Origin of the sequence: Pseudomonas resinovorans NBRC 106553 (assembly GCF_000412695.1) — a bacterium.
GTDB lineage: Bacteria > Pseudomonadota > Gammaproteobacteria > Pseudomonadales > Pseudomonadaceae > Metapseudomonas > Metapseudomonas resinovorans_A.
In genome coordinates this window covers 5,038,906-5,096,576 of sequence record NC_021499.1, presented here as the reverse complement: position 1 = coordinate 5,096,576, position 57,671 = coordinate 5,038,906, and the positions used below count along the sequence as shown (strand labels likewise).

The 57,671-nt window shown below is 67.6% G+C and carries 47 protein-coding genes (2 of these 47 only partly in view); 34 read left to right on the top strand and 13 right to left on the bottom strand.

Annotation, left to right across the window (positions count from 1 at the left end; translation table 11 throughout):
* Positions 1-9,276 carry the 5' portion of a VCBS domain-containing protein gene (locus PCA10_RS22900; protein ID WP_016494469.1) on the bottom strand. 2,181 nt of this gene lie to the left of the window's left edge, so 9,276 of the gene's 11,457 nt are visible here — the first part of the coding sequence; its start codon is at positions 9,274-9,276; its stop codon lies beyond the left edge, outside the window.
* A gap of 620 nt (positions 9,277-9,896) precedes the next feature.
* Here PCA10_RS22900 and PCA10_RS22895 point away from each other — a divergent pair.
* The 7 genes from PCA10_RS22895 (at position 9,897) to PCA10_RS22865 (ending at position 16,748) form a co-directional block, all read left to right on the top strand.
* The gene (locus tag PCA10_RS22895) at positions 9,897-10,334 is read left to right on the top strand and encodes a nucleoside deaminase (protein WP_016494468.1); all 438 of its coding nucleotides are present in this window, start codon (positions 9,897-9,899) and stop codon (positions 10,332-10,334) included.
* A gap of 125 nt (positions 10,335-10,459) precedes the next feature.
* The gene (locus PCA10_RS22890) at positions 10,460-11,566 is read left to right on the top strand and encodes an AI-2E family transporter (RefSeq protein ID WP_041770936.1); all 1,107 of its coding nucleotides are present in this window, start codon (positions 10,460-10,462) and stop codon (positions 11,564-11,566) included.
* Between the two features lie 4 nt (positions 11,567-11,570).
* Positions 11,571-13,106 carry an efflux transporter outer membrane subunit gene (locus tag PCA10_RS22885; protein ID WP_016494466.1) on the top strand — a complete coding sequence of 512 codons (1,536 nt, stop codon included), beginning with the start codon at positions 11,571-11,573 and terminating at the stop codon, positions 13,104-13,106.
* A complete protein-coding gene (locus tag PCA10_RS22880) occupies positions 13,103-14,233 on the top strand; it encodes an HlyD family secretion protein (protein ID WP_016494465.1) in 1,131 nt (376 codons plus the stop codon). The genes PCA10_RS22885 and PCA10_RS22880 overlap by 4 nt, the downstream gene beginning before the upstream one ends.
* Complete coding sequence (locus PCA10_RS22875; protein ID WP_016494464.1) at positions 14,223-15,272, top strand: DUF2955 domain-containing protein; 1,050 nt, start codon at positions 14,223-14,225, stop codon at positions 15,270-15,272. Before PCA10_RS22880 ends, PCA10_RS22875 begins: the two co-directional genes overlap by 11 nt.
* Entirely contained in the window at positions 15,266-15,706 is a 441-nt protein-coding gene (locus PCA10_RS22870; protein WP_016494463.1) for an ion channel, read from the top strand. The genes PCA10_RS22875 and PCA10_RS22870 overlap by 7 nt, the downstream gene beginning before the upstream one ends.
* A 52-nt stretch (positions 15,707-15,758) precedes the next feature.
* On the top strand, positions 15,759-16,748 hold the full coding sequence (locus PCA10_RS22865; protein ID WP_016494462.1) for a cysteine synthase A: 990 nt from the start codon (positions 15,759-15,761) through the stop codon (positions 16,746-16,748).
* Between the two features lie 101 nt (positions 16,749-16,849).
* On the opposite strand, the gene PCA10_RS22860 is transcribed toward PCA10_RS22865, so the two are convergent.
* From PCA10_RS22860 to PCA10_RS22820, 9 genes are all read right to left on the bottom strand, one after another.
* On the bottom strand, positions 16,850-17,437 hold the full coding sequence (locus tag PCA10_RS22860; protein ID WP_041770413.1) for a thioesterase family protein: 588 nt from the start codon (positions 17,435-17,437) through the stop codon (positions 16,850-16,852).
* Positions 17,438-17,610: 173 nt separating this feature from the next.
* Positions 17,611-18,087, bottom strand: a complete 477-nt coding sequence (locus tag PCA10_RS22855; RefSeq protein WP_016494460.1) for an ester cyclase — start codon at positions 18,085-18,087, stop codon at positions 17,611-17,613.
* A gap of 273 nt (positions 18,088-18,360) precedes the next feature.
* On the bottom strand, positions 18,361-19,785 hold the full coding sequence (locus PCA10_RS22850; RefSeq protein WP_016494459.1) for a gamma-aminobutyraldehyde dehydrogenase: 1,425 nt from the start codon (positions 19,783-19,785) through the stop codon (positions 18,361-18,363).
* A 173-nt stretch (positions 19,786-19,958) separates the two neighbouring features.
* A complete protein-coding gene (locus tag PCA10_RS22845) occupies positions 19,959-20,765 on the bottom strand; it encodes an ABC transporter permease (protein WP_016494458.1) in 807 nt (268 codons plus the stop codon).
* A complete protein-coding gene (locus PCA10_RS22840; RefSeq protein ID WP_016494457.1) occupies positions 20,755-21,705 on the bottom strand; it encodes an ABC transporter permease in 951 nt (316 codons plus the stop codon). The genes PCA10_RS22845 and PCA10_RS22840 overlap by 11 nt, the downstream gene beginning before the upstream one ends.
* Position 21,706: 1 nt before the next feature.
* A complete protein-coding gene (locus PCA10_RS22835; protein WP_016494456.1) occupies positions 21,707-22,732 on the bottom strand; it encodes an ABC transporter ATP-binding protein in 1,026 nt (341 codons plus the stop codon).
* Positions 22,733-22,991: 259 nt separating this feature from the next.
* A complete protein-coding gene (gene ydcS / locus PCA10_RS22830; RefSeq protein ID WP_016494455.1) occupies positions 22,992-24,143 on the bottom strand; it encodes a putative ABC transporter substrate-binding protein YdcS in 1,152 nt (383 codons plus the stop codon).
* 223 nt (positions 24,144-24,366) lie between these two features.
* The gene (locus PCA10_RS22825) at positions 24,367-25,872 is read right to left on the bottom strand and encodes a gamma-aminobutyraldehyde dehydrogenase (RefSeq protein WP_016494454.1); all 1,506 of its coding nucleotides are present in this window, start codon (positions 25,870-25,872) and stop codon (positions 24,367-24,369) included.
* Between the two features lie 104 nt (positions 25,873-25,976).
* Positions 25,977-26,888, bottom strand: a complete 912-nt coding sequence (locus PCA10_RS22820) for a LysR family transcriptional regulator (RefSeq protein ID WP_016494453.1) — start codon at positions 26,886-26,888, stop codon at positions 25,977-25,979.
* Positions 26,889-27,084: 196 nt separating this feature from the next.
* Between PCA10_RS22820 and PCA10_RS22815 the strand changes: the two genes are divergently transcribed.
* The 16 genes from PCA10_RS22815 (at position 27,085) to PCA10_RS22740 (ending at position 44,011) form a co-directional block, all read left to right on the top strand.
* On the top strand, positions 27,085-27,774 hold the full coding sequence (locus tag PCA10_RS22815; protein ID WP_016494452.1) for a tellurite resistance TerB family protein: 690 nt from the start codon (positions 27,085-27,087) through the stop codon (positions 27,772-27,774).
* 279 nt (positions 27,775-28,053) lie between these two features.
* Positions 28,054-29,682 (top strand): methyl-accepting chemotaxis protein, encoded by a 1,629-nt coding sequence (locus PCA10_RS22810; protein WP_041770412.1) that lies wholly within the window; start codon positions 28,054-28,056, stop codon positions 29,680-29,682.
* A gap of 9 nt (positions 29,683-29,691) precedes the next feature.
* A complete protein-coding gene (locus PCA10_RS22805) occupies positions 29,692-30,198 on the top strand; it encodes a chemotaxis protein CheW (protein WP_016494450.1) in 507 nt (168 codons plus the stop codon).
* The gene (locus PCA10_RS22800) at positions 30,195-31,442 is read left to right on the top strand and encodes a CheR family methyltransferase (protein WP_016494449.1); all 1,248 of its coding nucleotides are present in this window, start codon (positions 30,195-30,197) and stop codon (positions 31,440-31,442) included. Before PCA10_RS22805 ends, PCA10_RS22800 begins: the two co-directional genes overlap by 4 nt.
* Positions 31,432-32,121: a chemotaxis protein CheW gene (locus tag PCA10_RS22795; RefSeq protein WP_016494448.1), complete on the top strand. Its 690-nt coding sequence runs from the start codon at positions 31,432-31,434 to the stop codon at positions 32,119-32,121. Before PCA10_RS22800 ends, PCA10_RS22795 begins: the two co-directional genes overlap by 11 nt.
* The gene (locus PCA10_RS22790; RefSeq protein WP_016494447.1) at positions 32,118-34,418 is read left to right on the top strand and encodes a hybrid sensor histidine kinase/response regulator; all 2,301 of its coding nucleotides are present in this window, start codon (positions 32,118-32,120) and stop codon (positions 34,416-34,418) included. Before PCA10_RS22795 ends, PCA10_RS22790 begins: the two co-directional genes overlap by 4 nt.
* Positions 34,415-35,419, top strand: coding sequence for a chemotaxis response regulator protein-glutamate methylesterase (gene cheB / locus PCA10_RS22785; protein WP_016494446.1), 1,005 nt, complete (start codon positions 34,415-34,417; stop codon positions 35,417-35,419). Before PCA10_RS22790 ends, cheB begins: the two co-directional genes overlap by 4 nt.
* 34 nt (positions 35,420-35,453) lie before the next feature.
* Positions 35,454-36,479: a diguanylate cyclase gene (locus PCA10_RS22780; RefSeq protein WP_016494445.1), complete on the top strand. Its 1,026-nt coding sequence runs from the start codon at positions 35,454-35,456 to the stop codon at positions 36,477-36,479.
* Between the two features lie 133 nt (positions 36,480-36,612).
* Positions 36,613-37,708, top strand: a protein-coding gene (prfB, locus tag PCA10_RS29850; RefSeq protein ID WP_144276998.1) for a peptide chain release factor 2 whose coding sequence is annotated in 2 segments (ribosomal slippage) — positions 36,613-36,684 and positions 36,686-37,708 — 1,095 coding nt in all. Because the reading frame shifts where the segments join, the coding sequence is not laid out codon by codon here.
* A gap of 114 nt (positions 37,709-37,822) precedes the next feature.
* Complete coding sequence (lysS, locus tag PCA10_RS22770) at positions 37,823-39,325, top strand: lysine--tRNA ligase (RefSeq protein ID WP_016494443.1); 1,503 nt, start codon at positions 37,823-37,825, stop codon at positions 39,323-39,325.
* A gap of 196 nt (positions 39,326-39,521) precedes the next feature.
* A complete protein-coding gene (locus PCA10_RS22765) occupies positions 39,522-40,235 on the top strand; it encodes a TetR/AcrR family transcriptional regulator (protein ID WP_016494442.1) in 714 nt (237 codons plus the stop codon).
* 56 nt (positions 40,236-40,291) lie between these two features.
* Positions 40,292-40,846 carry a hypothetical protein gene (locus PCA10_RS22760; RefSeq protein WP_016494441.1) on the top strand — a complete coding sequence of 185 codons (555 nt, stop codon included), beginning with the start codon at positions 40,292-40,294 and terminating at the stop codon, positions 40,844-40,846.
* A gap of 7 nt (positions 40,847-40,853) precedes the next feature.
* Positions 40,854-42,143, top strand: a complete 1,290-nt coding sequence (locus PCA10_RS22755; RefSeq protein ID WP_016494440.1) for a flavohemoglobin expression-modulating QEGLA motif protein — start codon at positions 40,854-40,856, stop codon at positions 42,141-42,143.
* A gap of 116 nt (positions 42,144-42,259) precedes the next feature.
* Positions 42,260-43,156, top strand: coding sequence for an alpha/beta hydrolase (locus tag PCA10_RS22750; RefSeq protein WP_016494439.1), 897 nt, complete (start codon positions 42,260-42,262; stop codon positions 43,154-43,156).
* The gene (locus PCA10_RS22745) at positions 43,153-43,476 is read left to right on the top strand and encodes a hypothetical protein (protein ID WP_016494438.1); all 324 of its coding nucleotides are present in this window, start codon (positions 43,153-43,155) and stop codon (positions 43,474-43,476) included. The genes PCA10_RS22750 and PCA10_RS22745 overlap by 4 nt, the downstream gene beginning before the upstream one ends.
* A 31-nt stretch (positions 43,477-43,507) precedes the next feature.
* Positions 43,508-44,011: an O-acetyl-ADP-ribose deacetylase gene (locus PCA10_RS22740; protein WP_016494437.1), complete on the top strand. Its 504-nt coding sequence runs from the start codon at positions 43,508-43,510 to the stop codon at positions 44,009-44,011.
* 101 nt (positions 44,012-44,112) lie between these two features.
* Here the strand turns inward: PCA10_RS22740 and PCA10_RS22735 are convergent, their stop codons facing one another.
* Complete coding sequence (locus tag PCA10_RS22735) at positions 44,113-46,314, bottom strand: heavy metal translocating P-type ATPase (protein ID WP_016494436.1); 2,202 nt, start codon at positions 46,312-46,314, stop codon at positions 44,113-44,115.
* A gap of 75 nt (positions 46,315-46,389) precedes the next feature.
* Between PCA10_RS22735 and cadR the strand changes: the two genes are divergently transcribed.
* On the top strand, positions 46,390-46,860 hold the full coding sequence (gene cadR / locus PCA10_RS22730) for a Cd(II)/Pb(II)-responsive transcriptional regulator (RefSeq protein ID WP_016494435.1): 471 nt from the start codon (positions 46,390-46,392) through the stop codon (positions 46,858-46,860).
* Here the strand turns inward: cadR and PCA10_RS22725 are convergent.
* Positions 46,854-47,198 carry a hypothetical protein gene (locus PCA10_RS22725; protein ID WP_016494434.1) on the bottom strand — a complete coding sequence of 115 codons (345 nt, stop codon included), beginning with the start codon at positions 47,196-47,198 and terminating at the stop codon, positions 46,854-46,856. The two genes, cadR and PCA10_RS22725, sit on opposite strands and share 7 nt — an antisense overlap.
* 202 nt (positions 47,199-47,400) lie before the next feature.
* Here PCA10_RS22725 and ppc point away from each other — a divergent pair, with 202 nt between their 5' ends.
* From ppc to PCA10_RS22685, 8 genes are all read left to right on the top strand, one after another.
* A complete protein-coding gene (ppc, locus tag PCA10_RS22720; protein WP_016494433.1) occupies positions 47,401-50,037 on the top strand; it encodes a phosphoenolpyruvate carboxylase in 2,637 nt (878 codons plus the stop codon).
* Between the two features lie 161 nt (positions 50,038-50,198).
* Positions 50,199-50,846, top strand: coding sequence for an adenylate kinase (gene adk / locus PCA10_RS22715; protein WP_016494432.1), 648 nt, complete (start codon positions 50,199-50,201; stop codon positions 50,844-50,846).
* A gap of 296 nt (positions 50,847-51,142) precedes the next feature.
* A complete protein-coding gene (gene tsaB / locus PCA10_RS22710) occupies positions 51,143-51,823 on the top strand; it encodes a tRNA (adenosine(37)-N6)-threonylcarbamoyltransferase complex dimerization subunit type 1 TsaB (protein WP_016494431.1) in 681 nt (226 codons plus the stop codon).
* A 101-nt stretch (positions 51,824-51,924) separates the two neighbouring features.
* On the top strand, positions 51,925-52,269 hold the full coding sequence (locus PCA10_RS22705; protein WP_016494430.1) for a hypothetical protein: 345 nt from the start codon (positions 51,925-51,927) through the stop codon (positions 52,267-52,269).
* Positions 52,269-53,123 carry a DUF72 domain-containing protein gene (locus PCA10_RS22700; RefSeq protein WP_016494429.1) on the top strand — a complete coding sequence of 285 codons (855 nt, stop codon included), beginning with the start codon at positions 52,269-52,271 and terminating at the stop codon, positions 53,121-53,123. Before PCA10_RS22705 ends, PCA10_RS22700 begins: the two co-directional genes overlap by 1 nt.
* A gap of 119 nt (positions 53,124-53,242) precedes the next feature.
* Positions 53,243-54,067, top strand: a complete 825-nt coding sequence (locus PCA10_RS22695) for an isocitrate lyase/PEP mutase family protein (protein ID WP_041770930.1) — start codon at positions 53,243-53,245, stop codon at positions 54,065-54,067.
* Positions 54,068-54,074: 7 nt separating this feature from the next.
* Complete coding sequence (locus tag PCA10_RS22690) at positions 54,075-54,767, top strand: extensin-like domain-containing protein (protein ID WP_016494427.1); 693 nt, start codon at positions 54,075-54,077, stop codon at positions 54,765-54,767.
* Between the two features lie 69 nt (positions 54,768-54,836).
* The gene (locus PCA10_RS22685; protein WP_041770411.1) at positions 54,837-55,610 is read left to right on the top strand and encodes a class I SAM-dependent methyltransferase; all 774 of its coding nucleotides are present in this window, start codon (positions 54,837-54,839) and stop codon (positions 55,608-55,610) included.
* 41 nt (positions 55,611-55,651) lie between these two features.
* Here PCA10_RS22685 and PCA10_RS22680 read toward each other — a convergent pair whose 3' ends face one another.
* Positions 55,652-56,287, bottom strand: coding sequence for a TetR/AcrR family transcriptional regulator (locus PCA10_RS22680; protein WP_016494425.1), 636 nt, complete (start codon positions 56,285-56,287; stop codon positions 55,652-55,654).
* A gap of 92 nt (positions 56,288-56,379) precedes the next feature.
* Between PCA10_RS22680 and PCA10_RS22675 the strand changes: the two genes are divergently transcribed.
* The gene (locus tag PCA10_RS22675; RefSeq protein ID WP_016494424.1) at positions 56,380-57,483 is read left to right on the top strand and encodes an efflux RND transporter periplasmic adaptor subunit; all 1,104 of its coding nucleotides are present in this window, start codon (positions 56,380-56,382) and stop codon (positions 57,481-57,483) included.
* 6 nt (positions 57,484-57,489) lie between these two features.
* Positions 57,490-57,671, top strand: the 5' portion of a protein-coding gene (locus PCA10_RS22670; RefSeq protein ID WP_016494423.1) for an efflux RND transporter permease subunit. It continues 2,935 nt past the right edge of the window; 182 of the gene's 3,117 nt are visible here — the first part of the coding sequence; the start codon lies at positions 57,490-57,492; its stop codon lies beyond the right edge, outside the window.

Sequence of the window (57,671 nt, the reverse complement as noted above, 5' to 3'; positions counted from 1 at the left end):
CACCACGTAGTGCGACTCACCGTTGGGACTCACGATCAAGGTGCCGTAGAGACCATTGATGCTCTGGTTGCCGGTGACCAGGGTGAAGTTGTTGCCCCCAAGCTCGTCGCCGAGACGGATGCCGATGAGCGTCTTGGTATCGCCGGCGTCGACATCGCGGTCGTTGGCCAGGACGTTGAAGCGCGGGTCGATGCCGGGGGTGCTGTTGCGGGTGCCGCCGGCTTCCACGGCGACGATGTCCACGCGGATGGCGTGGGGATTGTCGTTGCGACCCTGGATGGTGATGGTCAGGGTGGCGCTGCTGGTGGCGCCGGCCAGGTCGCGGATGGTGTAGGTGAAGGATTCGCGCAGCGTATCGCCCGCGATGCGCAGGGCCTCCACCCGTGGGTCGTCGTTGTCGACGATGTAGGTGTAGCTGCCGTCGGCGTTGAGGGTCAGGGTGCCGTACTCGCCGGCCAAGGCGCTGCCGATGGTGCCGACAGCGGCACCGTGGCGGACACCGACCACGGTGAGCGTTTCGCCGAACTGGTCGACGTCGGTGTCGTTGGCCAGGACATTGCCGCTCGGGTCGACGCCCGCGAGGTTGTTGTCGAGGCCACCCGCCTCGACGGCGATGGCGTTGTCGTCGTTGGCCACCGGGGCGTCGTTGGCTCCCTGGATGGTGATGTTCAGCACCGCGATGTCCTGGGCGCCTGCGGTGTCGATGACGCTGTAGTTGAAGCTGTCGGTGAGGGTGTTGCCGGGGCGCAGGGCCTGGACCGCCGCCATGGTGTTGTCCAGGCGATAGCTGTAGCTGCCGTCGGCATGCAGGGTCAGCCAGCCGTAGGTGCCGCGCAGTTCGGTACCCAGGATGCCGGCGGTACCCGCGCCCTCGACGGCGCCGGTGCGCACCGAGCCCACCGCCTGGGTCTCGCCGTAGTCGATGGGGTCGGTGGGACGCTCGCCACCGTCGACGTCGGTGTCGTTGCCCAGCACGTTGCCCGTGGGGTCGACGCCGGCGCTGCCGTTGTTGACGCCGCCGGCTTCCACCGCCGTGGCGCTGTCGTTGGCCGCCACCGGGTTGTCGTTGCGGCCGAGGATGATGATCACCAGTTGCGCGGACTGTGGGGCTTCCAGGCCATCGGAGATGGCGTAGGTGAAGCGTTCGATGAGGACGTCGGAAAGCTGGCGCAGGGCTTCCACTTCGGGGTTGTCGTTGTCCAGCACATAGGTATAGGTGCCGTCGGCATTCAGGGTGAGGGTGCCATACTGGCCGTCGAAGGCCTGGCCGATCACACCGGTGGTGCCCAGGGTGTCGTTGCTGATGGAAATCACCGACAGCGGGTCGCCGTCGGGGTCGAAGTCGTTGAGCAGGACGTCGCCCGAGGGGTCGATGCCGGCCTGGCCATTGGCAACGCCGCCGCGTTCGACGGCGATGTTGAAGCTGTTCTGCGCCACCGGCGGGTCGTTCACGCCGCGCACGGTGATCACCAGTTGCGCCTGGTCGGTGAAGCCGTTGGTGTCGACGATCTGGTAGGTGAAGGTCTCGGTCAGGGTCTGGCCGGCCTGCAGGGCCTGCACCGTGGGATTGGCGCTGTCCACGTCATAGGTGAAGGAGCCGTCGGCACCAATGCGCAGCAGGCCGAAGTTGCCCAGCAGCAGGGTGGCGCCTGTGGTGCTGGTGGAGCCGGCGGCGACGCCAATCAGTACGCCGCCGGCGGTTTCCAGCCCCGAGCGCACGCCGTTGACCTGCAGCAGGGTGTTGGGCCGGTCGGCGGCATCGACGTCGTTGTCCACGCCATTGCCGCCAGGTTGGGTGACCGTGCCGGGGCGGCTGGGGAAGAGAATGACGTTGCCGCTGGGGTTGCTCTCGCCGATGGCGTTGGGGCCGGAGCCGGCCTGGGCGGACGCCTGGTCGTCGCTGGCCACGGGGTTGTCGTAGTTGCCGCGCACGGTGATGCGCAGCTCGGCCAGGTCGTTGAGGCCCAGCGCGTCCGTGACCTGGTAGCTGAAGATGTCGACCAGGCTGTCGTTGGGCCCCAGGCGTTGCACCGCCGTGTTGTTCTCGTTGATCACGTAGGTGTAGTCGCCATCGGATTCGATGGTCAGGGTGCCGTAGGTGCCGACGATGACCGCGCTGCCACCGGCGGGTACCGGGGTCAGGGCGCCGGGGACCAGCTCGCGCAGCGGGCGCGCGCCGGTGACGGTCTTGGTCTCGCCATAGTCGATCGGGTCTGCCGGGTTCTCGCCGCCGTCCACATCGATATCGTTGGCCAGCACATTGCCGGTGGCGTTGGCGCCGGGCACCGGGAAGCCCGTCGGCGGCGTGTCGCCGGGATTGCCGACGTTGGTGTTGTTGACGCCGCCGCTCTCGACGGCGGTGCCCTGGTCGTTGACGCCCACGGGGGTGTCGTTGGCGCCCTGGATGACCACCGTGAGGGTCGCCGTATCCTGCAGGGGCGCGCCACCGATGCCGATGTCGGAAACCACGTAGGTGAAGACCTCGGTCAACTGGTCGGTGGCCAGGCGCAGGGCCTGCACTTCGGCGTTGTCGTTGTCGACGAAATACTGGTAGGCGCCGTCGGCCTGGAGTACCAGGCGGCCGTAGCGGCCGATGATTTCCGCCGGGCCCACCGCCGGGATGGTGACCAGGACGTTCAGTGGTGAGGTCACGGAGACGACGCGGAGCTGGTCGCCGTTGGTGCCGATGTCGACGTCGGTGTCGTTGGCCAGTACGTTGCCCCGTGGGTCGATGCCGGGGGTGCGGTTGTCGGTGCCGCCGGCTTCCAGCGCGGCGGCGTTGTCATCCACCGCCACCGGGGGGTCGTTGACCGGGGTGAGGTTGATGACCAGGAAGTCCCTGTCGGTGCGGGCATCGGCCAGCTCGCCGGGAATGCCGTTACCGTTGAAATCGCCGTAGTTGCCCAGGTCGTTGGTCAGCACTTCGAGGAAGTCGTTGCCGTTGAAGTTCAGGTTGCCCAGGTAGCTGAGGCCGGCCAGCGCGGTGTTGAGGTTGGCGATTCGCCCCACCAGCACCAGGCTGGCGGTGCCCGCACCGGTGACCGTGACGCCGGTGGTGGCACCGGTAAGGCTCAAGGTGCCATGGGTGACGGTCAGGGTGACCTGGATGGCGCGGCTGTTCACGTCCGGGTCGCGCTCGGCGTCTATGTCGCTGACGCGGATGCCGGGAATCGCCCGCGGGGTATCTTCGGCGCCCTGCTGGAAGCCCGGCAGCGTGTTCACCGGCGCATCATTGATCTCGACATAGCCGGAGTTGGCCTGTTGCGTGGCGCCTTCGCCGAGGGTCACCTGGACCTGGCCGAGGGTACCGCGATCGGTATCGATGCGAATCCGCAGCTCGCCGAACTGGGCGATGCTGTTGACGGTGCCCGGCGCGTTGATGCGGAACAGGCCGGAGGGCAGCACGCCGAAGCTGAAGCGGCCGTTGGCGTCGGTGGTGGTGCCGAAGGTGCGGTCGTCGGCATTGCCGAACACGCCGTCGTTGCCGGCCCAGACCAGGTTGATGGCCTGGTTGGGGATCGCCAGTTCGTAGGCTGGCGTTCCCGGTACCGGGTCGGCGTCGGGGACGATGTCGTTGGGGGCGCTGGCGGCGGTGCCGGTGTCGTTCCACAGGGTGCCGCTGATGATCCCGAGCCCCGCGCCCTCGCGCAGCACATAGTTGTTCAGCACGCTGGCGTCGGGGCCTGGCCCGTTGGCGCCGGTGCGTTCGCCGGTGGCGCTGCTGTCGGGGCCCACCGTGCTGCCGCCCCAGTTGGTGAAGGTTTCCGGCAGGCTGGACCAGCTCAGGTTGGCGTTGGCGTTGGCGCTGGCGATGGTGGCGCCATTGGGCACGTCGACGCGGTAGACCACGCTGACGGCGGTGCCCACCGCGACCCGGCTGATATCCACGGTGACGCCGCCGATGGTGCTGACGCTGACGCCGGCCGGCAGGTTGCCCGGACCGTAGGTGGTGCCGCCGATGGTGACGCTGACCAGGCTGTAGTTGCTGCCGGTGGGGAATCCGTCGGTCAGGCGCACGTCGTAGGCCGGCAGGCCGCCGTTGGAGGTGAAGCCCACCGTGACGGTGGCGGTGCCCGTGGTGCCGCCGGGGTTGGGAATGAAGTCGGTGACGCGCTTGTCCACGCCGCTGAAGCTTGGTTCGACGATACGCTCGAAGAGGGTGTCGCTGGTGGCCCGCAGGTTGCCGTTGACCCGGTCCTGCACGGTCACGCCGAGGGCGTCGCCGGCCTGGTTGTCGAGGATGTTGTCGACCCGGGCGTTGAACTCCACGACCACGCCTTCGAGGTCGTCATCGTTGGCGTCGTTGCCGTTGCCGAACGGGCCGTTGGTGAGGCTGCCCAGGTTCAGGGTCACCACCAGGTTGCCGTTGGCGTCGGTGTCCTGCACCACGTAGATGGGGTTGATCACCCCCGTGGGCGCGGCGCCGGACAGGTCCGGGTTGAGGAACTGCGCCTGCGGGCTGTCCTCGTTGCCGATGATCTGCAGGGTGCCGCCGATGATCAGGTCGCCCAGGCTGGTGACCAGCCCGCCATCGGAAATGAAGCCGATGCGCATGCTGGCGACGTCGGCGAGGGACAGTCCGCGATTGAGCGTGATGAGCAACTGGTAATTGGGGTTGCTGCCTTCCGGCACCAGCACCACGGCGCGGTAGTGGACGATCTCGCCGATGGTGACGTTCTCATTGATCGCGTTGGTCGGGTTCGGCGCGGCGGTGTCCGGCAGCCCGCCCACCCGCGAGATCTTGATGCCCTGGGCGACCGGAATGATCAGGTCGCTGGAGCGGCGGTAGTCGTTCAACACCCCGCTGTTGAGCAGGCCGTCGGCGCCGGTGCGTTCCCCGGCGACGGTGCCGTTGAGGCTGGTCCAGCGCACCTCGGCGAGGTTGTCGAAGCGCGCCACCGAGGCGCCGGTGGCGTTCACCACGCCGCGTACGCTGATGACGATGGTGCCGCCCTTGGCGATGTCGACGTTGCCGCTGTTGACCAGGGTGCGGCCAGTCGGGTCGAGGGTGAAGCTGCCGCTGATATTGGTGCTGACGCCGCCGACGGTGTAGATCGCGCTGACCAGGGTCAGCTGGTCCATCTCGGTGGGCAGCACGCTGGAGAAGTCGATGTCGAAGGCGTCGTAGTCGCTGGCGCCGTTGCCATTGGCGATGGTGATGCGGAAGTCCACCTGGTCGCCTTCATCGAAGCCCACGCCCGGGTCGGTGAGCAACTGCTGGTTGAGCTGCAGGGTGGGCTCCTGGACCGTGATGGCCGGCTTGGTCCCGGTCAGGGCCACCGTCCGGTCGAGGGGCGTGGCGCCGTTGGGGGTATTGCCGTCGGGATCGCTGTAGGCGAGCTGGGCGTCGTTCTGCCGCACGTCGCCGGTCTGGTTGGCGATCACGTTGCTGGCCACCAGGCGCACGCGAATGACGAAGCTGTTGTTGCCGGTGTTGTTGTCGCCGGCGGTGGTGGAGACGCTGAAGGTGAAGCGTGCGTCGGCGCCGTCGGCACCCAGTGTGCCGGTGGGCGCGGTGAGGCTGCCGACGGCCAGGGTGCCGGCGAAGTTGGCGCTGAGGGCGCCACCGGCAGTGGTGATCAGCTGGTAGCCCAGGTTGCCGTTGAAGGTGGTGTCCAGGCGCAGGCCGGGTGGGATCAGGTCGTTGATGCGCAGGTTCTGGGTACTGCCTTCGGGCAGGGTGACGACGATGTCGTAGAGCATGCTCTCGCCCACCACCAGGTTGGCTCCGGTGGTGTGGGCGGCGCTGGAGTCGCTGTTGTCCAGGCTGCCGCCGGCGAAGCTCTTGCTGATGGTCGGCGCGGCGACCTGCTGGCTGGCGAGGTCGCTGAGCGGGGCTGAGAGGAAGTTCTCGCCGCCCTCGACGCTGGCGTAGCGGGTCAGTTGCGCCGTGCTCTGCAGGGTGGCGCTGGCGCCGATGCTGGCCGCCACCTGCACGTCGTAGGTGATCACCACCAGGTTGGCGCCGCTGGTGTCGGCAGCGGTGCCCGGACGTCCGGCCAGTAGGGCGCCGACGCCCGGGCCGTCGATGAAGGTGATGGTGTTGGTGGCGTTGTTCACGGTGAAGTGGGTGCCGGCCACCAGGCGGGTGCCGTCGCCACGGTAGATCAGCAGGTTGGCGGTGGACAGGTTGCCGCCGACGAAGCTGAGCCCCGGTGGCAGGGCGATGCTGGTGCTGACGTCGTAGGCGTTGCCGCCGCCGCTGTTCTCGATGGCGGTGGCCAGGCGCAGGCGGTCGCTGGCGTCTATGCCGGTGATGTTGCCGTTGACCGCGAGTATGTCGGTGATGCGCCCGCCGAAGGGCACGCCGGTGGTGCCGGGGGCGTTCCAGCTGCCGGTGGTGCCGGTCACCGTGCCGTGGCTGGTGGAGACCACGCCATGGCTGAGGTTGAGCACGGGCTCGGCCACCGAGGCGATCAGGGTGACGTCGTCGGTGGTGAGCAGCACGCTCTTGTCCAGGGTCCGGGTCTGGCTGGATTCGCCCAGTACGTTGAAGGCGCGCTGGTCGGCGAAGGGCTGGTCGCTGACGGTCAGGGTGAAGTCGATGGCGACCCGGCTGCCGTTGATACCGGGGTTGACGTAGTCGGCGAAAGTGAACACCAGCGAGTTGCCGGGGCCGAGAGTCACCGAGGTGGGGCTGTTGGGGTTGGTGTTGCCCGTGGCCAGGCGCCAGATGCTGTTCAGGTCGACGCCGGTCAGGTCGAACAGCGGCAGCGGCAGGTAAGCGGTGAGCTTGAAGTTCTCGTAGTCGCCGGTGACCAGGTCGTAGCTGAGGCGGAAGGTGACCGAGTCGCCTGGCCGCAGTTCGGTGCCCGGTGCCGGCGCGCCGCCGCCGTTGAGGCCCGCCAGGTCGATCTGCACCTGGCTGGTGGGAATGGTGCTGATGGTGCTGGAGCCGTCGCTCTCGTCGAAGCCGGTGAGGTTGAGGGCGTCCACCAGGATGGTGGCGGTGACGGTGGCGTTGTTGCCGAAGGAGTCGCCCTCGTTGATCTCGCTATGGGGCGCGCCGGCCGGCGGCGTATAGCTCTGCGCAACCCGTGCCTGGTAGCCGATCACCGCCAGGGTGGCGCCCTGCAGCAGGTCGTCGAAGGCCAGGTCGCCGGAAAGCGAGGTGCGCAGGGGGACGACGGCGGCCAGCGACTGGCCGATGTCGAACACCAGGGAGGTCGTGCCGTTGGCATTGACCACCACGCTGCTGACCAGGGCGATGGTCTGGCTGACGCCGCCCTGGGTGATGGTCAGGGTGGCGCTGCCGGGCACGAAGCTCTGGCCGTCGCCGAGCTGGTCGGCCACCAGGAAGCTGCCCTGGCCGAGGAAGGTGCGGCCGAAGGCGAAGTAGTCGGACAGCGCGATGTTCAGGCGGTAGTCCAGCGTGTCGCCCGGGCTGAGGCCGTGGGTGCCGACATCGGTGCGTACGCTGACCTGCTTCTCCAGGGTGATGGACTTGGCCACGAAGCTGACGTCCTGCCCCGTCCCGTCGAAGCGGATCAGACCATTGGTGGCGTCGCGCGGGTCCAGAGGCTGCCAGTTGCCCTGGGCGGTAGGCGCATCGAAGGTGATGGTGACATCGTCGCCGGTGGCGGGGTTGAGCACCGGTGCGCCACTGAAGTCGTCGTCCGGGACGAAGAACTCCACGCTGGTGGTGGTCGGCCCGGTCAGTGTCGGGTAGCGGACGGTGAACCGGCTGATATACAGGTCGTTGTTGAGGTTGCCGTCGTTGTTCAGCGCCAGCACCGCCTGGATCGCCGCCGCGTTGGTCAGGACGCGGCCGTCGTACAGGGTGATCGAGGCGAGGGTGCCGCCGGTCCCGGGGCTGATGCTCCGGACGATCACGTCATCCGGGACGGGCTGGACCAGCACCACGTCCTGCAGGGTCTGTGAGTCGGCCGGCGTGACGATGACGTCCAGTTCGCGACCGTAGTTCGGCCCCGTGGCGGTTTCGCCCTCGGGGGTGGTGATCACCTGATCGAAGGTGACCACCGTCGGGTGCACCACGTAGCTGTCGGCGTTGGCGGACGGCTCGAGGATGCTGGGGTCGGTGGCCGGGTTGTTCAGCGAGTCGTTGCCGTACTGGAAGCCGCTGCGGGCGCGAATCGTCAGGTCCGGGGTCGTGCCGGAGAAGGAGAAGTCGGTGTCGGCCAGGTCGCTCAGGGTGGCCGTGACTTGCACGACGATCGGCGGCTGGCCCTGGCTGACGCTGGCGAACGGCAGTTCCACCACCACCAGCTGGTCGCCGGCCTGCATGCCGAAGTCGGCGGCGTTGATCACCAGGGGCTGGCCGTTGGTGCCCACCGCCAGGGGGTGGCTGGCCTGGCCATTGGTGTCGAAGGTGAGGACGTGGGTCGCCAGGTTCTGGCCCAGGTAGCTGGCGGACACGAAGGTAATGCCGTCGTCGATCTCGGCGCCTGCGCCATCCTTGCCGGTGGCCGGGAAGAACAGGTCGATGAAGGGCGCATAGCCCGTATCGGTGGTGATGTTGGTGAAGGTGACGTTGAAGTTGAAGGTATCGCCCAGCAGCACGTCCGCGCCGCCCGTGAGGGTGGTGGTCGGGCCGGCGGCCAGCAGGCGGTCGTAGCCGTTGGCGGCGGCCGCGGCGAGGGCGAGGGGCTTGTCGATGTCACCGCTGGCGACCTCCAGCACCCAGTCGCCACCCGCGCGGGCGCCGCCGGTATCGTCGCTGGACGCGGCCACGTCGGCGCCGGTGATGCGCGCCAGTTCGTTCACCAGGGTCCGTCCGTCGCTGCCTGCGCCCACCTTGCAGCCGTAGAGCTGGATATCGGCGCCCTCGCTGAGGGACTGGCTCCATTGGCTGAGGGGCTGGGTGAACTGCTTGATGTTGTCGGCGCTGACGGTGGTCTTGCCGAGGGTGAACTCGCCGGCGGCACCGTGGGAGAGGATCTGGATGGAGTCCACCTGGCCCAGTTGGGCGAGGGCGGCGGAGATGGCCGCGAGGCCGTCCTGGTCGCTGTCCACCACCAGCACGTCGACGTTGCCGGGCAGTTGCGCCGTCAGTTGCTCGCGCCCGTCGATGCGGCTATCCAGCACCAGCAGGTGGCGGCTGGCCGACTGCTGTTGGCCGGGTTCGCTGCGGGCGTCGCTGGGGGTGGCATGCTCGCTGGCCGGCGCTTTGCCGGCGTCGCCGCTGTCCTGGTGCTGCTGGTCCGCCGCGACGGCGGCCGCACCATCGAAGAGGATGCGTGGCTCGAGCGCCATCGCGCGGCGCTGTGGCTTGAATGAAGGCGGCTGGGAGTCGCCTGGCTTGGTCGTCATGTCCATATCGTCACCAAGTGGGGCGTGCCGCACAGGGCCGGCCCTTACAGTTGAAATTCCACTGCAGCTACCCCCCATTCATCCAGGCGACCCGGGTGGGGTGGATAGGGTTCAGGCGTGAAACCGATCGGGAGCGAGCCCGATAAGTCCGGTCATTCGTTGGCTATTGCCGGGCAACTCTGGCAAGTCCAGTCGCGCGTGTTCGGCGGAGTGAGTTCCACCGACGAATCAATCAAGCGTAGCTTGTTCTGCGATATGGGCCTGGAAGCCGCGGGAATACCCAGCGCGTGCGCGTCGTCTGTTCCTGAACAATGGTTCTGCTGACCAAACATCCGGTTTCGGTCAGAAATTTCTGACAAAGAGACTATCTGCGAGATCGCAGAAAATCTAGGTCACCTGTCAGTGGAACGTGCGTTTGAGCCGATTGCGTCCTACACGCGTACGGCTATTCGTGATGGACTTGTCATATCCACTAATGGCTCATCTCGTGCCAACTAAGGGGAACTATCGACAACTTATAGTTGGATGATGCTAAACATCTCTGGACATATGCCCGATGCGGATATCCGGAATCCATCCGCGGGATAACTTTGAACTTTCTGGTTAATACCATTCAAGGAGCAGTCATGGACGCCTTCATGCAAGCCGCCATCGAGGAAGCCCGCCAGGGCCTGGTCGAGGGCGGTATCCCCATCGGCTCGGTGATCGTCCACAAGGGCCGCATCATCGGTCGCGGCCACAACCGCCGGGTCCAGGAGGGCAGCGCCATCAAGCATGGCGAGATGGACGCCTTCGAGAACGCCGGCCGGCAGAGCGCCAGCGTCTATCGCGAGGCGGTGCTCTACACCACGCTGTCGCCGTGCTCCATGTGCAGCGGCGCCATCCTGCTCTACGGCATCCCCAAGGTGGTGATCGGCGAGAACCGTACTTTCCTGGGCGAGGAGGAGCTGCTGCGTTCCCGCGGGGTGCAACTGGAGGTGTTGCAGGACGCCGAGTGCGTGCAGCTGATGGAGGACTTCATCAAGGCCAAGCCGGAGCTGTGGAACGAAGATATTGGTGAATAGGGCGGCGCGGCGCCGGGCGGCGGCTATGCTCTGCTGAGCACCCGGCGCGGTCGGTGGTGGTTGTGGGCACCGGGATTGTCCCGAGCCCTGTGGGCTCCACCGCCAACGGCTTCAAGGAGATCCCGATGGTCCCTTCGTCGCTCTGGGAGCAAGCCCTTTCCCGTGGTCTGCTCGACGTCTTCATCCGCGCCGGCCTGATCCTGGTGCTGGCCATGGCCTGCTATCAGGTGTTCCACCCCTTCCTCAACCTGATGCTCTGGGCGGTGATACTCGCCGTCACCTTCTATCCCCTGCACCAGCGCCTGTGCAACGCCATGGGCCTGGGGGAGGGCAAGGTGGCGACGCTGATCACCCTGGTCTCGGTGGCGATCCTGCTGATTCCGGTATTCCTCCTCGGCTCGTCCATCGCTGAATCCATGGACAGCGGCCTCGAGCTGCTCAAGGGGGGTGACCTGCAGATCCCGGCGCCGCCGGAATCCATCGCCAGTTGGCCGCTGATCGGCCAGCCCCTGTCCGATGCCTGGAAACAGGCGGCCGACGCCGACCAGACCAGCCTGGTGAAGCAGGTACTGCCTTACCTCAAGGGCGCCGGCCTGGTGCTGATGAGCAAGCTGGCCGGGGTGGGCGCGGGGATCCTGCTGTTCCTCGGTGCGCTGATCATCGGCGGGATCATCATGGCCTACGGCGGCAACGGCCACCGCAGCGCCGTGGCCATCGCCTCGCGGCTGTCCGGGCCGGTGCGTGGGCCGCAGATCGCCGAACTCTGCACCGCCACCATCCGCGCGGTGGCCCAGGGCGTGGTGGGTATCGCCTTCATCCAGATGCTGCTGGTGGGCGTCGGTTTCGTGGTCATGGGCATCCCCGGGGCCGGGGTGCTGGCGCTGCTGGTGCTGCTGCTGGGGATCATGCAGTTGCCGGTGACCCTGATCACGGTGCCGGTGATCATCTTCGTCTTCGCCACCCAGGGCGCGTCCCTCGGGGTCATCATCTTCACCGTGTACAGCGTCGTCGCCGGCCTCTCCGACAACGTGCTGAAACCTATGCTGCTGGGACGCGGTGTCAACGTACCGATGCCGGTGGTGCTGATCGGCGCGCTGGGCGGGATGGTGACGGGCGGGATCATCGGCCTGTTCATCGGCCCGGTGGTCCTGGCGGTGGGCTACAAGCTGTTCTGGCAATGGGTCGAGGACCCGCCGAAGCTGCCGGTCGAGGAAGAGCGGACCGCGCCCTGAGCGGATGATGCCCCTGCAGCGCGCTACCGCCTGGGTACTGCTGGCCGGCGCGCTTGGGCTGGCCGGCTGCGTGCGCGTCGGCCCGGACTTCCAGTCTCCGCGCGAACCCTGGGTGGAGCACTGGAACAGCACCGCACTGGAGCAGATGAGCCGGAGCCGTCCGCAGCCGGATTTCCTGCGCTGGTGGGAGGTGTTCGCCGACCCGACCCTCGATGCCCTGATCGCCGAGGCGGATGCCTACAACAGCAGCCTGGAGATCGCCGGCCTGCGGGTGATGGAAGCCCGCGCGCAATTGGGCATCGCCCTCAGCGGACGCTACCCGCAGCTGCAGCAGGCCAGCGCCGACAGCCTCTACGTGGACCAGCGCCAGTCCGGTGGGCGCAATCCCCAGGACCGGCACTTCTGGCAGCACAGCGTCGGCTTCGACATTGGCTGGGAGCTGGACTTCTGGGGGCGCTTCAGCCGCGCCATCGAGTCGGCCGATGCGGCCTACTTCGCCGCCCACGCCAACTATGAAGACGTGCTGGTGCTGCTGCGGGCGCAGGTGGCCGATACCTATTTCATCCTGCGCACCTTCGAGGCCCGCCTGCGCATCGCCCGGGAGAACGCCGAACGGCAGAAGCGCAGCTTCGAGATCACCGAGCGGCTATTCCGCAGCGGCGACAGCTCCGAACTGGACTTCCAGCAGGCCAAGACCCAGTACCTGGGCACCCTGGCCACCATCCCGGACCTCGAAGGCCAGGCCGTGCGCAGCCGCAACGCCCTGGCCGCCTTGATCGGCCGGCCACCCGGCCCCCTGCCCGAACTCGACGCGCGCACGGGGCTGCTGCCGTTGCCCGACCAGGCGGTGCTGGAAGATGTGCCGGCCAATCTGCTGCTGCGCCGGCCGGACGTGCGCACTGCCGAGCTGGCGGTGGCCGCCCAGTCGGCGCTGATCGGCGTCGCCGAGGCCGATCTCTATCCCTCGGTGAGCCTCCTGGGCAGCATCGTCTGGAGCACCTCCAGCCTGAGTGGCGCCTCGGACAGCCTCGACATGGTGGCCGGCCCCAGCCTGGTCTGGAACCTCTTCGACCATGGCCGGATCAAGAACGACGTGCGGATCCAGGATGCGCGCCTGCAGCAACTGATCGAGGCCTACCGCGACCGGGTACGCCAGGCCGCGCGGGAAGCCGACGACGCCGCCACCGGGCTGGCCAAGGCGCTGGAGAGCGAGCGTATCCGCTTTGAAAGCGCCGAGGCGGCGCAGCGCTCGCTGGACCTGGCCAATGCCCAGTACCTCGAAGGCTTCGCCGACTTCCAGCGGGTGCTGGATGCCCAGCGCGAACTGTTCCAGCAGCAGGAAAGCTACCTGCTCAGCCGCAGCGATGCGCTGAGCAACCTGATCGGCCTTTACAAGGCCCTGGGCGGCGGCTGGTACCGGGACGGGCCGCTGATCGACGACGCCACCCGCGAACAGATGCGCCAACGCACCGACTGGGGCGACCTGCTGGACGAGCCGCAGGCGGCGGACCCGGCTGCAACGGAGGATGAACCGCGATGAGCGAGCAACCGCAAGCCCCCGGGGAGGGCGCCGCCAAGCCCGAGCCCGCGCCTGGCGCCGACGCGGCGGCGAAGGGCACCCGCTGGGTCATCCTCGTCATCGTCCTGACCCTGGTCTGGTACCTCCTGGCCGATCGCTTCACCCCCTACACCCAGCAGGCCCGGGTGCAGGCCTATGTGGTGCCGGTGGCGGCCGAGGTGGCCGGTCGCGTCACCGCGGTGCAGGTGCGCAACAATCAGGACGTGAAGGCCGGCGCCGTGCTCTTCGAAATCGACCCGGAGCAGTACAAGATCGCCGCCGACCGCGCCCGCGCCGACCTGGAAACCGTGCGCCGACAGATCGGCGCCGGCACCGCCGGCATCGACTCGGCCCTGGCGTCGTTGCGCGCGGCCCAGGCCAACGAGCTGAAGGCGCGGCAGGACAACCAACGCCTGGAGCGGCTGTACCGGGAAGACCCGGGCACCATCTCCGTGCGCCGCCTGGAAGGTGCGCGGGCGACCCTCGAACAGGCCACCAGCCAGGTGGCCGCGGCGCGGGCGGAAGTCCAGCGGGCGCGGGAGCAGCAGGGCGGCCACGAAGCGGAGAACGCCCAGTTGCGCAGCGCCGCCACGGCCCTGGAGAAGGCCGAGCTGGACCTGGCCAGGACCCGGGTGCGGGCCAGTTCCGCCGGGCTCATCACCGACCTGCGGATGGACATCGGCCAGTACGTTGGCGCGGGCAGCCCGGTGATGACCCTGATCGCCATCCACGACCTGTGGATAAACGCCGAGATGACCGAGAACAACCTGGGGCACGTGGTACCGGGTTCGCCGGTCGCCATCGTGCTCGACGCCTTTCCCGGCCGGGTCTTCGAGGGCCGCGTGCGCAGCGTCGGCTACGGCGTCAGCACGGGCCAGGCGCCGGCCCCCGGCACGCTACCGACGGTGCAGAACAGTCGCGACTGGCTGCGCCCGGCGCAGCGCTTCCCGGTGGTGGTGGAATTCGCCCCGGGGGAACTGGACGAGCTGGCCGGCCTGCGGGTGGGCGGCCAGGCGGAAGTCATGGCGTTCCCCTCCGAAGGCAATCTCCTCAATCCCCTGGGGCGGTTGTTCATTCGCCTGATGAGCTGGCTGTCCTATGCCTACTGACCGCGACCTGCGGGCCCGGCGCGCGCTGCGCCTGGCCAGCGGCGTGGCCCTCAGCCTGGCGCTGGGCTTCGGCCTGGCGCTGCCGATTCCCTTCCTCGCACCGATCTTCGCCCTGCTGTTGCTGGCCACCAGCAACCGGCCCCTGCCGTTGAAGGCCGCCCCGGCACTGGCGCTGGTGATCATGCTGACCACCGGCTGCGGCCTGCTGCTGATCCCGCTGCTGCGTCATGCGCCGCCCAGCGGGGTGCTGCTGGTGGGGCTGGGGCTGTTCGTCTGCTTCGGTTATGGCCTGCGCGGCGGCAATCCGCTGGTGGCGCAGTTCCTGGTCATCGGCCTGACCATGATCTCGGCGGCGGGGGCCTACGATTTCGGCCTGGCGGTGACGGTCATCGAGGCCCTGGCCAAGGGCATCGTGCTTGCCGTGCTGGTGGCGGCGCTGGCCCACTGGCTGTTCCCGGAACCGGCCGATGCCCCGGCGCCGCCGGCGCGGCCGAAGGTGGCGGCGGACGAGTCCGCCTGGATTGCCCTGCGCGCCGCGCTGGTGGTGCTGCCGGCCTACCTCCTGGCGTTGATCGACCCGTCCAGCTACATGCCGCTGATCATGAAGTCGGTGAGCCTGGGCCAGCAGGTCTGCGGCGCCTCCGCGCGCACCGCCGGCCGCGAGTTGCTGGGCTCGACCCTGCTGGGCGGGGTGCTCGCCATGCTGTTCTGGAGCGCACTCAGCCTGTTCCCGCACCTGTGGATGTTCTTCCTCTGGATGCTGCTGTTCGGCCTGTTGATGGCCCGCCGGCTACAGCGCCTGGTACCGACCCGGCAGGCCCCCGCGTTCTGGCTGAACACCCTGGTGACCCTGATCATCCTGCTCGGCCAGTCGGTGCAGGACAGCGAGGCCGGCAAGGACGTCTACACCGCCTTCGCGGTGCGCATGGGGCTTTTCATCCTGGTCACCCTGTACGCCTGTGGGGCGGTCTACCTGATCGACCGTCGGCGCTTCCTGCGGCGACACCGTCAAGCCAACCGAGGAGCTGGTCCATGCTGATCGACCTGCTGGTGGGTATCCCCGTGATGCTGGTATGCCTGATGCTGCAGTCCTTGTTCGTGGCCTTCTGCTTCAGGCCCTATGCCCGCTACATGAAACGCACCGGCGGGCATGGTTCGCTCTGGCAGAACACCCTGCTGCTGTCGACGGTGATGCTGCTGATGCTGCTGGGCAACTTCGTCCAGATGGCGATCTGGGGCGCCCTGTTCGTCCTGCTCGGTGAGTTCGATCGCTTTGCAGTGGCGCTGTACCACTCGGGGGTGAACTTCGCCACGCTGGGCTACGGCGACATCGTCATGAGCGAGGAGTGGCGGCTACTGGGGCCATTGGAAGCGGCCAACGGCATCCTCATGTTCGGGGTCTCCACGGCGGTGATGACGGCGGCGGTATCGGACATCATCCGTCACCACCTGGCCCAGGTCCGGGAGCGCTAGCGCGGGGCTAGACTGAAACTGTTCGTTCCCATGCACTTTCCGGAGGTGCGGCATGGCCATCCGCGACGGCTTCAGCGGTAGCGTCGGCAACACCCCGCTGCTGCGGCTGGTGGGGCTCAGCGCCGAGACCGGCTGCGACATCCTGGCCAAGGCCGAATTCCTCAACCCCGGCGGCTCGGTCAAGGACCGCGCCGCCCGCCATATCCTCGACGACGCCGAGCGCCAGGGTCGGCTGCTGCCCTGCGGCACAGTGGTGGAAGGCACAGCCGGCAACACCGGAATCGGTCTTGCCCACCTCTGCGCGGAGCGGGGCTATCGCTGCATCATCGTGATCCCGGACAACCAGTCCGCGGAAAAACTCGACCTGCTGCAGACCCTGGGCGCCGAGGTGCGCCCGGTACCGCCCAAGCCCTACAAGGACCCGGACAACTACCAGAAGATCGCCGGCCGCCTGGCCGAGCAACTGCCCGGGGCCATCTGGGCCAACCAGTTCGACAACACCGCCAACCGCCAGGCGCATTTCGACACCACCGGCCCGGAGATCTGGGCGGATACCGGTGAGCGGCTGGACGCCTTCGTCTGCGCCACCGGCACCGGCGGCACCCTGGCCGGGGTGGCGCGCTACCTCAAGGGGCAAGATCCGCGCGTGCGCATCGTGCTCGCGGACCCCATGGGCAGCGCCCTGTACCACTGGGTGAAACACGGTGAACTGCTCGCCGAGGGCAGCTCGATCACCGAAGGGATCGGCACCACGCGCATCACCGCCAACCTCGAAGGCACCCCCATCGACGATGCCGTGCAGGTGGACGACCCGGCCTGCGTGGCCATGGTCTATCGGTTGCTGCGGGAGGAGGGCCTGTTCGTCGGCGGCTCCTCCGGCATCAACCTCGCCGCCGCCGTGCAGGTGGCCCGCCAGCTGGGGCCGGGGCACCGGGTGGTGACCCTGCTCTGCGACCGGGGCGGGCTGTATGCCGGGCGCCTGTTCAATCCGGCGTGGTTGGCGGAGAAGGGCCTGGCGGCTGCCGCTGGAGTGAAGGGGTAGGGCGCTTGATGGGTATCGCTTCGCTCAGCGGAACGCCGCCCGCCCCATCCTACAAGGCGGCCGCGTAGCCCGGATGCAATCCGGGGAGCGAGGGTGGGAAGTTACATCTCTCCCTGGGCGGAAAGGGTCGATGGAGCGCTTTCCGCTTCGCCATTTTCTTCGGCCCGCAGCGCCCGGCTCATGGCCTCGCAACTGTCGTTCCACTCGATCAGCCAGGCCGGCAGCGGCGGCGACACCGGGTCCACGCCCAGGGCCTCGGCGAACAGGTCGGGCGCCAGGACGCCCTCGGGGGCCTTGAACAGGCCACGGATCACCACCACGCCCAGCACCCGTCCGTGGCGGACGAAGCGGTGTTCGAGGAAGGTCCATTTGTCGTCCCAGCCGAGCAGGCGGCTGTGCAGCTCGAAGCGCTGGAAGGGCTTGAGGTCGCGGCGGAACTTGGCCATCGCGTCGCCCACGATGGGCAGGGCGCGGTGTTGCCAGGCCACGCGGGCGGCGCCGCTGCGCAGGACGAAATCCATGCGGCCGACATCGGCCAGGGTCAGGTAGCGCCCGTTGTTCACATGGCCGTTGAAGTCCAGGTCGTTGGGCAGCACGGTCATCTTCAGCACGCTGCTGCCGAGGGGCGTCACTCGGGGGCGGCGCCAATGGGTCAGCAGCATCCAGATCAGGCGAAACCAGAGGTTCATTACGGGGCTCCGTAGGTGGGCGGTACAGGGGGCATGGCGTGCTCGGTGGCGAGCAGGGCTGCTTTGTAGCGGAGGGCGGGGTGGCGCGGCAAGAAGGGAACAGGAGCGGGGAGTGAACAGGTTGGTGTCTCCCGGGGAGAGGCACCAACCTGTGGGGCTGGGTTGGCGGATGCTTACCAGCCGAGTTGCTTGTTGAAACCGAGCGCGTCGTAGTAGTCGCCCTGGTAGGTGATCTTTCCGTCCTTGACGCGCACGAAGCTCACGCCCTCGAACTTCAGCGGCTTGTTGGTGGCCGGGGTTTCGGCGCTCCAGGCACCGCTGTTGTTGCCGGCGAACTCCCACTGGAAGGCGATGCCGTCCGGGCTGACGATGGGTTCGCTGGTCATCTTCCAGGTGAGGTCCGGCACCGCGCCGACGAAGACCTTGATCACGTTGTCACGGGCAGCCACGCGGCCTTTCTGCGGCGTGCCCACCGTGGCGTCGAAGTACACCGCGTCCTCGGCCAGGAAGCTGGCGGCCTTGTCGACGTCGTGGGCGTTCCAGGCGGCCATGTAGCCTTCGACTACGGCCTTGGCATCGTCGGCTGCCTGGACCATCCCGGCCGTGGCGCAAAGCAGGATGAAGCTGAAATTACGCAAGGTATTACGCATTGCTCGTTCTCCTGGTGGTTTGCAGCGTGGGGTACATCCGGTAGGGGCGATTTCAATCGCCAAGCAGTCCGCAGGACTGCCTGACGGCATCGTCGGGGGCGACTGTGTCGCCCTTGGCGAATGAATTCGCCCCTACAACAACAGCGGCACCAATCCGGGCGTCGCGCGCGGAGCGGGCCAGGCGAGGAGGGCGGAGAAAGCGGAATGTACTGCAGTACATGAGCATTTCGACGTTCTCCTCAACAACGCCCGGGCCCGCGAGCGGCGTCCGGATCAGTGTTTGAACATGACGTGGCGAATGGCGGTGTAGTCCTCCAGCCCATACATGGACATGTCCTTGCCGTAGCCGGAGTGCTTGACGCCGCCGTGGGGCATTTCGCTGACCAGCATGAAATGAGTGTTGACCCAGGTGCAGCCGTACTGCAGGCGTGCGGACAGGCGGTGGGCGCGGCCGACATCCGAGGTCCAGACCGAGGAGGCCAGGCCGTAGTCGGAGTCGTTGGCCCAGTCCAGCACCTGCTCCTCAGTGTCGAAGGCGGTGACCGAGACCACCGGGCCGAAGACTTCGCGGCGGACGATTTCGTCGTCCTGGCGGGCGCCCGCGAGCACCGTGGGCTGGAAGAAGAAGCCCGGGCCGTCGGCGCGCTTGCCGCCGGTGACCACCTGGATGTGCGGCACGGCGCTGGCGCGCTGGACGAAGCCCTCGACGCGCTCCAGGTGCTGCGCGGTGATCAGCGGGCCGAGCTCGGTGCTCGGGTCGTCCTGCAGGCCGGTCTGGATGCTGCCGACGGCCTCGCCCAGCTTGGCCACGAACTTCTCGTAGATGCCCTTCTGCGCGTAGATGCGGCAGGCGGCGGTGCAGTCCTGGCCTGCGTTGTAGAAGCCGAAGGTGCGGATGCCTTCCACGGCGGCGTCGATGTCGGCGTCGTCGAAGATGATCACCGGGGCCTTGCCGCCCAGTTCCATGTGCATGCGTTTCACGCTATCGGCGGTGCCGGCGATGATGCGCGAACCGGTGGCGACCGAGCCGGTTAGCGAGACCATGCGTACCTTCGGGTGGGTCACCAGGGGTTCGCCGACGCTGGGGCCGCGGCCGAAGACCATGTTCACCACGCCGGCGGGGAACAGCTCATTGATGAATTCGGCCAGTTTGAGGGCGGTCAGCGGGGTCTGCTCGGAGGGTTTCAACACCACGGTGTTGCCGGCGGCCAGCGCCGGGGCGAGCTTCCAGGCGGCCATCATCAGCGGGTAGTTCCACGGCGCGATGGAGGCGACCACGCCCACCGGGTCGCGGCGGATCATCGAGGTGTGGCCGGGCAGGTATTCGCCGGCGGCGGAGCCGGACAGGCAGCGGCTGGCGCCGGCGAAGAAGCGGAACACGTCGGCCACCGCCGGCAGTTCGTCGTTCAGCGCCGCGGTGTAGGGCTTGCCGCAGTTCAGGGATTCCAGGCGGGCGAGTTCCTCGGCCTGGGCGTCGATCTTGTCGGCGAGCTTGAGCAGCAGGCCGGCGCGGTCCTTCGGCGGGGTCTGCGACCAGGCCGGGAAGGCGGCATCGGCGGCGCGCACGGCGGCGTCGACCTGGGCCGGGCTGGCTTCGGCGATTTCCACCAGGGCGCTGCCCAGCGACGGGTTGAGCACGGCGAGGCCGGGGCCTTCACCGGCGACGAGCTGGCCGTTGATCAGGAGTTTGGTTTGCATGGGCTGAATCCTCGCTGAGTTCTAGCCCCTCGCCCCCTGGGAGAGGGGTTGGGGTGAGGGAAATTCGGTGTGGCTCGGGCTGCCCTCTCCCGTTCGCGGTCCGCCCCTCTCCTCTCCCGGAGGGGGAGAGGAGAGGGGAGAAAAGCAGGGGAGAGGGCTGGCATCAAACGTTCTTACTTCCCGCTGCCCGCCACGCTCTCACCACCCTTGGTCAGGTAGTAGGCGCCGAGGATGGGCAGCATGGTCACCAGCATCACCAGCATGGCCACCACGTTGGTCACCGGGACGTCGCGCGGGCGGCTGAGCTGGTTGAGCAGCCAGATCGGCAGGGTGCGTTCGTGGCCGGCGGTGAAGGTGGTGACGATGATCTCGTCGAAGGACAGCGCGAAGGCCAGCATGCCGCCCGCCAGCAGCGCCGAGCCCAGGTTCGGCAGGATGATGTAGCGGAAGGTCTGCCAGCCGTCGGCACCCAGGTCCATCGAGGCTTCGATCAGGCTGTGGGAGGTGCGGCGCAGGCGCGCGATCACGTTGTTGTGGACGATCACTACGCAGAAGGTGGCGTGGCCGATGACGATGGTCAGCAGCCCCGGCTCGATACCCAGGCTCTTGAAGGCCGAGAGCAGGGCGATGCCGGTGATGATGCCGGGCAGGGCGATGGGCAGGATCAGCATCAGCGAGATGCCTTCCTTGCCGAAGAAGCTGCGGCGGTACAGCGCGGCCGCCGCCAGGGTGCCCAGCACCATGGCGATCAGGGTGGAGATCGCCGCCACCTGCAACGACAGCTTGATCGACTCCAGCACGTCGACGCGGCTGAAGGCCACGCTAAACCACTTCAGGGTGAAGCCCTGGGGCGGGAAGCTGAAGGCCGCATCCTCGGTGTTGAAGGCGTAGAGGACGATGATCAGGATCGGGATGTGCAGGAATGCCAGCCCGCCCCAGGCGGCCGCTTTCAGGCCTAACGAAGCTTTCTCAGAGTGCATCGAAGGCCCCCAGGCGTTTGACGATGGACAGGTAGATGGCGATCAGCACGATGGGCACCAGGGTGAAGGCGGCGGCCATGGGCATGTTGCCGATGGCGCCCTGCTGGGCGTAGACCATGCTGCCGATGAAGTAGCCGGGCGGGCCCACCAGTTGCGGCACGATGAAGTCGCCGAGCGTCAGGCTGAAGGTGAAGATGGAGCCGGCGGCGATGCCTGGAATGGACAGCGGCAGGACCACCTGCATGAAGGTCTGGCGCGGGTGCGCGCCGAGGTCCGCCGAGGCTTGCAGCAGGGACGGCGGCAGGCGCTCCAGGGAGGCCTGGATCGGCAGGATCATGAACGGCAGCCAGATGTAGACGAACACCAGGAAGCGGCCGAAGTGCGAGGTGGACAGGGTGCTGCCGCCCACGCCGGGCACGCCCAGCAGCAGTTCCAGCAGCGGTTCCAGGTGCAGCGCCTGGACGAACCACATCACCACGCCGCCCTTGGCCAGCAGCAGGGTCCAGGCATAGGCCTTGACGATGTAGCTGGCCCACATGGGCATCATCACCGCGATGTAGAAGAACGCCTTGGTCTTGCCCGTGGTGTAGCGCGCCATGTAGTAGGCGATGGGGAAGGCCAGCGCGGCACTGGCGATGGAGACGGCGATGGCCATGCCCAGGGTGCGCAGGATGATGTCGAAGTTGGCGGCCTGGAACAGCGCGGCGAAGTTGGCCAGGGTCAGGTCCGGCGTCACCGCCATGGTGAAGTCGTCGAAGGTGTAGAAGCCCTGCCAGAGCAGGCTCAGCAACGAACCCAGGTAGATGGCGCCGAACCACAGCAGCGGCGGCACCAGGAGCAGCGTCAGGTACAGGGCCGGCCGGCTGTAGAGCAGGCTCGACAGCCGGCGCAGCGGGCCGCTGGCGGCGCGCGGCCGCTCGGCGTTGAGGGTCAGTTCCATGTCACGCGCCCTCGGTCAGCTGGACCATGGCATCGCGGGCCCAGCGAGCGGTGACCACCTGGCCTTGCTGGTGCGGCGACGCGCTGTCCTGCCACTGGCTGTTGGCCTGGCTGATGCTGAGGTTCTGGCCGTTATCCAGGCGGATCTCGTAGCGGGTGGCGGCGCCCTGGTACTGGATGTCGTGCAGCAGGCCGCTGATTTCCACGTCGCCGGCCGCGCGCTCGCCCTGGGCGAAGCGGATGTGCTCGGGGCGGATGGAGAAGGGTTGCGCGACCCCGCTGAGCTGGCGCGCCAGGTCGCCGCGCAGCACGTTGGAGGTGCCGACGAACTCGGCGACGAAGGGGGTGGCCGGCTTCATGTAGAGGTTGCGCGGGGTATCCACCTGCTCGATGCGGCCCTTGTTGAACACCGCCACGCGGTCGGACATGGACAGCGCCTCGCCCTGGTCGTGGGTGACGAAGATGAAGGTGATGCCGAGCTGGCGTTGCAGTTTCTTCAACTCGCTCTGCATCTGCTCGCGCAGCTTGAGGTCCAGCGCGCCCAGGGGCTCGTCCAGCAACAGCACCCGTGGACGGTTGACCAGGGCGCGGGCCAGGGCCACGCGCTGGCGCTGGCCACCGGAGAGCTGCGCCGGCTTGCGCTCGCCGTAGCCGGCCAGGGCGACCATGCCCAGCGCCTCTTCTGCGCGGGCCAGGCGTTCGGACTTGCCCACGCCTTTCACCTTCAGGCCGTAGGCGACGTTGTCGCGCACGTTCATGTGGGGGAACAGGGCGTAGTCCTGGAACACGGTGTTCACGTCGCGCTCGTAGGGCGCAAGGCCCACGGCCTCCTCGCCATGGATGCGGATGGAGCCCGACGTGGGTTGCTCGAAGCCGGCGATCAGGCGCAGGCAGGTGGTCTTGCCCGAGCCCGAGGGGCCGAGCATGGAGAAGAACTCGCCGTCCTTGATATCGATGGATACCCGGTCGACGGCTTTGACCTCGCCGAACTGGCGGGATACCTGGGTGAACTGGACAGCAAGCGTCATGGTGCGGTGCTCCGGTGAAGCGAAAAAGGCATGACTTGGGCAGGGCTTCATGGCTGAAGCCCTGCGGGAATTTCAGGTGGTGCGGACCAGCTCCCTCTCCCTCTGGGAGAGGGTTGGGGTGAGGGTTATGTCAGCCGCTCGGTGTTGCGGGTAATTGGCTCCGTAGAGCTTAGGGAAACACCGAGTGGTCCCGGCTTCCCTCTCCCCCGGCCCCTCTCCCGGAGGGAGAGGGGGGCTTCAAGGGAGAGGTCGGTGCGGATTACCTTCCACCCATAATTGCGATGTAGTCCTGGGTCCAGCGGCTATAGGGGACGAACTTGCCACCCTCGGCCTGCGGGGTTTTCCAGAAGGCGATCTTGTCGAACTGGTCGAAGCCGTTGGTGGCGCAGCCCTCGGCGCCGAGCAGGGCGCTGGCCTTGCAGCCTTCCGGGGCGGCCGGCAGGGAGCCGAACCAGGCGGCGACGTCGCCCTGGACCTTGGGCTCCAGCGACCAGTTCATCCACTTGTAGGCGCAGCTCGGGTGCTTGGCGTCCACGTGCAGCATGGTGGTGTCGGCCCAGCCGGTGACGCCTTCCTTAGGCACCACGGTGGCCACCGGCTGACCTTCGGCCTTCAGGGTGTTGGCCATGTAGCCCCAGGTGCTGGAAGCGGCCACACCTTCGTTCTTGAAGTCGCTCATCTGCACGGTCGCGTCGTGCCAGTAGCGGTGCACCAGGGCGTGCTGGGTGCGCAGCACGTCGAGCACGGCGGTGTACTGCTCTTCGGTGAGCTGGTAGGGGTCCTGGATGCCCAGTTCCGGTTTGGCGGATTTCAGGTAGAGGGCGGCGTCGGCGATGTAGATCGGGCCGTCGTAGGCCTGCACGCGGCCCTTGTTGGCCTTGCCGTCGGCCAGTTGCTGGGCCTCGAACACGGCGCTCCAGCTGTCCGGCGCCTGCTTGAACAGCTTGGTGTTGTACATCAGCAGGTTCGGGCCCCACTGGTAGGGGGTGCCGTACTGCTGGCCCTGCACGGTGAACCAGGGGGCGTCCTTCAGGCGCGGGTCGAGGTTCTTCAGGTTGGGGATCAGCTCCGGGTTGATCGGCTGGACGCGCTTGCCGTAGATCAGGCGCAGGGAGGCGTCGCCGGAGGCGGTGACCAGGTCGTAGCCGCCCTTGGTCATCAGGCTGACCATTTCATCGGAGGTGGCGGCGGTCTTCACGTTGACCTTGCACCCGGTGTCCTGCTCGAACTGGGTCACCCAGTCGTAGCTCTTGTCCGACTCGCCGCGCTCGATGTAGCCGGGCCAGGCGACGATATCGAGCTGGCCTTCGCCAGCGCCGACTTGTTTCAGGGCTTCGGCGGCCTGCAGGCTGCCGCTGGCGAGGACGGCGGTGGCCACTGCGCTGAGCAGCGCGGTCTTGCGTACGGACATGATGTTCCCTCTTTTTCGTTATTGGTCGGGGCAGATCAAACAGGTACAGCCGGCCTTCGAGGCCCTTTGCTTCTACTTATGCCTCACGCCGCGTCATGGCCTTGCGAGCTAGAGCGAGACAAGGAGAGAACGGTCGAGGAAGCGGAGTTTGCTGGTGCAAATGAGCATTCCGAGACTGTTCTCGACGCGGTATCGCCGACGCGCAGCTGGCCATGGCAGGCGCTCACAGTTCAGTGCCGTGGCGGGCCATGATGTGGCGCACCACGCTGTAGTCCTGGAGCGAATCGCTGGACAGGTCCTTGCCGTAGCCGGAGCGCTTGAGGCCACCGTGGGGCATCTCGCTGGCCAGCATGAAATGGGTGTTGATCCAGGTGCAGCCGTACTGCAGCCGCGCGGCCACCTGCATGGCCTTGTCCAGGTTCTGGGTCCAGACCGAGGAGGCCAGGCCGTACTCGGAGTCGTTGGCCCAGTCCACGGCCTGGGCCAGGTCGTCGAAACGGGTGACGGTGACCACCGGGCCGAACACTTCGCGCTGGACGATTTCGTCCTGCTGCTTGCAGCCGGCCAGCAGGGTGGGCTGGTAGTAGAAGCCCGCGCCGGAATGCGCGGCGGCGCCGGTGACCCGCTCGATATGGGGCTGGCCGAGGGCGCGCTCGACGAAGCTGGCCACGCGGTCGCGCTGGCGGGCGCTGATCAGCGGGCCGATTTCGTTGTCCTGGTCGCGCTTGCGGGCGAAGCGCAGGCTGGACACGGCCTCGCCCAGCTCGCTCACCAGGCGGTCGTGGATACCGGCCTGGGCGTAGATACGGCAGGCCGCGGTGCAGTCCTGGCCGGCGTTGTAGTAGCCGTGGGTACGCACGCCCTGGATCACGGCGTCGAGGTCGGCGTCGTTGCAGACGATCACCGGCGCCTTGCCGCCCAGTTCCAGGTGGGTGCGCTTCAGGGTGCGGGCGGCGCTCTGGAGGATCTTCTGGCCGGTGACTATGTCGCCGGTGAGCGACACCATGCGGACCTTCGGGTGCCCCACCAGTTGGCTGCCGACGCTGTCGCCGCCACCGCAGAGGATGTTGATCACCCCCGGCGGGAGGATTTCGGCGAGCGCCGGCGCCAGGGCCAGGATCGACAGCGGGGTGTGTTCCGAGGGCTTGAAGATCAGGGTGTTGCCGGCGGCGAGGGCCGGGGCGATCTTCCAGGCCGCCATCATCAGCGGGTAGTTCCAGGGGGCGATGGAGGCCACCACGCCCACTGGGTCGCGGCGCACCAGGCTGGTGTGGCCGGGGACGTATTCGCCGGCCAGCTGGCCCTGCTGGCAGCGCACGGCGCCGGCGAAGAAGCGGAACACGTCGGCGGTGGCGGGGATGTCGTCCTGGCGCGCCAGGTGCAGCGGCTTGCCGCAGTTCAGGGCTTCCAGGCGGGCGAGCGCGTCGGCGTTCTTGTCGATGGCGTCGGCGATGGCCAGCAGCGCGGCGGAGCGTTGCGCCGGGGTAGTCCGCGACCAGCCGGCGAAGGCGCGGTGGGCGGCGGCGACGGCGGCTTCGACCTGCTCGATGGAGGCTTCGGCGATGCTGGCGAGGATTTCCCCGCTGGCGGGGTTGATGATGGCTTCGGCCAGCCCTTCGCCGCTGACCAGTCGGCCATCGATCAGCAGTTCGCTGTGCAGGGTCGGGTTGCTGGTGGCGCCGGTCATCTTGCTGGCTCGTTTCTTCTCGTTCTTTTGTTGTTCAGTCATCCCGGTGCTCCTTGGGGCGCCCGACATGGCTCTGCTTATGAGGTCGAGAGACTAGTGGCCGGGCTTGAGGTCGACAAATTCTAAATATTGAAAGCAGCGTTCGATTAAATCGAAGGCTTGCGGCTGTTGGGCTGCTCCCGCGCCACGGTGAGGAAGGGGTCCACCAGGGGTGGCCGCGCGGTGCCGCGACGCCAGGCCAGGCCCACGTCCAGGGGTTCGCCCAGGTCCACCAGGGGGCGGGCTTCGATGATGTCGCCTTCCAGGGACCAGGGGCGGTAGGTCATGTCCGGCTGGATCGATACGCCAAGGCCCGCCGCCACCAGGCTGCGCACCGCTTCCACCGAGGCGGTGCGCAGGGTCACCTGGGGCGTGAGGCCGGCGCGGGACCAGACCCGCTGGGTGTGCAGGCCCATTTCGTCGGCGTTGAGCTGGATCAGCGGCACGCCGGCCACGTCCACCAGGCTGATGCTGTCCAGCTCCAGCAGCGGGTGCTGGGCGGGCAGCCAGAGGCGGTGGGGCGAATGGGTCAGGACTTCGGTCTGCAGGGCGTGGCGATCCTCCAGGTTGGAGAGGATCAACACGCCGACGTCGATCTCGCCGCTCACCAGCAGGTGCTCGATGTAGGGGCGCTCGTCCTCCACCACCCGCGTCTTCACATTGGGGTAGGCGCGCTGGAAGCGGGTAATGAGGTCGGCCAGGTAATAACCGGCCACCAGGCTGGTCACGCCGATGGTGAGGCTGCCGGCCACCTGGTCGGTGCTCTGCTGGAGGCTGCGCTTGGCGTTGTCCACGGTGGCCAGGATCAGGTGCGCCTGGCGCAGGAACTGGTGACCCTGGTGGGTCAGAGACATGCCCTTGGCGTGACGGTTGAAGAGGCTGACGCCGATTTCCTCTTCCAGCTGCTGGATGGCCAGGGTCAGGGTGGACTGGGAAATGAACACCGCCTGGGCGGCGGCGGAGATCGAGCCGGTTTCGGCGACGGCGATGAAGTGGCGGATCTGGCGGAGGGTCATCATGGGCGTGGTTCGCTTCTGCCAACGGATAGGGTTTATCGAAATCTGAATGACTGTTTCGCTTTTTTAGATGGGAATGGTCAAGCCCGCCACCTTGCGGGCCCGCAGCAATATCTCGAAGCACTCTGCGCGCTGCCGTGGAGGATGCCAGCGGCTAGAGTCGATCGATTCCCGCAATCGGACCGATCTGGAGGCTTCCATGAACACCCGCGGACTGCTGGACCAACTGCTCAAATCCGGCCAGGACCTGCTGCAACAGAAGGCTGGCGGCAACTCCGGCGGCGGCAAGTCCGGCAATGGCAACCTCGGCAGCCTGCTCACCGGCGCCGGTGGCGGCGCCCTGGCGGCGGGAGCCCTGGGCCTGCTGCTGGGCAACAAGAGCGCACGCAAGCTGGGCGGCAAGGCGCTGACCTACGGCGGCCTGGCTGCACTCGGCGTGCTGGCCTACAAGGCCTATGGCAACTGGCAGGCGCAGCAGGCCTCGGCGCCCAACGGCGAACCCCAGACCCTCGACCGCCTGCCCGCGCCCCAGGCCGAGCTGCACAGCCAGGCGATCCTCAAGGCGCTGGTGGCGGCGGCCAAGGCCGACGGCCATGTGGATGCCCGCGAGCGCCAGCTGATAGAGGAAGAACTGGCCAAGCTCACCCAGGACGCCGAACTGCGTGGCTGGCTCGACGCCGAGCTGAACAAGCCGCTGGACCCCGCCGATGTCGCCCGCGCCGCCGGCACCCCGGAAATGGCCGCCGAGATGTACCTGGCCAGCGTGCTGATGGTGGACGAGGAGCACTTCATGGAGCGCGCCTACCTGGAAGAGCTGGCCCGGCAACTGCGGCTCGATCCCGGCCTGAAGCTCGAACTGGAGCGGCAGGTGCGGCAGGAACTGGCCTGATCGCCACCTCGCGTGTGACGCTGACGCAGTACCAGCGGCCTGCCCTTCAGGCCGCGGATTCATTCGCGGGGCTCGGGTAGGCGAGCCCCGCACCTCGCAGCATTTCCATCTGCAAAACCCCCACTTTCTGCCAAACTCCCCCGAAGCCTCGTCCCGCCGGCTTTCTGGCGACGTTTACCTGCGCCGATCTGGTGCTTGCGGGCGTTATGGCGAGCCACTAGAGTCGCCGCCATCGGCGTTTAGCCAACAAGATTCCGGGCACTGGTAACGGGGAAGATTGTGAAGAACTGGACTGTTCGCTTGCGTATCCAGGCAAGTTTCGCGGTGATTATCGCCATCATGCTGTTGATGGCCCTGATGTCCTACCTTCAGTTGCGCAGCATCGAGAAGGAAAGCGACCAGGTGCTCAGCGATTCCGTGCCCGGCATGTACGTGATCAGCAAGCTGCGCAGCGGCTGGACCGACAACATGCTGCGGACCCAGGCCATGCTGGGTGACGATGCCGCCGATGGCATACAGCTGTACCCGGGTGACGAGAAGGCGCTGGAGGAAAGCAGCGAACAGCTGGCTGCCTTCCTCAAGGCCTACGAGGCCACCATCTCCAGGACGGACGATGTCGAGAGCTACCGGCAATTCCTCGACATCCACGAAGCCTACAGCGAACGCCAGGCCGAACTGCTGGAGCAGTTGCGCGCCGGCAACCTCGGGCAGGCCCGCCGGACCTTCCACGATGAGCTGATCGTGCAGTGGACCAAAGGGCGCCAAGCGCTCAACGACATGATCGATTTCAACAAGAGCACCGCCGAGGCGTCGGTCGGGGAGATCGTCAGCTCGGTGCGCAATGCCGAGCGCAGCATGCTCCTGGCCATGTTGCTGGCCGTTACCGCCGCCGCCGTCTGCGGCTTGCTGCTGATGCGCGCCATCACCCGTCCGGTGGGCGGCATTGTCGAAACCCTGCGGGTCATGGGTGGCGGCGACCTGTCGACGCGACTGGACCTCAAGCGCAACGACGAATTCAACGCCATCGAAACCGGCTTCAACAGCATGGCCGACGAGCTCAAGACCCTGGTGTCCCAGGCCCAGCGTTCGGCGGTGCAGGTGACCACCTCGGTCACCGAGATCGCCGCCACCTCCAAGCAGCAGCAGGCCACCGCCACCGAAACCGCCGCCACCACCACAGAAATCGGCGCCACCTCGCGGGAGATCGCCGCCACGTCCCGCGACCTGGTGCGAACCATGACCGAAGTGTCCGGCACCGCCGAGCAGGCCTCCATCCTCGCCGGCTCCGGCCAGTTGGGCCTCGCCCGCATGGAAGACACCATGCACCAGGTGATGGGTGCCGCCGAGCTGGTGAACGCCAAACTGGCGATCCTCAACGAGAAGGCCGGCAACATCAATCAGGTGGTCACCACCATCGTCAAGGTGGCCGACCAGACCAACCTGTTGTCCCTCAACGCCGCCATCGAGGCCGAGAAGGCCGGCGAGTACGGTCGCGGTTTCGCCGTGGTCGCCACCGAGGTGCGGCGCCTGGCCGACCAGACCGCCGTGGCCACCTACGACATCGAACAGATGGTCCGCGAGATCCAGTCGGCGGTGTCCGCCGGGGTCATGGGCATGGACAAGTTCTCCGAAGAAGTGCGCCGCGGCATCGCCGAAGTGGGGCAGGTGGGCGAGCAGCTGTCGCAGATCATCCAGCAGGTGCAGGCCCTGGCGCCGCGGGTGCAGATGGTCAACGAGGGCATGCAGGCCCAGGCCACCGGCGCCGAACAGATCAACCAGGCCCTGGTGCAACTGGGCGAGGCCACCGGGCAGACCGTGGACTCGCTGCGCCAGGCCAGCTCCGCCATCGACGAACTGAACCTGGTGGCCAACGGCCTGCGAACCGGCGTCAGCCGCTTCAAGGTGTGAGCCGGCGCCATGGGCCCGAGTCGAACCCGTGTCCCGGCCCGCGCCGCCAGGGGCCAGCTGTACCTGCAGTTCCGCATGGGGGGCGACCGCTATGCGCTGGACGTCCATGAAGTGGTGGAAGTGCTGCCCTTGCGGCAGCTGAAGCAGGTGCCCGAGGCGCCGGCCTGGGTCGCCGGGGTGTTTTCCCACCGTGGCGCGCTGGTGCCGGTGCTGGACCTGGGCGTACTCGCCTTCGGCCAGCCGGCCCAGGTGCGCACCAGCACCCGCCTGGTGCTGGTGGACTACCCCCATGAAGGCCGCTCGCGCTGGCTCGGGCTGATCCTCGAACAGGCCACCGACACCCTGCGCTGCCGCGCGGACGAGTTCCGCGACTACGGCCTGGAGCAGGGCGGGGCGCGCTACCTGGGACCGGTCTACGCGGGCGCCGATGGCCTGGTGCAACGCATTCGCGTCGCCGACCTGCTGCCGGATGACGTGCGCGCGCTGCTGTTCCCGGCGACGGAGGGCGCGGCATGATCGAGCGCTTCGAGACCCTGTTGAAGAACCGCATCGGCCTGGAGGCGGAGTCCGTCGGCCGGATCGTCATCGAGCGCGCGGTGCGCCAGCGCATGCACGCCAGCGGCTGCGCCAGCGAAGACAGCTACTGGACCGCCCTCAACGCGTCCCCGGTCGAACAGCAGGCCCTGGTGGAAGCCGTGGTGGTGCCGGAAACCTGGTTCTTCCGCTACCCCGAATCCTTCGCGGCCCTCGCGCGGCTGGCCTTCGAGCGGCTGCCGGCGCTGGCTCCCGGGCGGCCCTTGCGGATCCTCAGCCTGCCCTGTTCCACGGGCGAGGAACCCTTTTCCATCGTCATGGCGCTGCTGGACGCCGGCCTGGCACCGGGGTTGTTCCAGGTGGACGCGGTGGATATCAGCGAACGGGTCCTGGAGCGCGCGCGCCAGGGCCTCTACGGGCGCAATTCGTTTCGCGGCGATGTGCTGGATTTCCGCGAGCGCTACTTCATCCCCGCCGGCGAGGGCTATGCCCTGGCCCAGCAAGTGGCGGGCAAGGTGCGCTTCTGGCGCGGCAATCTGCTGGACCCCGGCCTGCTCGCCGGTGAACCCGCCTACGATTTCGTGTTCTGCCGCAACCTGCTGATCTATTTCGACCGACCGACCCAGGTGGCGGTGCTGGAGGTTCTCAAGCGCCTGATGCAACGCGACGGCGCCATGTTCATCGGCCCGGCCGAGGCCAGCCTGCTCAGCCAGCAGGGCATGCAGGCGCTGGGTTATCCACAGGCGTTCGTGTTCCGCCATGCACCCCCCAAGGCCGCCGCCAAGCCTGTCAGGGCGCCGGCCCGGGCCGCCGTACCCCTGCCGCCCGTGGCGCCGCTGCGCAGCCCGGCCAAGCCACGGCCACCGCTGCCCAAACCGCAAACGCCGCAGCCAGGGGTCGATACCTCGGGGCGCGACGCCGCCCTGGCGACCATCGCCAGCCTGGCCAACAGTGGCCGCAGCGAGGAAGCCCGCAGCGCCTGCGAGGCCTTCCTGGCCGCCCATGGTCCCTCGGCCGACGTCTTCTACTGGCTCGGCCTGCTCAGCGATGTGGCGGGCCGGCTCGACGACGCCCAGGACTACTACCGCAAGGCGTTGTACCTGGCGCCGCAGCACGCCGAGGCCCTGGCCCACCTGGCGGCCTTGCTCGCCGCCCGTGGCGATCGCGCCGGCGCGCAGCGCCTGCAGCAGCGCGCCATTCGTGGAGTGAACAACGATGGTCGTTGACCGCCTGCCCCTGATCGCCAGCGACCAGCTGCCGGCGGTGGACGATTGCTGGAACCGCATTGGCGTGCATGGCGACAAGTCGTGCGAACGCCTGGCCGCCCATGTCCACTGCCGCAACTGCGAGGTGCACGCGGCGGCGGCCACCCTGTTGCTGGACCGCTACGCGCTGGTCCGCGAAGAGCTCGACACGACAGTCACCGACGCTACCGAGGACGATGGCCGCGAGCGCCTTTCCATCCTGGTGTTCCGTCTTGGCGATGAGTGGCTCGGCCTGGCCACCCGCTGCCTGGTGGAGGTGGCGGCGATCAACCCCATCCACTCCCTGCCGCACCAGCGTTCCCTGGCCCTGCTGGGGGTGACCAACGTGCGCGGGGCCCTGGTGGCCTGCCTGTCTCTGGCTGAACTGCTGGGGCTGGAGCTGGGCGCCGAGGTGGCCGGCGAGCACCGCGTGGTACCGCGAATGCTGATCCTCGGCAGCCAGGGTGGCCCCCTGGTGGCGCCGGTGGATGAAGTGGACGGCATCCACGCCATCCCGCTGGACGCGCTGGTCGATCCCGGCCGCACTCCGGACCTGGCGGCGCGCCAGTTCGCCTCGGGTGTGGTGCAGTGGCGCGGGCGCAGTGTCACCCTGTTGCACGAAGACCTGCTGCTGCAGGCCATGGCAAGGAGCCTGGCATGACCCCGGACGAGATGCGCGACGCGTCCCTGCTGGAGCTGTTCCGCCTGGAGGCGGAAGCCCAGACCCAGATGCTCAACGCCGGCCTGCTGGTGCTGGAACGCAACCCGACCCAGGCCGACCAACTGGAAGCCTGCATGCGCGCGGCGCACTCCCTGAAAGGGGCGGCGCGCATCGTCGGGCTGGACGCCGGGGTGCGGGTCGCCCATGTGATGGAGGACCTGCTGGAAGCCGCGCGCCAGGGGCATGTGCGCCTGCAACCGGACAATATCGACGCGCTGCTGCAGGGCTCGGACCTGTTGCTGCGCATTGGCGCCGACGCCGATTGGGCGGACAACGCCGGCCGCGAGGCCATCGAGGCACTGGTCGCGCGCTTGCAGGGGCGCTCCGATACGACGCCCCCCGTAGCTGCCGGCGTTCTGCGCGAGCCGGTCATCCCGGGTCCGCAGCCCGCCAGCGCGCCGCCGCTGCCGGTCGCCGTGGCGCCCGTGGTGGAGCCTGCGCCTCGCGATGCGGAAGCGCCGGCACCCGCCGAGGGTTCCGGCGAGGCCCGCGACCGGGTGCTGCGGGTCAGCGCCGAACGCCTCGACCACCTGCTGGATATCTCCAGCAAATCCCTGGTGGAATTCCAGCGCATCAAGCCGCTGAACGATTCCCTGCACCGCCTCAAGCGCCTCCAGGCCAGCGCCAGTCGCGCACTGGACGTGGCCCGCGAGTCGGTGCTGGACGGCAGCCTCGACCCGCAGGCCCAGGCCATGCTCGGCGAGGCTCGGCAACTGCTGGGCGAATGCCAGCAGATGCTCGCCGGCTACATGACCGACTTCGATGAGTTTGGCTGGCAAGGCGGCCAGCGCGCGCAGCTGTTGTACGACGCCGCCCTGGCATCGCGCATGCGCCCCTTCGCCGATGTGCTCGCCGGCCAGGCGCGGATGGTCCGCGACCTCGGCCGATCCCTCGGCAAGCCGGTGCGCCTGGAGGTGACCGGCGAGAGCACCCAGGTCGACCGTGACGTGCTGGAGCGACTCGAAGCGCCCCTGACCCACCTGCTGCGCAACGCCGTCGACCACGGTATCGAGAGCCCGCAGCTGCGCGTGCGCCTGGGCAAGGCGGAGGAGGGCGTGATTCGCCTGCATGCCCGGCACCACGCCGGGATGCTCCTGCTGGAGCTGGCCGACGATGGCGCCGGGGTGGACCTGGAACGCCTGCGCGACGCGGTGGTGGCGCGGCAGTTCGCCAACCTGGAAACCGCCACGCGGATGACCGAGGAAGAGTTGCTGGCGTTTCTCTTCCTGCCCGGTTTCAGCATGCGCGAGCAGGTCACCGAAGTGTCGGGACGCGGCGTCGGTCTCGACGCGGTGCAGCACATGGTCCGGCAGTTGCGCGGTGGTGTGCGCATGGAACAGCGCAGCGGGCGCGGCGCCAGCTTCCATATCGAGGTGCCGCTGACCCTCTCGGTGGTGCGTAGCCTGGTAGTGGAGGTGGGCGGCGAGGCCTACGCCTTCCCGCTGGCACATATCGAGCGCATGACCCGCCTGCAGCACGAGGACATCGTCCAGCTCGAAGGCCGCCAGCATTTCTGGCACGAAGGGCGCCACGTCGGCCTGATCTCGGCCAGCCAGATTCTCCAGTGCGCCGAGGGCAAGCGCGACGAGGCGGGTATCCCCGTGGTGCTGATCAGCGAGCGCGACAGCTGCTACGGCGTGGCGGTGGAGCGCTTCATCGGCGAGCGCACCCTGGTGGTGATGCCGCTGGACCCGCGCCTGGGCAAGGTCCAGGACCTGTCCGCCGGCGCCCTGCTGGACGACGGCCGGCCGGTGCTGATTCTCGACGTCGAGGACCTGTTCAAGTCGGTGGCCAAGCTGCTCGGCAGCGGTCGCCTGGAAAAGGTCGATCGCAGCGGCCGCCAGGGCGTGGGTGCCCAACGCAAACGGGTACTGGTGGTGGACGACTCCCTCACCGTGCGCGAGCTGGAGCGCAAGTTGCTGCTCAGTCGCGGCTACGAGGTGGCGGTGGCCGTGGACGGCATGGACGGCTGGAACGCCCTGCGCTCCGAGCATTTCGACCTGCTGATCACCGACATCGACATGCCGCGCATGGATGGCATCGAACTGGTCACCCTGGTGCGTCGCGATAACCGTTTGCAGTCCCTTCCGGTAATGGTGGTGTCCTACAAGGACCGCGAAGAGGACAGGCGCAGAGGCCTGGATGCCGGCGCCGACTATTATCTGGCCAAGGCCAGTTTCCATGACGAGGCGTTGCTGGACGCGGTGGTCATGCTGATAGGGGAGGCCCACGGATGAGGATAGGGATAGTCAACGACATGCCGCTCGCGGTGGAGGCGCTGCGCCGGGCCCTGGCCCTGGAGCCGGCGCACCAGATCGCCTGGGTCGCCGGCAATGGCGCGGAGGCCGTGGAGCGCTGCGCCCTCGACGTGCCGGATGTGGTGCTGATGGACTTGCTGATGCCGGTCATGGACGGCGTCGAGGCGACCCGCCAGATCATGGCGCACAGCCCTTGCGCCATTCTCATCGTCACCGTGGACATCGAGCAGAACGTGCACCGGGTGTTCGAGGCCATGGGCCATGGCGCCCTGGATGCGGTGAACACCCCGGCGCTGGGCAGCGACCAGGCGCGGGAGGCCGCCCTGTTGTTGCGCAAGATCCAGAACATCGGCTGGCTGGTGGGCCCGCGGGACAAGCGCGGCCAGGGGCACGCGGCCGCACGTCAGTCCCTCGGCAGCGGCCAGCGCCTGGTGGCCATCGGTGCCTCGGCCGGCGGCCCGGCGTCGTTGGCGCAATTGCTCAAGCAGCTGCCCGAGTCGTTCTCGGCGGCTGTGGTGCTGGTGCAACATGTGGACGAGGTCTTCGCCGCCGGCATGGCCGAATGGCTGGCCAGAGAGTCGTGCCTGCCGGTGCGCCTGGCCCGGGAGGGCGAACCGCCACAGGCGGGGACCGTGCTCCTGGCCGGCACCAACAATCACCTGCGGCTCCAGGCCGACGGCAGCCTGGCCTACACGGCCGAACCCACCAGTTTCGTGTACCGGCCGTCGATCGACGTATTCTTCGACAGCCTGGTGGCGCACTGGAAGGGTGACGCCATCGGCGTGCTGCTCACCGGCATGGGCCAGGATGGCGCCGAAGGCCTCAAGCGCATGCGCGAGCGGGGCTTCCTGACCATCGCCCAGGACCAGGCCAGCTGCGCCGTCTATGGAATGCCCAAGGCCGCCGCCGCCATCGGTGCGGCGGTGGAAATACTCGCCCTGGAGCGCATCGCGCCCCGGCTGGTCGAGGCACTCGGATGAAATTCAACTCAGGCCGCCTGGCCCGGAGAGCGTTATGCAGTTCCCCTATCGCAGCCATACGGACATGAACCCGGTGGAGCCATCCGCCATGGTGCTGTTGGTCGACGACCAGGCCATGGTCGGTGAAACGGTGCGGCGGGCACTGGCGGCCGAAGCCGGCATCGATTTCCATTTCTGCGCCGACCCGCTGCAGGCGGTGGCGCTGGCGTTGCAGCTCAAGCCCACGGTGATCCTCCAGGACCTGGTGATGCCCGGCGTCGACGGCCTCAGCCTGTTGGCCGAGTACCGCGCCGTGGCGGCCTTGCGCGACGTGCCGATCATCGTCCTGTCGACCAAGGAGGAGCCGCTGGTGAAGAGCGCCGCCTTCGCCGCCGGGGCCAACGACTACCTGGTCAAGCTGCCCGATGCCATCGAGCTGGTGGCGCGGATCCGCTACCACTCGCGCTCCTTCGTCGCCCTGCAGCAGCGCGACGAGGCCTACCGGGCCCTGCGCGAGAGCCAGCAACAGCTGCTGGAAGCCAATCTGGTGCTGCAGCGGCTGATGAACTCCGACGGCCTGACCGGCCTGTCCAACCGCCGTCACTTCGACGAGTACCTGGACATGGAATGGCGCCGCGCCCTGCGTGAACAGAGTGAGTTGTCGTTGCTGATGATCGACGTCGACCACTTCAAGCCCTTCAACGACAACTTCGGCCACGTGGCCGGCGACGAGGCCCTGCGTCGCGTGGCCGACGCCATTCGCGCCTCCTGCAGCCGCTCCACCGACCTGGCGGCGCGCTACGGCGGCGAGGAATTCGCCATGATCCTGCCGGGCACCGCCGCTGGCGGCGCGCGCCTGCTGGCGGAGAAGGTGCGGCGTACCGTGGAGGCCCTGGGCATCCCCCATGACTCGCCGGCGCCCGGCTCCGTGCTGAGCATCAGCATCGGCGTCGCCACCCTGACCCCCAAGGCCGGCCAGGCCTCCCTGGTGCTGGTGGATATGGCGGACCAGGGGCTCTACCAGGCGAAGAACAACGGCCGCAACCAGGTGGCCATGGTGGCGGCCGACGCCAGGGCCTGATGGCGCGGGCACCTGCGGGTGCCCCGTGCGTCGCCGGATCGGGGTAAATCAGGATTGGCATGCTTTCGACGGCCGGTGAGTCGGGTATACTCGCCGGCTTTTCCGAAAGTTTTGCCAGCGAGAGCTTCCCGCCATGGAAATCAACCCGATCCTCAATAGCATCAAGGACCTCTCCGATCGCACCCTCTCCATTCGGGGGTATCTTTGACTACGATCAAAAGCATGATCGTCTCGTCGAAGTAAACCGCGAACTCGAAGACCCGAACGTCTGGAACAACCCCGAGTACGCCCAGAACCTTGGCCGCGAACGCGCCCAGCTGGCGCAGATCGTCGAAACCCTGGATGACCTCACCGGTGGCCTGTCCGATTCCCGTGACCTGCTGGACATGGCGGTCGAGGAGAACGACGAAGGCGCGGTGAACGACGTCGCCACCGAAGTCGAGCGCCTGCGCGGGATCCTCGAGGCCCTGGAATTCCGCCGCATGTTCAGCGGCGAGATGGACGCGAACAACGCCTACCTGGACATCCAGGCCGGCTCCGGCGGCACCGAGGCCCAGGACTGGGCCAACATGCTGCTGCGCATGTACCTGCGCTGGGCCGACAAGAACGGCTTCGACGCCACCATCATCGAACTGTCAGAAGGCGAAGTCGCCGGCATCAAGGGCGCCACCGTGCACATCAAGGGCGAGTACGCCTTCGGCTGGCTGCGCACCGAGATCGGCGTGCACCGCCTGGTGCGCAAGAGTCCCTTTGACTCGGGCAACCGCCGCCACACCTCCTTCACCGCGGTATTCGCCTCCCCCGAGATCGACGACAACATCGAGATCGAGATCAACCCGGCGGACCTGCGCATCGACACCTACCGCTCCTCCGGCGCCGGCGGCCAGCACGTGAACACCACCGATTCGGCGGTACGTATCACCCACGTGCCGACCAACACCGTGGTGGCGTGCCAGAACGAACGCTCCCAGCACGCCAACAAGGACACCGCCATGAAGATGCTGCGGGCCAAGTTGTACGAGCAGGAGATGCAGAAGCGCATGGCCGCCTCCCAGGCCCTGGAGGACACCAAGTCCGATATCGGCTGGGGCCACCAGATTCGCTCCTACGTACTCGACCAGTCGCGAATCAAGGACCTGCGTACCGGCGTCGAGCGCAGCGACTGCGACAAGGTGCTGGACGGCGATCTGAACGAATACCTCGAGGCCAGCCTCAAGCAGGGGCTGTAAAGCGCCTGCGCAGGCAATGCCCCGTTGGGAATGGCCTGCGCGCTCTTTGCTTCAACCTTGCGCGATCACTTTTCAAACAGGCGAAGCAACGCCTAACCGGGAACCACCAAGACCATGAGCGACCAACAACTCGACCAGAACGAACTGCAACAGGAAGAAAACAAGCTGATCGCCCAGCGCAAGGAAAAACTTGCCGCCGTGCGTGAGCAGGGGAATGCCTTCCCCAATGACTTCCGCCGCGACAGCTACTGCGCGGACCTGCAGAAACAGTACGTCGACAAGACCAAGGAAGAGCTGGAGGCCGCGGCCATTCCGGTCAAGGTTGCCGGTCGCATCATGCTCAACCGTGGCGCCTTCATGGTGATCCAGGACATGACCGGTCGCATCCAGGTCTACGTCAACCGCAAGACCCTGCCGGAAGAAACCCTGGCGGCGGTCAAGACCTGGGACATGGGCGACATCATCGCCGCCGAGGGCACCCTGGCCCGCTCCGGCAAGGGCGACCTGTACGTCGAAATGACCAACGTGCGCCTGCTGACCAAGTCCCTGCGCCCGCTGCCGGACAAGCACCACGGCCTGACCGACACCGAGCAGCGCTACCGCCAGCGCTACGTCGACCTGATGGTCAACGAGGAAACCCGCAACACCTTCCGCGTGCGTTCCCAGGTCATCGGCCACATCCGCAAGTTCCTCATCGAGCGCGATTTCCTCGAAGTGGAAACCCCGATGCTGCAGACCATCCCCGGTGGCGCCGCGGCCAAGCCCTTCGAAACCCACCACAACGCCCTGGACATGCAGATGTTCCTGCGTATCGCCCCGGAGCTGTACCTAAAGCGTCTGGTGGTCGGTGGCTTCGAGAAGGTCTTCGAGATCAACCGCAACTTCCGTAACGAAGGCGTTTCGACCCGGCACAACCCCGAGTTCACCATGCTCGAGTTCTACCAGGCCTACGCCGACTACGAAGACAACATGGACCTGACCGAGGAGCTGTTCCGCGAGCTGGCGCAACTGGTCCTGGGCAGCACCGACGTGCCCTACGGCGACAAGGTGTTCCACTTCGGCGAGCCCTTCGCACGCCTGTCCGTGTTCGATTCCATCCTCAAGTACAACCCGGACATCACCGCGGCCGACCTGCAGGACATCGACAAGGCCCGCGAGATCGCCAAGAAGGCCGGCGCCAAGGTGCTGGGCTTCGAAGGCCTGGGCAAGCTGCAGGTGATGATTTTCGAAGAGCTGGTGGAGCACAAGCTGGAGCAGCCGCACTTCATCACCCAGTACCCCTTCGAAGTGTCGCCGCTGGCCCGTCGCAACGACGACAACCCGAACGTGACCGATCGCTTCGAGCTGTTCATCGGTGGCCGCGAGATCGCCAACGCCTACTCCGAGCTCAACGACGCCGAAGACCAGGCCGACCGCTTCATGCAGCAGGTCAAGGACAAGGACGCCGGTGACGACGAGGCCATGCACTACGACGCCGACTTCGTCCGCGCCCTGGAGTACGGCATGCCGCCGACCGCCGGTGAAGGCATCGGTATCGATCGCCTTGTGATGTTGCTGACCAATTCGCCGTCTATTCGAGACGTCATCCTGTTCCCGCATATGCGGCCGCAGGCTTGATAGCTCGGAGTTAGAAAAAAACCGCCTTCGGGCGGTTTTTTCTTGGCCGCGTCCTGCCGGCGAACCTTTTGCCACGGCGCGGCTCCTAGATGTCGCTCTTCAGGGTCGAAAGAGCTCATATCACCTGCACCGGCATTGAATAGCCGGATAAATGGTCAACACTTTCACCTTGAGTGAGTTCGGAGGGTTTCCTGTCTTGAATCAGTCGTCCCGCAGTGACAGTGCCGCCCGCGTCGCCAACGCGGTCGCCGAAAGCGTGAAGTACCAAGGCCGCAAGGCCAGCCGCCAGGGCAGCGAACAGCGCCGCCAGGCGATCCTCGATGCCGCCATGCGCATCATCGTCCGCGACGGCGTGCGCGCCGTGCGCCACCGCGCGGTGGCCGCCGAGGCCCAGGTGCCGCTGTCGGCCACCACCTATTACTTCAAGGACATCAACGACCTCATCACCGACACCTTCGCCCAGTTCGTCGAGCGCAGCTCGGCGGTGATGGCGGCCTTCTGGGCCAGCGTGGAGGACGATCTCCAGGCGATGGCGGCGGCCCTCAGCCGTGACGGCGACTCGCGCCGGGCGATGACCGAGCAGATAGTCGAGCTGGCCATCCAGTACGTGCAGAGCCAGTTGCACGAGAACCGCGACCAACTGCTGGCCGAGCACGCGTTCCGCCAGGAAGCGCTGCTCAACGCCGGCCTGCGTAATCTTGCCGACGCACACCGTCGGATACTCTCCCAGGGCGCGGAGCATTTCTTCCAGGTGCTGGGGTCGGCGGAACCGGCCGAAGACGCCAAGGTGTTGACGGCCGTCATTCTGCGGATGGAATATCAGGGCCTTCTCGACGGCGTGGAAAACCTCGACATCGACGAGATGCGAGCCGTCCTGAAACGCTACCTGTACCTGGTGATGGGGCTCTAAGCGCGTAGATCCAACCCCGCCGTGGCGGGGTTTTTCGTTATCACAAGGAGAGCGAGATGAAAGTCTGGCGTGCCGTGGTTGCCCTGTCCTTCCTGCTGTTGGGCGGCTGTCTGGTCACCTTCAAGGACCCCATTCCGGCCAACGAGCCGGCCCCCATCCCCCTGCTCGGGGACTGGACCCGCAAGGACGAATGGGGTGAGCGCCAATACCTGGAGATCAGCCGCTCCGGGTCCAACCTGTACAAGGCCCGCAGCTTCGAGGGCAGCAAGGACAACCTGGAGGGCATGGAGGAGTTCGGCTTCACCGTCGCCCACCATGGCCGCCGCTGGTACCTCTCCGCCGGCTTGCCGAAGAAACTCGGCGCCAACTTCGCCATCGCCGGCTTCGAGCTGACCACCGACAACGAGCTGGTGGTCTACAACCTGGATGTCGAACGCATCGAGCAGGAGCTGCAGGGCGGCGATCTGCAAGGCCAGGTGGTGGAGCTGCCCGACGGCGACGGCGTGCTGATCACCAGCCCGCTGGACGTGGTGTTCGGCTGGCTGGACGACCCGGCCAATTCCGATGTTTTCGTGGAAGTGGCGCGCTACCAGCGTTCCAACCAGGAGTGAGCCGCCGATGAGCCGCCGTAAACTGCCCGACGATTACCAGAAGACCATCCGCGCGCTCTCCGACCGCATCGTCCAGGCGCAGACGCCGATTCGCGTGCTGGACGCGGTGAAGTGGGACGACAGCGTTCGCCAGAGCTTCCTCAAGCACAAGGGCAAGTCCATGCCCGAGGTGGACCGCGCCTACTACGACAGCCGCCCGCTGGCGTTCGATTCGGTGGAAAAGAAGCTGGAGTTCCAGAACATCGAGCGCGACATCACCCGCCACCTGGGCCAGTTCAATCCGGTGGGCCAGATCATGCGGCGCATGTGCAAGGAGTACCGGATGGTGATCCGCATGCTCGAAGCACGCGGCACCGCGGATTTCGGCCTGATCTCCCAGGAGCTCTACGGCGCCGCCTCCGACGCCTTCCACGCCGGCGATCCGACCCTGGCCGACCTTGGCCTGATGCTCTCGGACTACCTGAACAAGATCGACGATCGCGGCGACCTCAAGGACGAACCCAAGACCCTCGCCGCCAAGGATGCCGTGGACATGCTGCAGAGCCGCCTGGGCGCGGTCTTCGGCGATGACACCATCCGCGTCTTCGAGTCCGACGGCATAGTCGCCGACGCCGCGGCGGGCGCCGACTACATCAAGATCCGCGCCGACGCCATGTTCAACGAACGCGACGTGCGCGCCCTGGAGGTCCACGAGGGGCTGGTGCACGTCGGCACCACCCTGAATGGCCAGAACCAGCCGATCTGCACCTTCCTCGCCAAGGGCCCGCCGTCGTCCACCGTGACCCAGGAGGGCCTGGCGATCCTGATGGAAGTGATCGCCTTCGCCTCCTATCCGACCCGCCTGCGCAAGCTGACCAACCGTACCCGGGCCATCCACATGGCGGAGGAGGGGGCCAACTTCCTCGACATCTACCATTTCTACCGCGAGCAGGGGTACAGCATGGAGGAGAGCTACGGCAGCGCCAGTCGCGCCTTCCGTGGCTCGCTGCCGGGGGGCTTGCCCTTCACCAAGGACCTGTCCTACCTGAAGGGTTTCATCCTGATCTACAACTACATCCAGCTCGCCGTGCGCAAGGGCAAGCTGGAGCAGATCCCCCTGCTGTTCTGCGGCAAGACCACCCTGGAAGACACCCGCACCCTGCGCCAACTGGTGGACGAAGGCCTGGTGATACCGCCCAAGTACCTGCCGCCGCAGTTCCGCGACCTCAACGCACTGTCGGCCTGGATGTGCTTCTCCAACTTCCTCAACCACCTGAGCCTGGACCGCATCGAGGCGGACTACGCCAATATCATCTGATGGCCGTGCCGAGCGCCCCGCTTGGGGGCCTCGGCGAACGAATGCCGCGATCCCGTAGGGGCGAATTCATTCGCCAACCAGCCCGCAGGGCTGGCCTGTGATGTTCCAGGAAGGAAATGCACATGCCTGCTTCCCGCCTCTTGCCGCTGCTCCTTGCCGTGCTGTTCCTGCAGGGCTGCAGCTCTCTGCTGTTCTACCCCGACACCTACGTCCCCTTCACCCCGGAAAAAGCCAAGCTGGAGTACCGCGACATCAGCCTGGTGGCCGCCGACGGTACGCACCTGCACGCCTGGTGGCTGCCGGCCAAGCCGGGGGTGGAGGTCAAGGGCACGGTGCTGCACCTGCATGGCAATGGCGGCAATGTCGCCACCCACCTGGGCGGCAGCTGGTGGTTGCCGGCCCAGGGCTACCAGGTGCTGCTGCTGGATTACCGCGGCTATGGCCACTCCGAGGGTTCGCCGAGCCTGCCGGCGCTCTACCAGGATATCGACGCCGCCTTCGCCTGGCTGGACCAGGCGCCGGAGGTGCAGGGCAAGCCGGTGGTGCTTCTGGGCCAGAGCATCGGCGGGGCGCTGGCGGTGCACTACCTGGCCGAACGGCCCGAGCGCAGGGCCAGGCTCAAGGCCCTGGTGCTGGACGGCGTGCCCGCCAGCTACCGCGAAGTGGCGCGCTACAGCCTGGGCAATGTCTGGCTCACCTGGCCGTTGCAGGTGCCGCTGTCCTGGCTGATACCGGACGGGGAGAGCGCCATTCGTGGCATCGGCGCCCTGGAGGGGCTGCCCATGCTGATCTACCACAGCATCGACGATCCGGTGGTACCCCTTTCCAACGGCGTGCGCTTGTATCAAGCTGCGCCCCCGCCGCGGGTGTTCCAGCCGGTCCGCGGTGGCCATGTGCAGACCTTCGCCGACCCCACCTGGCGGCAGGTGATGCTGCTCTACCTCGAAGACCCGAAGGGTTTCGTGGGATTGCGCCGGCTGGCCGAAGTCCCGAATACAGAGAGTCCCCAATGAGCGAACGCAACCCCATCCCGCTGATCCTCACCGGCATCGGCAGCATTGTCGGCACCGTGATGGTGCTCTGGTACTACGGTTACCTGCACTTCGCCAAACCCGAGGACGCCCTGCTGCTGTCCGACTTCACCATGCTCAAGACCATGCCCGGGGAGGACTACAAGGTTTCGCTCGAACCCGCCGCCCAGGTCGCCCAGTGCATCGACGGCGTGCTGGTGCTGTTCGACACCCAGCAGAAGGGCCTGACCGGCGTGCTGGTGGACAACCGCAAGAAGGCCGTGCGCTGCATGGGGCAGGAGACCCCGCAAGAGGTCAAGTAAGGGGCTAGCCTTTGCCAGGGAGGTATCCGTCATGGACCTGAAGATCTGGCAAGGCGACATCACCACACTCGCGGTGGACGCCATAGTCAACGCCGCGAACTCTTCGTTACTGGGCGGTGGCGGCGTCGACGGCGCCATCCACCGCGCCGCCGGCCCCGAACTCCTCGCCCATTGCCGCACCCTTGGCGGCTGCCCCACGGGCGAGGCGCGCATCACCCCCGGCTTTCGCCTGCCGGCGCGCTTCGTGATCCACACGGTTGGGCCGGTCTGGCACGGCGGCGGTCATCGCGAAGCCGAACTCCTCGCCAACTGCTACCGCAACAGCCTGGCCCTGGCCGACGCCGAAGGGCTCGCCAGCATCGCCTTCCCGGCCATCAGCTGCGGGGTGTACGGCTATCCGCTGGAGGCGGCGGCGCGCATCGCGGTGGCCGAACTGAAGCGGCCCAGGCCGTCTGGCAGCAGCCTGAAGGAAGCGCTGTTGGTGGCCTTCGGCGCGGACATGGTGAAGGTCTACCAGGACGCGCTGGCGTTGTAGGAGCGATTTCAATCGCGAAGGGCGCGGGCAGGTGCGAAATCTCCCTCTCCCTTTGGGAGAGGGTTGGGGTGAGGGAAACACCGAGTGGACTCGGACTACCCTCACCCCCGGCCCCTCTCCCGGAGGGAGAGGGGAGAAAGCAGCCGCATCCCGTTGAACACCACCAGCAGGCTGGCGCCCATGTCGGCGAACACCGCCATCCACAGGGTGCCTTCACCCATCAGCGTCAGCACCAGGAAGACCGCCTTGATGCCCAGCGCCAGGCTGATGTTCTGCATCAGCACGCGATGGGTGCGGTGGGACAGGCGGATGAACTGCGGCAGCTTGCGCAGGTCGTCGTCCATCAGCGCCACGCCGGCGGTTTCGATAGCGGTGTCGGTACCGGCGGCGCCCATGGCGAAGCCGATGTCGGCGCGGGCCAGGGCCGGCGCGTCGTTGATGCCGTCGCCGACCATGCCCACCGGCACGCCACCGGCCTGGCGCAGGCCGATCTCCGCCAGCTTGTCTTCGGGCAGCAGGTTGCCGCGCGCGTCATCCACGCCCACCTGATTGGCGATGGCCTGCACCGTGTGCTGGTTGTCGCCGGAGAGCATCAGCGTCTTCACCCCCAGGGCATGCAGTTGGGCTATGGCTTCGCGGCTGCTGTCGCGCAGGGTATCGGCCACGGCGAACAGGGCCAGCACGGCCTGTTCGCTGCACAGCGCCACCACCGTCTTGCCCTGGGCCTCCAGGGCGTCCAGGCGGGCTTCCAGTTGCGCCGAGCAGAGGCCGAGTTCCTCGATCAGGCGGTGATTGCCCAGGTGATAGACGCGGCCTTCGATCAACCCGGTGACGCCCCGGCCGGGCAGGGCGGCCAGGCCGTCCACGGCATAAAGGGCGATGCCGTCGGCTTCCGCGGCGCGGGCCACCGCCTGGGACACCGGGTGGTCGGAACGTGCCGCCAGGCTGGCGGCCAGGGCGCGCGCTTTGCCTGCGGACGGTTGCAGCAACTCCAGGTCGGTCTGCCGAGGGCGGCCTTCGGTCAGGGTGCCGGTCTTGTCCAGGGCGATCCAGGCCAGCTTGCGGCCGAGTTCGAGGAACACCCCGCCCTTGATCAGGATGCCGCCTCGCGCCGCCGCGGCCAGGCCGCTGACGATGGTCACGGGGGTGGAAATCACCAGGGCGCAGGGGCAGGCGATTACCAGCAGCACCAGGGCGCGGTACAGCCAGTCGAGCCAGGCGCCGCCCAGCAGCAGGGGCGGCAGCAGCGCGGTGAACACCGCGATGAGAATCACCACCGGGGTGTAAATGCGCGAGAACTGGTCGACGAAGCGCTGGGTCGGTGCCCGCGAGCCCTGGGCGGCTTCCACGGCGTGGATGATGCGCGCCAGGGTGCTGTCGTCGGTGGCACGGGTGGCGCGGTATTCCAGTTCGCCCTCGCCATTGATGGTGCCGGCGAACAGCGGGTCGCCCAGGTCCTTCTCCACCGGCAGGCTCTCTCCGGTGATGGGCGCCTGGTTGACGCTGGAACGGCCGCCGAGGACTTCGCCATCCAGGGCGATGCGCTCACCGGGGCGCACTCGCAGCCGCGCGCCGGGCTGTACCTCGCGGGCGGGGCGTTCGCGCCATTGGCCGTCTTCGAACACCGTGGCCTGCTCCGGGGCCAGTTGCAGCAGGCCGCGAATGGCGTCGCGCGCCCGCTCCAGGGAGCGGGCCTCGATCAGTTCGGCGATGGCGAACAGCACGCTGACCATGGCCGCTTCCGGCCACTGGCCGATCAGCAGGGCGCCGGTCACGGCGATGCTCATCAGCGCGTTGATGTTCAGGTTGCGGTTCTTCAGGGCGATCCAGCCCTTCTTGTAGGTGGGCAGGCCGGCGCCGAGGATGGCCAGTATGGCCAGGGCGGCGATCACCCACTCGGGCGTGAGATCGAACCATTCGCAGGCTTCCGCCGCCAGGGCGGCGACACCGGCCAGGGCCAGCGGCCACCAGGGCTTCTGCGCCTGGGCGGGGGCCGTGGCGGCGGCGCCTTCGGCCAGCGGCACCGCCTGCATGCCGAGGCTTTCGATCAGCCGCTGCAGGGGCTCGGCGTCGTCGAAGCGGTGGCGCACCCGCAGCAGGCGCTGCATCAGGTTGAATTCCAGCGCCTCGATGGCCGGGACCTTGCCCAGGGCATCGCGGATCAGGCGCTCCTCGGTGGGGCAGTCCATGGCGTCGATGCGCAGGCTGCTCCAGCGCGGCTCGGCGCTGGCAGCGATGGCCGCCAGGTCCGGCGTGGCGGAGCGGGGGGCGTGGTCATGGTCGTGGCAGCAATGGTGGCTCATGGGTCAATTCCTGTTTGACGCTTCGATGGCCATTGCACACCCTGTAGCAACTACAGAGTCAAGCGGAGTCAGGCAATGAAGATCGGCGAACTGGCGACCCTCACCGACTGCCCGGTGGAAACCATCCGTTACTACGAGCGCGAAGGGCTGCTGCCGGCGCCCTCGCGCAGCGCGGGCAACTACCGGCAGTACGACACGGTCCATGTAGAGCGGCTGTCCTTTATCCGCCACTGCCGTTCGCTGGACATGACCCAGGACGAGATCCGCGCGCTGCTGGCCCTGCGCGACCGCCCCGAGGCGGATTGCGCCACGGCCAACCGGCTGATCGACGAGCACCTGCACCATGTGGAAGTGCGCATTACCGAGCTGCTGTCGCTACGCGAGCAATTGCGCGACCTGCGCGCGCGCTGCCGTGGCGAGGGCGCCAGCGAGGCCTGCGGCATCCTCCGCGAACTGGAGCAGCCGGGCCCGCCGCCGGTGGTCAGCGAGGAATGCGCCCACGCCGGGCATTTGCATGTGCCCGGCGTACACCGTCGAGGTCAGTGATTGGTGCTGTCGCGCTGAGCGCTCAGCTGCTGCAGGTAACGGCGGGAAAGGGCCAGGAAGCGCGGCGTCGGCCCGATGTCCTCATAGAGCGGGTCGCCCTGTTCGTCGGTGGCGACCACCTGGCTGCCCTTGACGTAGGGGAAGCTGGCCTCCAGCTCCTCCAGGGCGGCGCCCACCAGTTCGCCGATCAGTTCTTCGACGCTGCGCTTGGGGTACATCTCGGAGAGGGCGGCCAGGCGGGCGGCGGACTCCAGGTCCAGGTGAATGCTGTACTCGCTGCGGGTCAGGCGACCCTTGGCGTTCTGCTCCCAATGGCGGACCAGTTCTCGGATCTTCATAGACACCTCATCCTCTTCCCACGTGGTGGTGGGTGGCTCGAAGCACCGGGCGGTCTTCGCTGCCCGGGAGTCGTCATTCGTGATGGCGGCTAATCTTCAGACTAGCTTGCGGGTGGGGCGGGATACACCGTTCGTCGCACCCTTGTAACTGGATGGCGCCCTCGGCAATCTGGGGGTCGATTCCCATCACGGAGGAAGTGCCATGGCCGAAATAGATGCGCGTCTGCGCGAGGACGTCCACCTGCTCGGCGAGTTGCTCGGCGACACCATCCGCGCCCAGCTGGGCGAGGCCTTCCTGGACAAGATCGAACGCATCCGCAAGGGCGCCAAGGCCGCCCGCCAGGGCTCCGCGCAGGGCGAACGCCAGCTCAACGAGACCCTCGACGGGCTCAGCGACGACGAGCTGCTGCCGGTGGCCCGCGCCTTCAACCAGTTCCTCAACCTGGCCAACATCGCCGAGCAGTACCACCGCATCCGCCGCCGCGGCCCGGATGAGCCGCAGCCCTTCGAGGACCGCGTGCTGGATAACCTGCTGCAACGCCTGCTGGCCGCCGGCCATGGCCCGGAACAGCTGGCCCGCCAGCTCGGGCGGCTGGAAATCGAGCTGGTACTGACCGCCCACCCCACCGAAGTCGCCCGTCGGACCCTGATCCAGAAGTACGACGCCATGGCCGCCCAACTGGCCGCCCAGGATCACGCCGACCTCAGCGCGGCCGAGCGTGACGCGGTGCGCCTGCGCCTCCTGCGGCTGATCGCCGAGGCCTGGCACACCGAGGAGATCCGCCGTATTCGGCCGACCCCGCTGGACGAGGCGAAGTGGGGCTTCGCGGTGATCGAGCATTCCCTCTGGCAGGCGCTGCCCAACGTGTTGCGGCATGTCGACCAGGCCTTGCACGCGGCCACCGGCCTGCGCTTGCCGCTGACCGCCGCGCCCTTGCGCTTCGCCTCCTGGATGGGCGGCGACCGTGACGGCAACCCCAATGTCACCGCCGCCATCAGCCGCCAGGTGCTGTTGCTGGCGCGCTGGATGGCCGCCGACCTCTACCTGCGCGATGTCGACCACCTGGCCGCCGAGCTGTCCATGCAGCAGGCCAGCGACGAGCTGCGGGTGCGCGTGGGCGTTCACCCGGAGCCCTACCGGGCGCTGCTCAAGCAGCTGCGGGACCGCCTGCGGGCCACTCGCACCTGGGCCGAATCTGCGTTGGACGCCGATGTCCCGCCCTGCGCCGAGGTGCTCCACGACAACACCCAGCTGCTGGAACCCCTGGAGCTCTGCTACCACTCGCTGCACGCCTGCGGCATGGGCGTGATCGCCGACGGCGCGCTGCTCGATTGCCTGCGCCGCGCCGCCACCTTCGGGCTGTTCCTGGTGCGCCTGGACATCCGCCAGGACTCCGCGCGCCATGCCGCCGCCCTGGACGAGATCACCGACTACCTGGGCCTGGGCAACTACGCCCAGTGGAGCGAGGAGCAGCGCCTGACCTTCCTCCAGCGCGAACTGGACAATCGCCGGCCCTTGCTGCCGCCGCACTACCGGCCCTCGGCCGACACCGCCGAAGTGCTAGCGACCTGCAAGGTGGTGGCCAACGCGCCGGCCGCTTCCCTCGGCTCCTATGTGATTTCCATGGCCGGTGCGCCCTCGGACGTGCTGGCGGTGCAACTGCTGCTCAAGGAAGCCGGGTTGCAACGCCCGATCCATGTGGTGCCACTCTTTGAAACCCTGGCCGACCTGGACAACGCCGCCCCCGCCATCGACCGCCTGCTCGGCCTGCCGGGCTACCGCGCGCGGTTGCACGGCCCGCAGGAAGTGATGATCGGCTACTCCGACTCGGCCAAGGACGCAGGCACCGTGGCCGCCGCCTGGGCCCAGTACCGCGCCCAGGAACAGCTGGTGGAGGTGTGCCGCGCGCACCAGGTGGAACTGCTGCTGTTCCATGGTCGCGGCGGCACCGTGGGGCGCGGCGGCGGCCCGGCCCACGCGGCCATCCTGTCGCAACCGCCGGGGTCGGTGGCGGGACGTTTCCGCACCACCGAGCAGGGCGAGATGATCCGCTTCAAGTTCGGCCTGCCGGGCATCGCCGAGCAGAACCTCAACACCTACCTGGCGGCCGTGCTGGAAGCCACCCTGATGCCGCCTCCGGAGCCCGAGCCGGCCTGGCGCGCGGCCATGGACCGCCTCGCCGCCGACGGCGTGGCCGCCTATCGCGCCGTGGTGCGCGAGCACCCGCAGTTCGTCGACTACTTCCGCCAGGCCACCCCCGAGCAGGAGCTCGGCCGGCTGCCGCTCGGCAGTCGACCGGCCAAGCGCCGTGCCGGTGGCGTGGAGAGCCTGCGGGCGATCCCCTGGATCTTCGCCTGGACCCAGACCCGCCTGATGCTGCCGGCCTGGCTGGGCTGGGAGGCGGCACTGGCCAATGCCACCCAGCGCGGTGAAACCCGCCTGCTGGCGCGGATGCGCGAACACTGGCCGTTCTTCGCCACGCGCATCGACATGCTGGAAATGGTCCTGGCCAAGGCCGACGCCAATATCGCCGCGCTCTATGACGAACGGCTGGTGCCCGAAGAGCTGGAGCCACTGGGTGTGCAATTGCGCGACCTATTGTCGCAGGCGTGCGCCTCGGTACTGGCTCTGACCGGCCAGTCCGAACTGCTGGCGGCGAGTCCGGAGACCCGCGAGGCCATCAGCGTGCGCAATACCTACCTGGACCCGCTGCACCTGCTCCAGACCGAGCTCCTGGCCCGTTCCAGGCGCAGTGAGCAGCATGTCGAAGGCCCTCTGGAACAGGCCCTGCTGGTGAGCGTGGCGGGCATCGCGGCGGGTCTCCGGAACACCGGATGAGGCCGGTTTCCCCCGTACTTCCGGCGTCTTGTGCGCTATAGGGGCGCTGTGTATCTTGAACGTCCTTTTTGGCCCGTCAGCGACGCCGAAACCTATTCTGAGATTGGCCCCACGAGGCGAATCCGACCGATCTGAAAATAAAATTTTTGAGGAGCACATCGATGCGCGTGATTCTGCTGGGGGCCCCTGGTGCCGGCAAAGGTACTCAAGCCGGCTTCATCACCAAGAAGTTCGGCATTCCGCAAATTTCCACCGGCGACATGCTGCGCGCAGCGGTCAAGGCCGGCACCGAGCTCGGCCTGCAGGCCAAGAGCGTGATGGATGCCGGTGGCCTGGTGTCCGATGACCTGATCATCAACCTGGTCAAGGAACGCATCGCCCAGGCCGACTGCGCCAACGGTTTCCTCTTCGACGGTTTCCCGCGCACCATTCCCCAGGCTGAAGCCATGAAGGAAGCCGGCGTGAGCATCGACCACGTGGTCGAGATTGCCGTGGACGACGAGGAAATCGTCGGCCGCATCGCCGGCCGCCGTGTACACCCGGCTTCCGGTCGCGTCTACCACACCGAGCACAACCCGCCGAAGGTCGCCGGCAAGGACGACGTCACCGGCGAGGACCTGATCCAGCGCGACGACGACAAGGAAGAGACCGTGCGTCATCGCCTGTCCGTCTACCACTCGCAGACCAAGCCGCTGGTGGACTTCTACCAGAAGCTCTCCGCCGCCGAAGGCACCCCGAAGTACAGCGCCATCGCTGGCGTGGGCTCGGTGGAGGAGATCACCGGCAAGGTGCTGGCCGCTCTCAGCTGAGTGATCGCCTGTACCTGACCAACGGCCCGCTTGCGGGCCGTTGGTGTTTCTGGAGGGCGAGGGTCCCTGTTGGGTTTGGCTGCGCGAATAGCCGTAGGTTGGGCAGAGCTGCGCGAAGCCCAACGTAGCGATGGTGATCCGGAATCGTTGGGCTTCGCTTCGCTCTGCACCAACCTACGATTCAGTCCTATCTCTCCTCTTCAGGGAGAGGGTTGTTCAGGTATGAGCCAACACCCCGGCAATCCCCGCAGAACCGTTTATAATGCCCGCCTTTTTTCCACCGCCTGGACCTCTCGATGACCACTCTGCTGGCCCTGGATACCGCCACCGAAGCCTGCTCCGTCGCCCTGCTGCATGACGGCAAGGTGCTCAGTCACTACGAGGTGATCCCGCGCCTGCACGCCCAGCGTCTGCTGCCGATGATCCAGACCCTGCTGGGCGACGCCGGTGTGCCCCTGGCGGCGGTGGATGCCATTGCCTTCGGCCGAGGCCCCGGCGCCTTCACCGGCGTGCGCATCGCCATCGGTGTCGTGCAGGGCCTGGCCTTCGCCCTGGATCGTCCGGTGCTGCCGGTGTCCGACCTGGCCGTGCTGGCCCAGCGCGCCCACCGCGAGCAGGGCGCCCAGCAGGTGGCATCGGCCATCGACGCACGCATGGACGAGGTCTACTGGGGCTGCTACCGCCTGGAGGCCGGCGAAATGCGCCTGGCCGGCGTGGAAGCGGTGCTGCCGCCGGAGCAGGCCCAGCTGCCCCGAGACGCCAGTGGCGACTGGTACGGCGCCGGTACCGGCTGGGGCACCTTCGCCGCGCGGATTCCGGTGCAGGTCAGCGGTCAATCGCCGGCCCTGCTGCCCCACGCCGAAGACCTGCTGACCCTGGCCCGCTTCGCCTGGGCCCGCGGCGAGGGCCTGGCCGCCGATCAGGCGCAACCGGTCTACCTGCGCGACAACGTCGCCACACCCAAGGCGCCGCAGTAGAATCGTCCTGATCCCTAGGCCCCGGATTGCCAAGCCGGGGCCGGACGGCTAGAGTCCGGCGGCAATCATCTCGAAATGCCAGCACTGCCGAGCAGTAACCGATGCGCATCGACGGCTTCACCTCTTCCTATCCGCTGGAACGCAGCCCCCGTCAGGGCAGCGCGGTCACGCCTTTCCGCGAGATCCAGCGCGAGGCCGAGGCGCGCCGCGAGCAGCCGGGTACGCCGTCGTCCACCCAGGGTTTCGAGCAGGCCCCTCAGCCCCGTCGGGTGCAGGCCGGCAATGCCTCCGGCGACAGCCTGCCGGTGCGTCCGCAGGACCTGATCCAGCAGCAACGCAGCATCAGCAATCGCGCGGCCCAGGCCATCGCCAGCTACAGCACCACCGCCCAGTTCGTTGCCGACTACGACGCCCCCGAAGTCCTCGGCCTCGACCTCTACGCCTGATGCTTCCCTATCACCTCGGCTGCCCGTCCTGGAACGAGCCGGCCTGGCGCGGCAGCTTCTATCCCGCCGACCTGCGTCCCGCCGACACCCTCGAGCACTACTGCCGGGTGTTCAACGCCGTGGAAGGCAACACCACCTTCTACGCCCGGCCTTCCGTCGAGACCTTGCAGCGTTGGGCGCGGACCATGCCGGACGGCTTCCGCTTCTGCGCCAAGGTACCGCGCGACATCAGCCACGAAGGCGACCTGCGCGAGCAGGTCGATGCCACCGCCGCCTTTCTCCAGTTGCTTGCGCCGTTGGCTGAGCGCCTGGCGCCGCTCTGGCTGCAGCTGCCGGCGGCGTTCGGACCCGCCCGACTGGGCGAGCTGGCGGCCTGGCTGGATGAGTTCAGTCAACAGAGCGTTGCCGTGGAAGTGCGCAACCCGGCGTTCTTCGACAAGAGTGATGCCGAACGGGCGCTCAATCGGCTGTTGCAGGAGCGCGGGGTGGAGCGTATCTGCCTGGACTCTCGGGCACTGTTCGCCTGCACGTCGCGAGACCCGGCGGTGCTCCATGCGCAATCGAAGAAGCCCCGGGTGCCGGTGCGCCCCGCGGCTTTCAGCGCCAGCCCGCAGGTGCGCTTCATCGGCGGGCCGGACCTGGACGCCAACCAGGCCTTCCTCGAACCCTGGCTGGACAAGGTGGCCGGCTGGATCGAGCAGGGCCTGACCCCCAGCGTCTTCCTGCATACCCCGGACAATCACCTGGCCGCTGCCCAGGCCCTGCGCTTCCACACCTCGCTGCGCGAGCGCCTGCCGGGATTGCCGGAGCTGGATGTACCGCCACCGCCAGCGGAGCAGCTCGGCCTGCTCTGAGAACGGTATGCCCTGTAGGAGCGAGCTCTGCTCGCGAAGCGGTTCGCGAGCAGAGTTCGCTCCTACGAAGGTAGGCCTGGGCTAGGCTAGAGCCTCTGCCCATGGAACCGGAGCCTGCCATGACTTCCCAAGCGCAACGTGGCGAAGCCTTCGCCGCCCTGCACCGCACCCCCGGCCTGTTCGTCCTGCCCAATCCCTGGGATGCCGGCTCGGCCAAGATGCTCGCCCATCTGGGCTTTTCCGCCCTGGCCACCACCAGTGCGGGCCTGGCGTTCGCCCTGGGTCGCCGCGACGCCGAAGGCAATGTCTCCCGTGACGAGGCCCTGGCCAACGCCCGCGACATAGTCGAGGCGACCCCCTTGCCGGTGGTGGCAGACCTGGAGAACGGCTATGGCGACCGCCCCGAGGACTGCGCGGCGACCATCCGTGCGGCCGCCGCCGTCGGCCTCGTCGGAGGCTCGATCGAAGACGCCAGTGGCCGCGCCGATGAGCCGATCTACTCCCTGGAACTGTCTGTGGAGCGCATCCGCGCAGCGGTGGAGGCGGCTCGCGGGCTGGGCTTCCCCTTCACCCTGGCGGCGCGGGCGGAGAACTTCCTCCATGGTCGGCCCGACCTGGACGATACCCTGCGCCGCCTGGTGGCCTATGCCGAGGCCGGCGCCGATGTGCTCTACGCGCCGGGCCTGACCACCCGCGAACAGATCAGCGAAGTGGTGCACGCCGTGGCGCCGCGGCCGGTGAACGTGCTGGTGGGCTCGCCCAACCTGCGGCTGGGGCTCGAGGAACTGGCCGAGCTCGGGGTCAAGCGGGTCAGCGTCGGCTCCAACCTCGCGCGGGTGGCCTATGGCGCCTTCTTCCAGGCGGCGCGGGCGCTGAGCCAGGGCGACTTGGCGGCCATGGGGCAGGCCATGCCCTTCGACCGTATCAACGACCTGTTCCGCTGAGGCAGTTTTGCGGCGAGTCTTCCTGGGCCTCACAGGGCTGGCGCTGCTGCTGTTGGCGACGGTCCTGGAGCGGGAGTGGCGGCTGCAATTGCCGCCGCGCTGGAATCCCTGGGCGCCGCTGGACGTGGCCGAGGCACCGAACTGGGTGACCCGCTTCAAGCTGGCGCGCCTGCGGCGCGATCCCGCGCTCTGTCGACAGGCGCTGGCCAGCTCGTCCCTGCACCAGGTGGCCGTGCCGGACAGCTCACCGGTGGCCGGTTGCCCGATAGCCAACAGCGTGCGCATCAGCAGTTCGGAGCTGGCCTTCAGCAGCAGCTTCGTCGCCACCTGCGAACTGGCGGTGGCCTTCGCCCTGTTCGAGTGGCATGGCCTGCAGCCCGCCGCGCGGGAGGTGTTCGGCCAGCCGGTGACGGCCATCGACCATCTGGGCAGCTTTGCCTGCCGCAGCATCGGCGGCAGCCAGCGCCGCAGCCAGCATGCGTCGGCCAACGCGCTGGACATCGCCGGCTTCCGCCTGGCCGACGGTCGGCGCATCAGCGTGGCGCGGCATTGGGACGGGGAGGGCGCCGAGGCGCGTTTCCTGCGCCTGGTGCGGGACGCCGCCTGCACACACTTCAGCGTCACCCTCGGCCCGGATTACAACGCCGCCCACCGCGACCATTTCCATGTGGACATGGGCCGCTGGCGCCTCTGTCGCTGATGGGGGCGCGAATTGGCGGCGCGGCTCTGGCAGAATGCGCGGGTTTTTTCCGGTCAGGCGTGTGGGTCCATGAGTGAAGAATCTGTCAGGGTGAGGGCCGAGGCCCTCGAGCCGGGCTTTGCCGAGGCGCTGGAGGCCTGGGCCGCGCGCCTGGGGCTGGCCCGCGACGGCGAGGCGGACTTCGCCCTGCAACTGGGCGGGGACGGCTTGCAGCTGCTGCAGCTGGGGCTTGATTCGCCGGGGCCGGTGCGGGTGGATTTCGTCGAGGGCGCGGCCGCGCACCGGCGCAAGTTCGGCGGCGGCAGCGGGCAGATGATCGCCAAGGCGGTCGGCGTGGCATCCGGTATCCGCCCGTCCGTGCTGGATGCCACGGCGGGACTTGGGCGCGATGCCTTCGTCCTTGCCAGCCTGGGCTGCGAGATGACCCTGATCGAACGCCAGCCGCTGATCGCCGCGCTGCTGGAGGATGGCCTGGCCCGTGGCAGCCATGACCTGGAAACCGCCGCCATTGTCGCGCGCATGCGCCTGCTGCAGGGTAACGCCATCGAGCTGATGCGCCAGTGGCAGGGCGAGGCGCCCCAGGTGGTCTACCTCGACCCGATGTTCCCGCACCGGGACAAGAGCGCCCTGGTGAAGAAGGAGATGCGCCTGTTCCGCCCATTGGTGGGCGATGACCAGGATGCCCCGGCGTTGCTGGAGGCCGCCCTGGCCCTGGCCAGCCACCGGGTGGTGGTCAAGCGCCCGCGCAAGGCGCCGATCATCGAAGGCGCCAAGCCGAGCTATGCGCTGGAAGGCAAGTCCAGCCGCTACGACATCTATCCGAAGAAGAAACTGGGGAGCTGAGCGCCCCCGGCGCTGGCGGCGAGGACACTACCCGGCCGTCATCAGGGCGCGTACGCCCTGATGAACAGTTCCACCACTTCCCGTACGTGCTGCTCGTTTTCCTGGTCATCCTGGGGTGTGCAGCAACCGATCAGCATGCGGAAATTGTGGCCGCCCTTGATCAGGCAGAAGAAGTGCTCGGCGGCATTCACCGGCACCTCGATGCGCAGCTTGCCGGCCTGGTTGGCCTGGGTCAGCAGGCCCGTCATCTCTTGCAGCAGCTGCAGCGGCCCCGCTTCGTAGAACAGGCGCGCCAGCTTCGGGTCCTGGCTGGCCGTGGCCACCATGACCCGGTGCAGCTCCAGGGATTCCTGGCTGTTGATCAGCCGCTGAAAGTTCTCGCCAACGTTCAGCAGCACGCTCTCGATGCTGGCGCCCGCCGGTAGCTCGAACAGCAGCTCCGGCATCTGCTCCTCGCACTTGGCCTTCACCGCCGCACAGAACAGCGTCTCCTTGTCGGTGAAATGGCTGTACACGGTCAGCTTGGAAACGCCGGCCTCGGTGGCGATGGCGTCCATGCTGCAACCGTCGTAACCCTTGCTCAGGAACAGGTTCTTCGCGGCTTCGAGAATCGCCTTTCGCTTCGCGAGGTCTTTTGGGCGGCCCGGGCCGCTGGTCGGAAAAGAATTGTCAGACATTTCTCTTTAAATACTGGACTGGTGAGTTTGCTATTTTTACTATACCCCGCAGTATAAATATTCAAACCGCTCTTCGCGAAAGGTCATTCATCATGTTTCGCCATGCCTTGCCCCTCGCTCTTCCCCTTTCCCTTTCCCTCCTGCTGGTGGCTTGCGGTAATAGCGAACCGGTGCACCAGGCCGCGCGGCCCGCGATGGTGGTGCAGCCGGAGCCTGCGGCGGATGCGGTGGATACCTTCCCGGGAGAGGTGCGGGCACGCTACGAGCCCGAGCTGGCCTTCCGGATAGGCGGCAAGGTTTCCCGACGCCTGGTGGACATCGGCGCCCGCGTGAAGAAGGACCAGCCCCTGGCCGAGCTCGACCCGCAGGACGTGCGCCTGCAGCTGGAAGCGTCCCGTGCCCAGGTGGCCGCCGCCGAGGCCAACCTCAAGCTGGTGCAGGCCGAGCGCGACCGCTACCGCACCCTGCTGGACCGCCAGATGATCAGCCACTCCCAGTACGACACCGTGGAGAACCAGTACCGCGCGGGCGCGGCGCGGGTGAAGCAGATCAAGGCCGAGTTCAATGTCGCCAGCAACCAGGCCGCCTACAGCGTGCTGCGGGCGTCCCTGGACGGCGTGATCGCCAGCCGCCGCGCCGAGGTGGGGCAGGTGGTGGCCGCCGGCCAGACCATCTTCACCCTGGCCGCCGACGGCGACCGCGAAGTACTGATCAGCCTGCCGGAACACGCCATCGACCGTTTCAAGGTGGGCCAGGAGGTGGCGGTGGAACTCTGGTCGCTGCCTGACCAGCGTTTCCCGGCGCGCATCCGCGAGCTGTCGCCGGCCGCCGATCCGCAATCGCGCACCTTCGCCGCACGGGTCGCCTTCGACGAGGGCAAGGTGCCTGCGGAGCTGGGCCAGAGCGCCCGGGTGTTCATCCGCAACAACGCGTCGGTGCCCCTGTCCGTACCCCTTTCGGCGCTGACCGCCGAGGCCGGCCAGCCCTATGTCTGGGTGGTCGATCCCAAGGATTCCACGCTCAAGCGCCGCCTGGTTCGCGTCGGCCCCTACGGCGAGGACCGCGTGCCGGTGCTCGAAGGCCTCAAGCCCGACGATTGGGTGGTGGCCGCCGGCGTCCAGGTGCTGCGCGAAGGCCAGCAGGTGCGTCCGGTGGACCGCGCCAACCGTTCGGTGAAGATGCTGGCCAAGGAGTAAGGCGACGTGAATTTCAACCTATCCGCCTGGGCGTTGCAGAACCGCCAGATCGTCCTCTACCTCATGCTGCTGCTGGGCATAGTCGGGGCCATCTCGTACACCAAGCTGGGGCAGAGCGAAGACCCGCCCTTCACCTTCAAGGCCATGGTGGTGCGCACCAACTGGCCGGGCGCCAGCGCCGAGGAAGT

Bases quoted from the DNA above. Each gene is read 5' to 3' on its own strand.
- PCA10_RS22895 (WP_016494468.1), top strand. From the start codon at position 9,897: ATGGACGCCTTCATGCAAGCCGCCATCGAGGAAGCCCGCCAGGGCCTG.
- PCA10_RS22890 (WP_041770936.1), top strand. From the start codon at position 10,460: ATGGTCCCTTCGTCGCTCTGGGAGCAAGCCCTTTCCCGTGGTCTGCTC.
- PCA10_RS22885 (WP_016494466.1), top strand. From the start codon at position 11,571: ATGATGCCCCTGCAGCGCGCTACCGCCTGGGTACTGCTGGCCGGCGCG.
- PCA10_RS22880 (WP_016494465.1), top strand. From the start codon at position 13,103: ATGAGCGAGCAACCGCAAGCCCCCGGGGAGGGCGCCGCCAAGCCCGAG.
- PCA10_RS22875 (WP_016494464.1), top strand. From the start codon at position 14,223: ATGCCTACTGACCGCGACCTGCGGGCCCGGCGCGCGCTGCGCCTGGCC.
- PCA10_RS22870 (WP_016494463.1), top strand. From the start codon at position 15,266: ATGCTGATCGACCTGCTGGTGGGTATCCCCGTGATGCTGGTATGCCTG.
- PCA10_RS22865 (WP_016494462.1), top strand. From the start codon at position 15,759: ATGGCCATCCGCGACGGCTTCAGCGGTAGCGTCGGCAACACCCCGCTG.
- PCA10_RS22860 (WP_041770413.1), bottom strand. From the start codon at position 17,437: ATGAACCTCTGGTTTCGCCTGATCTGGATGCTGCTGACCCATTGGCGC.
- PCA10_RS22855 (WP_016494460.1), bottom strand. From the start codon at position 18,087: ATGCGTAATACCTTGCGTAATTTCAGCTTCATCCTGCTTTGCGCCACG.
- PCA10_RS22850 (WP_016494459.1), bottom strand. From the start codon at position 19,785: ATGCAAACCAAACTCCTGATCAACGGCCAGCTCGTCGCCGGTGAAGGC.
- PCA10_RS22845 (WP_016494458.1), bottom strand. From the start codon at position 20,765: ATGCACTCTGAGAAAGCTTCGTTAGGCCTGAAAGCGGCCGCCTGGGGC.
- PCA10_RS22840 (WP_016494457.1), bottom strand. From the start codon at position 21,705: ATGGAACTGACCCTCAACGCCGAGCGGCCGCGCGCCGCCAGCGGCCCG.
- PCA10_RS22835 (WP_016494456.1), bottom strand. From the start codon at position 22,732: ATGACGCTTGCTGTCCAGTTCACCCAGGTATCCCGCCAGTTCGGCGAG.
- ydcS (WP_016494455.1), bottom strand. From the start codon at position 24,143: ATGTCCGTACGCAAGACCGCGCTGCTCAGCGCAGTGGCCACCGCCGTC.
- PCA10_RS22825 (WP_016494454.1), bottom strand. From the start codon at position 25,872: ATGACTGAACAACAAAAGAACGAGAAGAAACGAGCCAGCAAGATGACC.
- PCA10_RS22820 (WP_016494453.1), bottom strand. From the start codon at position 26,888: ATGATGACCCTCCGCCAGATCCGCCACTTCATCGCCGTCGCCGAAACC.
- PCA10_RS22815 (WP_016494452.1), top strand. From the start codon at position 27,085: ATGAACACCCGCGGACTGCTGGACCAACTGCTCAAATCCGGCCAGGAC.
- PCA10_RS22805 (WP_016494450.1), top strand. From the start codon at position 29,692: ATGGGCCCGAGTCGAACCCGTGTCCCGGCCCGCGCCGCCAGGGGCCAG.
- PCA10_RS22800 (WP_016494449.1), top strand. From the start codon at position 30,195: ATGATCGAGCGCTTCGAGACCCTGTTGAAGAACCGCATCGGCCTGGAG.
- PCA10_RS22795 (WP_016494448.1), top strand. From the start codon at position 31,432: ATGGTCGTTGACCGCCTGCCCCTGATCGCCAGCGACCAGCTGCCGGCG.
- PCA10_RS22790 (WP_016494447.1), top strand. From the start codon at position 32,118: ATGACCCCGGACGAGATGCGCGACGCGTCCCTGCTGGAGCTGTTCCGC.
- cheB (WP_016494446.1), top strand. From the start codon at position 34,415: ATGAGGATAGGGATAGTCAACGACATGCCGCTCGCGGTGGAGGCGCTG.
- PCA10_RS22780 (WP_016494445.1), top strand. From the start codon at position 35,454: ATGCAGTTCCCCTATCGCAGCCATACGGACATGAACCCGGTGGAGCCA.
- lysS (WP_016494443.1), top strand. From the start codon at position 37,823: ATGAGCGACCAACAACTCGACCAGAACGAACTGCAACAGGAAGAAAAC.
- PCA10_RS22760 (WP_016494441.1), top strand. From the start codon at position 40,292: ATGAAAGTCTGGCGTGCCGTGGTTGCCCTGTCCTTCCTGCTGTTGGGC.
- PCA10_RS22755 (WP_016494440.1), top strand. From the start codon at position 40,854: ATGAGCCGCCGTAAACTGCCCGACGATTACCAGAAGACCATCCGCGCG.
- PCA10_RS22750 (WP_016494439.1), top strand. From the start codon at position 42,260: ATGCACATGCCTGCTTCCCGCCTCTTGCCGCTGCTCCTTGCCGTGCTG.
- PCA10_RS22745 (WP_016494438.1), top strand. From the start codon at position 43,153: ATGAGCGAACGCAACCCCATCCCGCTGATCCTCACCGGCATCGGCAGC.
- PCA10_RS22740 (WP_016494437.1), top strand. From the start codon at position 43,508: ATGGACCTGAAGATCTGGCAAGGCGACATCACCACACTCGCGGTGGAC.
- PCA10_RS22735 (WP_016494436.1), bottom strand. From the start codon at position 46,314: ATGAGCCACCATTGCTGCCACGACCATGACCACGCCCCCCGCTCCGCC.
- cadR (WP_016494435.1), top strand. From the start codon at position 46,390: ATGAAGATCGGCGAACTGGCGACCCTCACCGACTGCCCGGTGGAAACC.
- PCA10_RS22725 (WP_016494434.1), bottom strand. From the start codon at position 47,198: ATGAAGATCCGAGAACTGGTCCGCCATTGGGAGCAGAACGCCAAGGGT.
- ppc (WP_016494433.1), top strand. From the start codon at position 47,401: ATGGCCGAAATAGATGCGCGTCTGCGCGAGGACGTCCACCTGCTCGGC.
- adk (WP_016494432.1), top strand. From the start codon at position 50,199: ATGCGCGTGATTCTGCTGGGGGCCCCTGGTGCCGGCAAAGGTACTCAA.
- tsaB (WP_016494431.1), top strand. From the start codon at position 51,143: ATGACCACTCTGCTGGCCCTGGATACCGCCACCGAAGCCTGCTCCGTC.
- PCA10_RS22705 (WP_016494430.1), top strand. From the start codon at position 51,925: ATGCGCATCGACGGCTTCACCTCTTCCTATCCGCTGGAACGCAGCCCC.
- PCA10_RS22700 (WP_016494429.1), top strand. From the start codon at position 52,269: ATGCTTCCCTATCACCTCGGCTGCCCGTCCTGGAACGAGCCGGCCTGG.
- PCA10_RS22695 (WP_041770930.1), top strand. From the start codon at position 53,243: ATGACTTCCCAAGCGCAACGTGGCGAAGCCTTCGCCGCCCTGCACCGC.
- PCA10_RS22685 (WP_041770411.1), top strand. From the start codon at position 54,837: ATGAGTGAAGAATCTGTCAGGGTGAGGGCCGAGGCCCTCGAGCCGGGC.
- PCA10_RS22680 (WP_016494425.1), bottom strand. From the start codon at position 56,287: ATGTCTGACAATTCTTTTCCGACCAGCGGCCCGGGCCGCCCAAAAGAC.
- PCA10_RS22675 (WP_016494424.1), top strand. From the start codon at position 56,380: ATGTTTCGCCATGCCTTGCCCCTCGCTCTTCCCCTTTCCCTTTCCCTC.